27 protein-coding genes and 1 pseudogene are annotated in these 43,513 nt (G+C 51.5%); 13 read left to right on the top strand and 15 right to left on the bottom strand.

Annotated features, from left to right (window positions below):
* Positions 1-88: 88 nt before the first annotated feature.
* The 7 genes from fusA to ABD07_RS10810 form a co-directional block, all read right to left on the bottom strand.
* A complete protein-coding gene (gene fusA / locus ABD07_RS10840) occupies positions 89-2,179 on the bottom strand; it encodes an elongation factor G (RefSeq protein WP_108698005.1) in 2,091 nt (696 codons plus the stop codon).
* Between the two features lie 61 nt (positions 2,180-2,240).
* A complete protein-coding gene (gene rpsG / locus ABD07_RS10835; protein WP_108698004.1) occupies positions 2,241-2,711 on the bottom strand; it encodes a 30S ribosomal protein S7 in 471 nt (156 codons plus the stop codon).
* A gap of 65 nt (positions 2,712-2,776) precedes the next feature.
* Positions 2,777-3,154, bottom strand: a complete 378-nt coding sequence (gene rpsL / locus ABD07_RS10830; protein WP_108698003.1) for a 30S ribosomal protein S12 — start codon at positions 3,152-3,154, stop codon at positions 2,777-2,779.
* 280 nt (positions 3,155-3,434) lie between these two features.
* Complete coding sequence (locus ABD07_RS10825; RefSeq protein WP_160818279.1) at positions 3,435-3,920, bottom strand: YajQ family cyclic di-GMP-binding protein; 486 nt, start codon at positions 3,918-3,920, stop codon at positions 3,435-3,437.
* Positions 3,921-4,020: 100 nt separating this feature from the next.
* On the bottom strand, positions 4,021-5,244 hold the full coding sequence (locus tag ABD07_RS10820) for an argininosuccinate synthase (RefSeq protein WP_160818278.1): 1,224 nt from the start codon (positions 5,242-5,244) through the stop codon (positions 4,021-4,023).
* A 71-nt stretch (positions 5,245-5,315) separates the two neighbouring features.
* Positions 5,316-6,242 (bottom strand): ornithine carbamoyltransferase, encoded by a 927-nt coding sequence (argF, locus tag ABD07_RS10815; protein ID WP_160818277.1) that lies wholly within the window; start codon positions 6,240-6,242, stop codon positions 5,316-5,318.
* A gap of 45 nt (positions 6,243-6,287) precedes the next feature.
* Positions 6,288-7,448: an aspartate aminotransferase family protein gene (locus ABD07_RS10810; RefSeq protein ID WP_160818276.1), complete on the bottom strand. Its 1,161-nt coding sequence runs from the start codon at positions 7,446-7,448 to the stop codon at positions 6,288-6,290.
* Between the two features lie 305 nt (positions 7,449-7,753).
* Between ABD07_RS10810 and gyrA the strand changes: the two genes are divergently transcribed.
* The 6 genes from gyrA (at position 7,754) to ABD07_RS10780 (ending at position 15,835) form a co-directional block, all read left to right on the top strand.
* Positions 7,754-10,315: a DNA gyrase subunit A gene (gene gyrA / locus ABD07_RS10805; protein ID WP_160818275.1), complete on the top strand. Its 2,562-nt coding sequence runs from the start codon at positions 7,754-7,756 to the stop codon at positions 10,313-10,315.
* A gap of 29 nt (positions 10,316-10,344) precedes the next feature.
* Complete coding sequence (serC, locus tag ABD07_RS10800; protein ID WP_160818274.1) at positions 10,345-11,424, top strand: 3-phosphoserine/phosphohydroxythreonine transaminase; 1,080 nt, start codon at positions 10,345-10,347, stop codon at positions 11,422-11,424.
* Positions 11,417-12,607, top strand: coding sequence for a 3-phosphoglycerate dehydrogenase family protein (locus ABD07_RS10795; protein ID WP_160818273.1), 1,191 nt, complete (start codon positions 11,417-11,419; stop codon positions 12,605-12,607). The genes serC and ABD07_RS10795 overlap by 8 nt, the downstream gene beginning before the upstream one ends.
* A gap of 46 nt (positions 12,608-12,653) precedes the next feature.
* Positions 12,654-13,724: a prephenate dehydratase gene (gene pheA / locus ABD07_RS10790; RefSeq protein ID WP_160818272.1), complete on the top strand. Its 1,071-nt coding sequence runs from the start codon at positions 12,654-12,656 to the stop codon at positions 13,722-13,724.
* Between the two features lie 82 nt (positions 13,725-13,806).
* The gene (gene hisC, locus ABD07_RS10785; RefSeq protein WP_160818271.1) at positions 13,807-14,925 is read left to right on the top strand and encodes a histidinol-phosphate transaminase; all 1,119 of its coding nucleotides are present in this window, start codon (positions 13,807-13,809) and stop codon (positions 14,923-14,925) included.
* A gap of 22 nt (positions 14,926-14,947) precedes the next feature.
* A complete protein-coding gene (locus ABD07_RS10780) occupies positions 14,948-15,835 on the top strand; it encodes a prephenate dehydrogenase (RefSeq protein WP_160818270.1) in 888 nt (295 codons plus the stop codon).
* 100 nt (positions 15,836-15,935) lie between these two features.
* Here the strand turns inward: ABD07_RS10780 and ABD07_RS10775 are convergent, their stop codons facing one another.
* On the bottom strand, positions 15,936-16,526 hold the full coding sequence (locus ABD07_RS10775) for a hypothetical protein (protein ID WP_160818269.1): 591 nt from the start codon (positions 16,524-16,526) through the stop codon (positions 15,936-15,938).
* 6 nt (positions 16,527-16,532) lie between these two features.
* A complete protein-coding gene (locus ABD07_RS10770; RefSeq protein WP_160818268.1) occupies positions 16,533-17,510 on the bottom strand; it encodes a hypothetical protein in 978 nt (325 codons plus the stop codon).
* A 456-nt stretch (positions 17,511-17,966) separates the two neighbouring features.
* Between ABD07_RS10770 and ABD07_RS10765 the strand changes: the two genes are divergently transcribed.
* The 7 genes from ABD07_RS10765 to ABD07_RS10735 all read left to right on the top strand — a co-directional run bounded on the left by ABD07_RS10765 (position 17,967) and on the right by ABD07_RS10735 (position 35,508).
* Positions 17,967-18,830, top strand: coding sequence for a hypothetical protein (locus tag ABD07_RS10765; RefSeq protein WP_160818267.1), 864 nt, complete (start codon positions 17,967-17,969; stop codon positions 18,828-18,830).
* A 65-nt stretch (positions 18,831-18,895) separates the two neighbouring features.
* Positions 18,896-20,449 carry a hypothetical protein gene (locus ABD07_RS10760; RefSeq protein ID WP_160818266.1) on the top strand — a complete coding sequence of 518 codons (1,554 nt, stop codon included), beginning with the start codon at positions 18,896-18,898 and terminating at the stop codon, positions 20,447-20,449.
* The gene (locus tag ABD07_RS10755) at positions 20,439-23,840 is read left to right on the top strand and encodes a DUF6603 domain-containing protein (RefSeq protein ID WP_160818265.1); all 3,402 of its coding nucleotides are present in this window, start codon (positions 20,439-20,441) and stop codon (positions 23,838-23,840) included. The genes ABD07_RS10760 and ABD07_RS10755 overlap by 11 nt, the downstream gene beginning before the upstream one ends.
* A complete protein-coding gene (locus ABD07_RS10750; protein WP_160818264.1) occupies positions 23,840-27,154 on the top strand; it encodes a hypothetical protein in 3,315 nt (1,104 codons plus the stop codon). The genes ABD07_RS10755 and ABD07_RS10750 overlap by 1 nt, the downstream gene beginning before the upstream one ends.
* Positions 27,155-27,198: 44 nt before the next feature.
* Entirely contained in the window at positions 27,199-32,838 is a 5,640-nt protein-coding gene (locus ABD07_RS10745; RefSeq protein WP_160818263.1) for a hypothetical protein, read from the top strand.
* Positions 32,839-32,840: 2 nt separating this feature from the next.
* Positions 32,841-34,742, top strand: coding sequence for a hypothetical protein (locus ABD07_RS10740; RefSeq protein WP_160818262.1), 1,902 nt, complete (start codon positions 32,841-32,843; stop codon positions 34,740-34,742).
* A 295-nt stretch (positions 34,743-35,037) separates the two neighbouring features.
* On the top strand, positions 35,038-35,508 hold the full coding sequence (locus tag ABD07_RS10735; protein ID WP_240142523.1) for a FecR domain-containing protein: 471 nt from the start codon (positions 35,038-35,040) through the stop codon (positions 35,506-35,508).
* A gap of 47 nt (positions 35,509-35,555) precedes the next feature.
* Here ABD07_RS10735 and ABD07_RS15045 read toward each other — a convergent pair whose 3' ends face one another.
* The 6 genes and pseudogenes from ABD07_RS15045 to ABD07_RS15040 all read right to left on the bottom strand — a co-directional run.
* Positions 35,556-36,590: an FxDxF family PEP-CTERM protein gene (locus ABD07_RS15045; RefSeq protein ID WP_240142522.1), complete on the bottom strand. Its 1,035-nt coding sequence runs from the start codon at positions 36,588-36,590 to the stop codon at positions 35,556-35,558.
* Between the two features lie 252 nt (positions 36,591-36,842).
* Entirely contained in the window at positions 36,843-38,087 is a 1,245-nt protein-coding gene (locus tag ABD07_RS10725) for a D-alanyl-D-alanine carboxypeptidase family protein (RefSeq protein ID WP_160818260.1), read from the bottom strand.
* Between the two features lie 647 nt (positions 38,088-38,734).
* Positions 38,735-40,459, bottom strand: a complete 1,725-nt coding sequence (locus tag ABD07_RS10720; protein ID WP_160818259.1) for a methyl-accepting chemotaxis protein — start codon at positions 40,457-40,459, stop codon at positions 38,735-38,737.
* Positions 40,460-40,502: 43 nt separating this feature from the next.
* Positions 40,503-41,015 (bottom strand): chemotaxis protein CheW, encoded by a 513-nt coding sequence (locus ABD07_RS10715; protein WP_108697982.1) that lies wholly within the window; start codon positions 41,013-41,015, stop codon positions 40,503-40,505.
* A gap of 634 nt (positions 41,016-41,649) precedes the next feature.
* The gene (locus tag ABD07_RS10710; RefSeq protein ID WP_160818258.1) at positions 41,650-43,374 is read right to left on the bottom strand and encodes a methyl-accepting chemotaxis protein; all 1,725 of its coding nucleotides are present in this window, start codon (positions 43,372-43,374) and stop codon (positions 41,650-41,652) included.
* Positions 43,375-43,417: 43 nt separating this feature from the next.
* A pseudogene (locus tag ABD07_RS15040) lies at positions 43,418-43,513 on the bottom strand (chemotaxis protein CheW); the annotation flags it as partial.

Genomic DNA, 43,513 nt, shown 5'->3' with positions numbered 1-43,513 from the left:
TCCTATCGTACCAACATTTACGTGTGGCTTCGACCGCTCAAATTTACTCTTTGCCATGTTTCATTCCTTTACACTCTATACAATTCGATTACTTTTTATTGATTATCGCATCAGCCACATTTTTCGGAGCTTCTGAATAATGTTTAAATTCCATTGAGTAAGTTGCCCTACCTTGTGTGGCCGATCTTAATGCAGTCGAATAACCAAACATCTCCGCTAACGGCACTTCGGCCCGAATCACCTTAAATCCAGGCACATCTTCCATCCCTTGTATCATGCCGCGTCTGGATGACAAATCGCCGACCACATTTCCCATAAAATCTTCCGGTGATTCAACCTCAACTGCCATCATTGGTTCCAGCAGTACCGGGTTGGCTTTGCGCATGCCATCTTTAAATGCTATCGATGCAGCCATCTTGAACGCATTTTCGTTTGAATCAACATCGTGATACGAGCCATCAAAAAGAGTAACCTTGACATCCACCACAGGATATCCTGCCAATACTCCACTGGGTAGCGTTTCCAGCAAACCCTTCTCGACCGCCGGTATATATTCACGTGGCACGGAACCACCCTTTATCTCATCAACAAACTCAAACCCCTTACCCGCTTCGTTCGGCTCCATTTTTAACCATACATGGCCATACTGACCACGGCCGCCTGATTGCTTGACGAATTTACCTTCGATTTCAACGGATTTTCTTATTGCTTCGCGGTACGCAACTTGAGGAGCACCAACATTAGCCTCTACGCCAAACTCTCGCTTCATTCGATCAACAATAATTTCCAGATGCAGCTCACCCATTCCGGAAATGATGGTTTGACCGGATTCTTCATCGGTGCGTACTCTGAAGGAGGGGTCTTCTTGCGCCAGCCTGTTGAGCGCAATACCCATTTTTTCCTGATCCATTTTTGTTTTTGGCTCAACAGCGACATGAATTACCGGTTCCGGGAAATCCATTCTTTCCAACGTGATCACTTTTTGCGGATCACAAAGAGTATCTCCTGTCACTACGTCTTTTAAACCCACAGCCGCCGCTATATCACCCGCCCTTACTTCTTTTATCTCTTCACGCTGATTTGCGTGCATTTGCAATATCCTGCCTATTCTTTCTTTTTTACCCTTAACTGGGTTATAGACGGTATCGCCAGACACAACAACACCGGAATAAACTCTAAAGAAAATAAGCTGCCCAACATACGGATCGGTAGCAATTTTGAAAGCAAGCGCCGAGAATGGCTCATTATCATCAGCCGTGCGCTTATCAGCTTCACCACGCTCATTCTCACCTTGTATCGCCAGCACATCGGTAGGCGACGGCATGTAATCTATGACAGCATCCAGCATAGCTTGAACGCCTTTATTTTTAAAGGCCGTTCCACACATCATAGGAACTATTTCGTTATTAATTGTTCGTGCACGTATTCCAATTTTTATATCCGAGATTTCCAAGTCGCCATTCTCAAGATATTTATTCATTAAATCTTCATTTGCTTCGGCCGCCGATTCCAGCATTTTTTCACGCCAAGCTTGAGCATCCTCTTTTAAATTTGCTGGTATATCGCGCTCTTCAAACTTCATCCCGCGACTTTCATCATCCCAGTAAATAGCCTTCATTTTTACTAAGTCGACAATACCTTCAAATTTATCTTCAGCTCCGATGGGCAGCTGTATGGGCACCGGCACCGCTTTTAATCGCGCCTTAATCTGCTCATACACGCGCATGAAATTCGCGCCAGACCGGTCCATCTTGTTCACAAAAGCCAGACGCGGCACTTTATATTTATTGGCTTGCCTCCAAACCGTCTCAGTTTGCGGCTGCACCCCACCTACCGCACAAAAAACAGTACAAGCACCATCCAATACACGCAATGACCGCTCCACCTCAATCGTAAAATCTACGTGACCGGGTGTATCTATTATATTTATGCGATGCTCTGGATAATTTCCACCCATTCCTTTCCAAAAACAGGTTGTAGCGGCTGATGTAATCGTAATCCCTCTTTCCTGCTCTTGCTCCATCCAGTCCATCGTAGCCGCGCCATCATGAACCTCGCCTAACTTATGCGATACACCGGTGTAAAAAAGGACGCGCTCGGTCGTCGTTGTTTTACCAGCGTCGATATGAGCCATAATGCCTATGTTTCTATAACGCTCTATTGGAGTTTTTCTTGCCACGGTTTAATGCCTTACGATTAATTCAACTTACGATTAGGTTTGATGCTGGAAGCACAATTTATTAGAATCTAAAATGTGAAAACGCTTTATTGGATTCCGCCATTCTGTGCACTTCTTCTCGTTTCTTTACCGCACCGCCACGTCCTTCTGCAGCTTCGGTTAGTTCCCCCGCCAACCTCGCGTCCATCGACTTTTCACTTCTCTTTCTTGCTGCATCGCGTAGCCAGCGCATAGCCAATGCATTCCGGCGCACCGAACGCACTTCGACTGGAACTTGGTAATTAGCCCCACCTACTCGACGGCTCTTAACTTCAACTATTGGACGAACGTTAGTCAATGCTTGGGTAAAAACTTCCAGCGGATCATTTCCGGTTTTTTTGCCTATGTGCTCTAAAGCACCATAGATAATTCTTTCAGCAACAGATTTTTTGCCACGCGTCATGAGTACATTGACAAATTTTGCCAACTCAACATTGTGGTATTTTGGATCAGGCAATATTTCACGTTTTGGAACTTCTCTACGTCTTGGCATTATGCAACCTCTACATTACGCAATTTTATTTTCTCTAGCACTTTGGATAGATACCTAAATTAATTTTAAGCAGTTTTTGGTTTCTTAGAACCATATTTTGATCGTCCCTGCTTACGATCTTTAACGCCTGCTGTATCCAAACTACCCCTGACCGTGTGATAACGAACACCTGGCAAATCTTTAACACGACCGCCACGGATTAATACCACCGAGTGCTCCTGGAGATTATGTCCTTCACCGCCAATATAACTTGACACCTCAAACCCATTAGTCAGCCTTACCCGGGCAACTTTCCGCAACGCCGAATTTGGCTTTTTGGGTGTTGTTGTATATACCCTTGTACATACGCCCCTTTTCTGCGGACTGTTTTCGAGCGCAGGGACAGTACTTTTAACTTGCTTAGCAGCACGTGGTTTTCTAACTAACTGACTGATTGTCGGCATTTCTGTGTCCTAAAAAACTGGAATGGCTTTAAGCCGTCCTTCATCTGTTTGCTAATTTGCTTTAATAAATATTGGTAATTATTTACACCGACCTTCAACTAATCCGAAGATGCGGCAAAAAAGAGAGCGGATTCTATTGGGTTTATTTATATATGTCAAGACGAAGATAAGTCACTTGAGCAATACGTTTCTATCCATTGCCACATATCCCTGCAACTTCCTTCTGCTAAGAATCCTAAACTTGTTTTCTAAACTGTAAAATTAAATTTTCCAGTAACAATTAATCCCTGAAATTTTGAAATTGCAATGGAAAATTATCAATCGATTTTTTTACTAACTGAATTGCTTCTTGCAGCATATCTTTCTTTGCTCCGGTTACACGCACGACATCGCCTTGGATGCTGGCTTGAACTTTGAGCTTACTATCTTTGATGTGCTTAATAACCTTCTTTGCCAGCTCAGTTTCAAGTCCTGTTTTTATCGTCACTATCTGCTTGACTTTGTTTCCGCTAATTTTTTCAACCTGGCCTTTCTCCAAACAGCGCACATCCACATTCCGCTTCGTTAGCCGGGTTCTGAGAATATCCAGTATTTGTTCCAGCTTAAATTCGTCGTCTGCGAATACTGTCAATTGATAATCTGTCTGTTCCACTCTGGCATCGGAACCTTTAAAATCAAACCGGGTACCGACCTCTTTGTTTACCTGATCGACAGCATTCCTAACTTCCTGTTTATCAACTTCCGAAACGATATCAAATGATGGCATTATTTCTCTCTGTGCAGAAACAATCACGTTATAGCCGATTGCTATGAATTCATAATTCCAAGCAAACCGGTAATATTCCTGTCATTAGGGTTTGAAGAAGTTATTTCTTATGTTTCTTTCCGGCGTTAGCTGCAATGCGCATTCTTAAGGCATTCAGTTTGATAAATCCTGCTGCGTCCCCTTGGTTATATGCCCCCGCATCGTCTTCAAACGTTGCGATGGTGGGATCAAACAAGGAATCGGTTTGCGAGTCTCTGCCGACCACAATGACATTTCCTTTATACAATTTCAGCCTCACCCAGCCATTCACTTTTTCCTGGCTTGCATCGATCATAGTTTGCAACATTTTGCGCTCCGGACTCCACCAGTAGCCGTTGTAGATCAACGATGCGTAGCGCGGCATTAAATCATCCTTCAGATGCGCCACTTCACGGTCGAGAGTAATCGATTCTATGGCACGATGCGCTCGCAGCAGAATGGTTCCGCCCGGCGTTTCATAACAGCCGCGTGACTTCATACCCACATAGCGATTCTCCACCAAATCCAACCGGCCTATGCCATGTTTCCCGCCCAATTGATTCAGCTTTTCCAATACGCTCGCTGGTGATAATGCAACACCGTTAAGTGCCACCACATCACCCTGTTTAAACTCGATATCCAGATACTCCGGTTCATCCGGTGCTTTTTCCGGCGAAACACTCCAGCGCCACATGGACTCTTCCGGTTCCGCGGCAGGGTCTTCCAGAATCCTGCCCTCATAAGAGATATGTAACAGATTAGCATCCATGCTGTAAGGCGATCCCGCCTTTTTCTTCATTTCGACCGGAATGCCATGCTGCTCGGCATACTGTAATAACGTCTCCCGGGAGGTCAAGTCCCATTCACGCCACGGCGCAATGACATGAATATCCGGCTGCAGCGCATAATATCCCAGCTCAAAACGCACCTGATCGTTACCTTTGCCGGTGGCGCCATGCGATACCGCATCGGCACCGGTTTCTCTCGCGATTTCAATCTGTCTTTTTGCAATCAATGGACGCGCAATGCTGGTGCCCAGCAAATATTCCCCTTCGTAAATCGTATTGGAGCGAAACATGGGAAATACGAAATCGCGGACAAATTCTTCACGCAAGTCATCGATATAAATTTCCTTAACACCCAGCTGCTTTGCCTTGGCACGCGCCGGTTCCACTTCCTCTCCCTGTCCGATGTCCGCTGTAAAAGTGACGACTTCACACTGATAGGTATCTTGCAGCCATTTCAAAATGACGGATGTATCCAGTCCCCCGGAAAATGCCAAAACTACTTTATTAATCTTTTTCATTATTCTCAGTACGTTCGTTTATCTAGCGCTGTTATGCGTTAATGCGCAACCCATGAATCCCGATTGCAAATTTACTTTGCAGTATTTATTTTGCCCAGCAGCAAATACTCCATTAGTGCTTTTTGAGTATGCAACCGGTTCTCCGCTTCGTCCCATACCACGGATTGCGGTCCATCCAGCACTTCCGCGCTTACCTCTTCACCCCGGTGAGCTGGCAAACAATGCATAAATAATGCATCCGGTTTTGCCAATGCCATCATTTCCTCGTCAACACAAAACTCGGCAAAATCATTCTTTCTTTGTTCAGTTTCCGATTCGAACCCCATACTGGTCCACACATCCGTCGTGACCAGATCCACCCCTTCCACTGCTTGATGGGGACTGGCAAATTTCTCAAAATGCGCAGTGCCATTGAGCCCTATCCGCGCAGGATCAACATCGTAACCGGGCGGCGTGGAAACATGCACTTTAAAGTTAAAAACCTCGGCCGCCTGCAGCCAGGTACTGCACATATTATTGGAATCACCGATCCATGCTACCGTTTTGCCTTCTATACTGCCTCTATATTCCGTGTAGGTAAAAATATCGCTCATGATCTGGCACGGATGATATTCATCGGTCAAGCCATTGATTACCGGCACTCTGGAATACTCCGCAAAGCGCCTGACAAGGTCATGCTGATAGGTTCGGATCATAATCACATCGACCATGCGGGAAATCACCCGCGCCGCATCTTCCACCGGCTCTCCCCGCCCCAATTGCGTATCCCGCGTCGACAGATAAATGGCCGCGCCGCCTAATTGATGCATACCGGCTTCAAATGACAAACGCGTGCGGGTTGAATTTTTGTCGAAGATCATCGCTAATGTGCGATCGGACAACGGCCAGTATTGCCGGTATTGTTTGAATTCCTGCTTTATCCAGCGCGCGCGCGCAAATAAATATTCATATTCATCGCGGCTAAAATCCTTGAATTGCAAAAAATGCTTTAATTGCATAACGCGATAAACAACCAATCAGTAATGCATTGCTATGCAATCTGCCTAGTTATTTAAAAACTCCTTTATCAACAGACAAGTAATATCAATCACTTGCTCAGCTTCATGTTGCTGCATCACAAACGCTGGCAGCAAGCGAATCACTTTATCCGATGTTACATTGATTAATAATTTCTTCTCCAGCGCTTTCCTCACCAACTCGACACAAGGCACGGAAAGTTCGACACCGACGATCAAGCCCTGACCTCTGACTTGCACGACACCCGGAACATCGGCCAATTGACTCCGCAACCGGTCGCGCATGAAGTCGCCCAATTTTGTCGCATGTTCCAGCAGACCCTCATCGGCAATTACTTTCAGCGTTTCGATCGCCGCCGCGCAGGCCAGCGGGTTGCCGCCAAACGTGGAAGCATGATTGCCCGGTTTGAACACTTCGGCCGCTGTGCCTTTCGCCAAGCAAGCACCGATCGCCACACCGCCGCCGAGCCCCTTGGCCAGTGTGATGACATCCGGCATGATATCGCTGTGCTGGAACGCAAACCATTTGCCGCTGCGGCCGATTCCCGATTGCACCTCATCGAGCATCAGCAACCAGCCATTCTGCGTGCACAGAGTGCGTAATCCTTGCAAATAATGCGCCTCGGGAATATTCACCCCGCCCTCGCCCTGAAACGGTTCCACCAGTACCGCCACAACATCTTTATTATTGGCGGCCACTTGCGCGATCGCTTCCAAATTATTATAGGGAGCGCGCACAAAACCGGACAACAGCGGTTCAAACCCGGCTTGCACCTTGCGATTTCCGCTGGCTGTCAGTGTCGCCATGGTACGGCCGTGAAATGACCGTTCCATGACTATGATCGTGGGCAGCGATATTCCCTTGTTATGTCCATACAGCCGGGCCAGTTTGATGGCAGCTTCGTTCGCTTCCGCACCGGAATTGCAGAAAAACGCATTATCCATCCCGGACAATTCCGTCAGACGTTCAGCCAGCCGCTCCTGTTTTTCAATGTGAAAAAGATTAGAGGTATGGATCAGCGTTCCGGCTTGTTCACAGATCGCCCGGGTTAATCTCGGATGGCAATGACCCAGTCCGCACACCGCCACACCGGCCAGTGCATCCAGATACCGTTCACCGCGATCGTCCCATAACCAGACCCCTTCGCCTTTAACAAAGGTAACGGGCAACCGTGAGTATGTATTCATCAAATTAGACACTGCATCACACTCGCATTTGTATTTTAAACGAAAAATTCAATTCAGCGCTCCACCCGGTACGGTAAGGAAAATTTGAAAAAGTTGTTATGGTTACCTATTTAGCCTGCTTTTTCAAGCTTTTTTCTTTGCATATCCACTCATTTATGGCAATTTTATGCGCGGGCCATAGCAAAGTTAGTCGAGAAACGATAGCAGCATGTTAGAATGATCCGATTTATAAATTTCTTATATCCAGTTTCAGCAAAGATATATTTCTGCATCATAACCTGTTGTTTCTCACAAAATCATAAGATATGAATCAGTTTGCCAAGGAAACTCTGCCCATCAGTCTTGAAGAAGAAATGCGGCGTTCCTATCTTGATTACGCGATGAGCGTCATCGTCGGCCGCGCTCTGCCGGATGTTCGCGATGGCTTGAAACCGGTGCACCGGCGCGTGTTATTCGCCATGCACGAACTGTCCAACGACTGGAACAGGCCCTACAAAAAATCTGCGCGTATCGTCGGTGACGTTATCGGTAAATACCATCCGCATGGCGATACCGCCGTCTATGACACCATCGTCCGCATGGCGCAGGACTTTTCGCTGCGCTACATGCTGGTCGACGGACAGGGTAACTTCGGTTCGGTCGATGGCGATAACGCCGCCGCGATGCGGTACACCGAAATCCGTATGTCGCGTATTGCGCACGAGCTATTGGTCGATCTCGACAAGGAAACAGTGGATTTCGGTCCCAACTACGACGATTCCGAAAAAGAACCGCTGATTCTGCCGGCCAAAATACCCAATTTGCTGATCAACGGCTCATCGGGTATCGCCGTCGGCATGGCGACCAACATCCCGCCGCATAATCTGAATGAAGTCGTGGAAGCCTGCCTTGCCTTGCTCAAAAACCCGGATATCACCATCGATGAGCTGATCGATATTATTCCGGCACCGGACTTCCCCACTGCTGGCATCATTTACGGTGTTGCCGGTGTGCGCGACGGCTATCGCACCGGCCGTGGCCGTGTGGTAATGCGCGCACGCACGCATTTTGAAGATCTGGAAAAAGGCAGCCGCCAATGCATCATCATTGATGAATTGCCATATCAGGTGAACAAAGCCAATTTGCTGATACGTATCGGCGAACTGGTACGCGACAAGAAAATCGAAGGCATTTCCGACCTGCGCGACGAATCCGACAAATCCGGCATGCGCGTCGTCATCGAACTGAAGCGCGGCGAAGTGCCCGAAGTCATCCTGAATAATCTGTACAAAGAAACCCAGATGCAGGATACGTTCGGCATGAACATGGTGGCCTTGCTCGATGGCCAGCCGCGCTTGCTGAATTTGAAGCAAATCCTGGATGCCTTCCTGCGCCACCGCCGCGAAGTCGTCACACGGCGCACGGTTTTTGAACTGAAAAAAGCGCGCGAACGCGGTCATTTATTGGAAGGTCTGGCGGTTGCGTTATCCAATGTCGATGAAATCATCGCGTTGATCAAAGCGGCACCGACGCCCGCTGATGCCAAGGAAGCCTTGATGGCGAGAACCTGGCAGTCCAAATTGGTCGAAGAAATGCTGACGCGCGCCATGGCCGATGCCAATGCGCTGCGTCCGGAGGGATTGGATAATGCCTTCGGTTTGCAAGCACAGAGATACCGGCTTTCCGATGCGCAAGCGCAAGCGATCCTGGAACTGCGTCTGCAACGTTTAACCGGTTTGGAACAAGAAAAGATCGTCGATGAGTACCGGGAAGTTATCGATAAAATCATCGATTTTCTGGATATTCTGGCCAATCCGGGGCGCATCACCAGCATCATCACCGAAGAACTGGACGCGATCAAACTGCAATTCGGCGACAAACGCCGCAGTGAAATCGTCATCGACACACAGGATTTGAGTATCGAAGACTTGATCACCCCGGCCGATGTCGTGGTGACCTTATCGCACAGCGGTTATATCAAATCCCAGTTACTCGACGACTATCGCGCGCAAAAACGCGGCGGACGCGGCAAGCTGGCGACGAGCACCAAGGAAGACGATTTCATCGACAAGCTGTTCATCGCCAACACGCATGACTACATCCTGTGCTTCTCGAGTCTGGGACGCGTGTACTGGATCAAGGTCTACGAAGTGCCGCAAGGCGGACGGCAATCGCGCGGCAAACCGATCATCAATTGGGTGCAGCTGGAAGAAGGCGAGAAAATCAACGCCATTCTGCCGGTCAAAACTTTCGACGAGAACCGCTTTGTCTTTATGGCCACATCGTTTGGCACCGTCAAGAAAACGCCGTTGTCGGATTTTTCCCGTCCGCGTAACAATGGCATCATCGCCATCGGACTGGATGAAGGCGATTATCTGATCGGCGTTGAACTGACCGAAGGTAAACATGATGTCATGTTGTTCTCGGATAATGGCAAAGCCATGCGCTTCAGCGAAAACGACGTGCGCCCGATGGGCCGTACCGCCCGTGGCGTGCGCGGCATGAAGCTGGGTTCCGGACATAAAGTCATTTCAATGCTGGTCGCGGAAAATGAAGAACTCGCGGTGTTAACAGCGACGGAAAATGGCTTCGGCAAACGCACGCCGATCAGCGAATACACCCGCCACAACCGCGGCACGCAAGGCATGATCGCGATCATCACCAGCGCGCGTAACGGCAAGGTGGTCACCGCCAAACTGGTGAAACCGGACGATGAAATCATGCTGATCACCTCCGGCGGCGTCATGATCCGCACGCGCGTCAAAGAAGTGCGCGAAATGAGCCGCGCCACGCAAGGTGTCACCTTGATCAATCTGGATCCGGGCGAAAAACTGGCCGGTCTGGAACGGGTGGTCGAAAGCGAGGACAGCGATGGAGATGGTGAATAACCAATAACCCACTTACCGGAAAGAACGCCATGGATCAGATCTATAATTTCAGCGCAGGACCCGCAGTCCTCCCCAAGGAAGTATTGCAACAGGCGCGCGATGAAATGCTCGATTGGCACGGCAGCGGCATGTCGGTGATGGAAATGAGCCATCGCGGCAAGGAATTCATGTCGATTGCGGAAAAAACCGAGAACGATCTGCGCGAACTGGCGAACATTCCGCGCAACTATAAAGTGCTGTTTCTGCAAGGCGGCGCTTCCAGCCAGTTTGCCATGGTGCCGATGAACCTGCTGCGCGGCAAAACAACAGCGGACTATATCAATACCGGTCAGTGGTCGGCCAAAGCCATCGAAGAAGCCAGCCGTTATTGCACGGTCAATGTGGCCGCTTCGTCGGAAGACGCTCATTTCACCTACGTTCCGCCACTGGAACAATGGCGCTTAAACCCCGATGCAGCGTATGTGCATTACACCAGCAACGAAACCATCGGCGGCGTCGAGTTTCATTGGGTACCGGACACGGAGGCTCCGCTGGTTGCCGACATGTCGTCGGATATTCTGTCGCAGCCATTGGATGTCACGCGTTTCGGCTTGATTTATGCCGGTGCGCAAAAAAACCTCGGCCCCGCCGGATTGACATTGGTCATCGTGCGCGAAGATCTATTGGGACAGCCGCTGCCCGGTACACCGACGCTGTACGATTATCAGATTCACGCCAAGAATGATTCGATGTACAACACCCCGCCCACTTACGCCATGTACATTACCGGGCTGGTATTCGCCTGGTTGAAAAAACAGGGCGGGCTGGCAGCGATGGAAAAAATCAACACGGCCAAGGCCAATCTGCTGTACGACTATCTCGACAGCACGGATTTCTATCACTGCCCGGTGGCGGTAGCCAACCGGTCGCGTATGAATGTGCCGTTCACGCTGAAAGATTCCGCGTTGGACGGTGAATTTCTCAAACAAGCGCAACACAACGGTTTATTACAGCTGAAGGGGCATCGCTCGGTCGGCGGTATGCGGGCATCGATCTACAATGCCATGCCGGTCGAGGGCGTCGCGACGCTCGTTAATTTCATGAAGGAGTTTGCCAGCCGCCATGCCTGAACAACAACTCTTTAAAATTCTGACACTCAATGCGATTTCTTCGCACGGACTCAACCGTTTTCCCGCAGAGCGTTATCAGACCGGTCATGACATCGAGGAACCGGATGCCATCTTGGTGCGCTCGCACAACATGCTGAACAGCGCCATCCCGGACAGCGTCAAAGCAATCGGCCGCGCCGGTGCGGGTACCAACAATATTCCGGTCGATGCGATGAATGCGCGCGGCATACCGGTTTTCAATACGCCCGGCGCGAACGCCAATGCCGTCAAGGAATTGGTGCTGGCCAGCTTGTTTCTGGCGGCGCGTAACCTGGTACCGGCATTGCAATTCGCCGACAGCCTGCAGGGTGACGATGCGGCGCTCAATAAACAAGCCGAGGACGGCAAAAAACGTTTTTCCGGTATCGAATTGCCGGGACGCACGCTGGGCGTGATCGGTTTAGGCGAAATCGGCCGCCTGGTCGCCAATTCGGCCATCCGGCTCGGTATGAAAGTCATCGGTTTCGACCCGAAAATCACGGTCGAATCGGCCTGGAGCCTGTCAGCCGAAGTCAAGAAAGCCAACAGTCTGGAAGATTTGCTGCGCCACAGCGAATTCATCAGCGTGCACGTGCCGCTGCTCGATTCGACACGGCACCTGATCAACAGCAGCACGATACAGCTGATGAAGCCGCATGCAATTGTGCTGAATTTCTCGCGTGGCGCGATCGTCGATGAAGATGCGATCCTGCAAGCCATCGCCGCCAACAAAATCAAAACCTACGTCAGCGATTTTCCCAGTGAGAAACTGCGACACCAGAAAAACGTGATCACCTTGCCGCACCTCGGCGCGTCGACCAGCGAAGCGGAAGACAATTGCGCCGTGATGGTGGTGGATCAGTTGATCGATTACCTGGAAAACGGCAATATCACCAACACCGTCAACTTCCCGGATACGCAGATGGAACGCGAAGTGCCTTACCGCGTCGCGGTCGCCAATGCCAACGTGCCGAATATTCTGGGGCAGATTTCGACCAGCATGGCGCAGGCCGGACTGAATATCCATACCATGATCAATAAATCGCGCGGCGGCATGGCTTATACGCTGGTCGATACCGACAGCCCGGTCCCGCCGCATGTTTTGCATGAGATTGCATCGATCAGCGGCGTGCTGATGGCGCGTTATCTGCATCTTCCCGGATAACCGCCAAGCACTGCCGAATCGCCCCATGTTCAATGATTAACTAACCATGTCCGAAGAACTCAAACAACTCCGCGATCAAATCGACGCCATCGACAACGAATTGCTGCAATTGGTCAGCAAGCGCGCCGGATTGGCGCAGCAAGTCGGCAAAATCAAAAAAAGCGGCATCGTCTACCGTCCCGAGCGCGAAGCGCAAATATTGGCGCGCATGCAGGAACAAAATCCCGGGCCGGTCAGCAACGAACACATTAAACATTTATTTACCGAAATCATGTCGTTGTGCCGCGCCTTGGAAAAACCCATGAGCGTGGCCTACCTCGGCCCGAACGGCACCTTCTCCGAAGAAGCGGCGCTGAAACGCTTCGGCAGCTCCATTAGCGAGGTCGCGTGCGATTCGATCGACGACGTGTTCCGCACGGTGGAATCGGAAGCAGCCCATTACGGCGTGGTGCCGGTGGAAAATTCTTCCGAAGGCGCAGTCGGCAGAACCATGGATTTACTGTTGCAAACGCCGCTCACCATCTGCGGCGAGATTCAATTGCCGGTGCATCAGTTTCTGATGGCGCAGCAAACCGATCTGACGCGCATCAACAAAATTTACTCGCACCCGCAGTCGCTGGCGCAGTGTCATCACTGGTTAACAACCAACTTGCCGCATCTGTCCCATTCCGCATTGATCCATGCCGCCAGCAATGCCGATGCAGCCCGCCAAGCCGCGGCCGACAATCAGGCCGCAGCGATTGCCAGCCAAAGAGCGGCGGAATTGTTCGGGCTTTCCATCTGCGCGGAAAACATCGAGGACGATCCGAAAAATACCACGCGCTTTCTGGTGATCGGCAGACAAATCGTAGCGCCTTCGGGAAAGGATAGGACATCGCTGATCGTGTCGACCAATAACCGTTCCGGCGCGATTTACACCTTGCTCGAACCGCTGGCGCAGTATAGCGTCAGCATGAGCCGCCTGGAATCGCGTCCGTCCCGCACCGGTCTGTGGCAGTATGTTTTTTTCATCGATCTTGAAGGACATCAGCAAGATGATAATGTCGCCGCAGCCCTGGCGGAGTTACGCCACAAAGCCGCTTTCCTGAAAATTCTGGGATCGTATCCGGCCGCCTGACAACTCACCGTCGCTGAATAGCCGCATTAATCCATTCACACCATTTCCCTATTCTTTTTTATTCATTAACACATTTAATCTTATGAATCTTTGCGATTTTGCCCCGGAATATATCCGCTCGATCCAACCTTATCAGCCCGGCAAACCGATTTCGGAACTGGCGCGCGAAATCGGATTGGATGAATCCTACATCATCAAACTGGCGTCCAACGAAAATCCGCTCGGAACCAGCCCGCTCGCGCTCGACGCGATGATCAACACCTTGCACGATGTCGCGCTGTATCCGGACGGCAGCGGTTACGAATTGAAAGCCGCGCTATCGAAACGCTATGGCGTCGATCCGGCGCAAATCATTCTGGGCAACGGCTCCAACGACGTGCTGGATCTGGCCGCGCGCGTTTTTCTCAAACCCGGCGCGGCTGCGGTGTACTCGCAACATGCCTTTGCGGTGTATCCGCTGGTAGTGCAAATGATCGGCGCGAACGGTATCCCGGTTCCCGCCCGCGACTATGGGCATGACCTGCCCGCAATGCTGGATGCCATCACGCCGGAAACACGCATCGTCTTTATCGCCAGCCCCAACAACCCGACCGGCACCTTATCGGGCGAAGATGAATTGTTCCGTTTCATGGAACGGGTATCGCGCGATGTGCTGGTCGTCATGGACGAAGCGTATTACGAATACCTGCCCGAAGCGAACAAACCGGACAGTATCAAATGGTTGAAACAATTTTCCAATCTGCTGATCACGCGTACTTTCTCCAAGGTTTACGGCCTTGCGGGCGTGCGTGTCGGATTCGGGCTGACGCATCCGGACGTGGCCAATTTGATGAACCGCGTGCGCCAGCCGTTCAATGTCAGCAGCATCGGCCTGGTCGGCGCGCTGGCCGCGCTGCAGGATGCCGAGTTTGTGCAGAAGTCGTATGCGCTGAACCGCGCCGGAATGCTGCAACTGACCGACGGCTTCCGCAAAATGGGTATTGAATACATTCCGTCGTACGGTAACTTCATCAGTTTCCGCGTCAAAGGCGATGCCGCCAACACGCCGAAAGTCTATCAAAGCCTATTGCAGCATGGCGTGATCGTGCGTCCGCTGGGAATCTACGAAATGCCGCACCATCTCCGCGTAACCGTCGGACTCGAATCGCAAAACAAACGCTTCCTGGAATCGCTGGAGCAGGCTTTAAGCGAACTGAATTAATTACCATCAAACAGCAATCGTCATGGCAACTATCACGGCACTGAATAAACTGGTTATTGTCGGCGTCGGTTTAATTGGCGGATCATTTGCGCTGGCGCTGCGCAAGGCGGGGTTGGTCAGGCACATTACCGGCGTCGGGCGCAGTCAGGCCAATATGCAACGCGCCGTTGAATTGGGCGTGATTGATGAAATTGCCACCGACATCGCCTCCGCGTTGAACGATGCCGATCTGGTGTTCCTGGCCATGCCGGTCGGACAGACCGCTAGCACCCTGGAGAAAATTGCGCCGCATCTGCACGCCAACACTCTCGTCACCGATGCCGGCAGCACCAAGCAGGATGTCATCGCCGCAGCGCGGCACCATCTTTCCATGCAAAACCGGCACCACTTCGTGCCTGGTCACCCGATCGCCGGCACCGAACAGAGCGGCGTGCAAGCCGCGCAAGCGGATTTGTACGACAACAAACACGTGATTCTGACCCCGCTGCCGGAAACCAGCATGGCAGCCGTCGAACGCGTGCGTGAATTATGGCAAGCCTGTCACGCCCAAGTCTCGCTGATGCCCCCGGACGAGCACGACCGGGTACTCGCCGCCACCAGCCACCTGCCGCATATTCTGGCGTTCACCCTGATGAATCACCTCAACCACAGCACCGATGACCCGGAAAGCTTATTGCGCTTCGCTGGCAGCGGCTTCCGCGACTTCACCCGCATCGCCAGCAGCTCCCCGGAAATGTGGCGCGACATTTGTCTGGCGAATCGCGAAGCATTGCTTACGCAGATTGAGGCGTATCAGGATGAGTTGAAGAGTTTGCGAGAGTTGTTGAAGAAAAATGATGCTGAAGCACTGGATCAAGCTTTTTCGCAGGCACGGAGCATGCGGGAAGATTGGTTAAAAAACAAAAAGTAATATTTCTTTGTTATTTATTCTCTGATTTATAGCTAATCTTAATTTTTGTTAAAAGTTTCTATGTGGTCATTTGGGATAGGTGCATTGCCAATGGAGTTGCTCATCTGTCTCCGTTATCATTAAAAGATGTTGCTCGTTTGTAGTGTTCGAGCAGTGATTCATTCCCACTCAATACTTCGAACATTATCTGCATCATTAGGATGGGACCGGGAGTAACTTTATCTGGATCTATCTCGCTGCCGTCATAATCTGGGTTAATTGGTATTTCAACATTCATAACCCACCAAACTTCGATCTTTTTTAGTAAATCCATTAACAATTGCATGCTGCTAATGATTGAAGTTTCTGTCCCAGTAAAGACATGCTTCGGAAGTTCATGTGCGAGTAAGTTGCGTAACCGCCTCAATTCTTCAAATATCAGGAGATCTTGATCACTGATTACTTCTGACTCTTGAAGCCACTTCAACGAAGCGTATAGAGGACTTTTGTTTAAACTGAGAACATTCTTCTGGTAGTCTGGAGACATAGTTAGACCTTCTGCATCAAACCCAATACAGTAAAAATCCTTGATTCGACCAATGATTGAATCTTTGAGCATCTCATAGGCGGTGATATACAAAGATACAGCTATCAATCTTTCCTGAATCACCGCAGGAGTTAAGAAGTTTTCCCACTGCTTTTCTACATTCACAAACTACTATCCCCCAGATTTACCAGGCTGCTTACCCGCCGCTCTCAGATCGACAATCTTATTCAGCAACTGAAACCAGAATGGTGCGCCAAGGGATCCGGCGAAAGTCGTGATCAGGATGCCCATAAATTTCACCAGCCAGTCCATGGCTTCGAATTTTTCCGATACCCAGATCCATTTTTTCTCTTCGCCATCTTTGACCGTCCAGCCAATTGGCAAGCGCAGTTCTTCAATTTTTTTAATCAACTTCCCAACATCCTTCGGGGATTCCACAGTTTCTTTGCCTGCACCATCATCATTCCCGGTGGATTTTTCCTCTGTCGATTGCTTTGCCGGTGATTGCGGCATCAAACCGGCAACATCCGTCGAAGAAGCCGCTTGAACCAAAGCTTGCCGAAGCGCGATATCGGTCCACAGGGTCTGGGAAATTTTGATGGCGTCGATATTCAAGACTGTACAGACCACGAGTGAAATACCAAAAATAATGATTTGCGTTTTTTGTTTGTACCAGCCGCCCACCCGGTCCATCGCATCGTTGTACCAGCTCTCCACGTTCCTGCGCGCTTTCTCGGCGTCGTTGCCTGCTTCATGCAGCAACAGGATGATCGATTTTCCCGCTTCGGTTTGTGCAAAAAACTTCTGGCTCTCGATCTTTGCGATTAGCGATTGATTGTCCGCCGGAAGCTTGCCGGTATTGCCGGTCATGATATCCATCAGCGCCAGGGTGAAGTTCTTCGGCGGGATATAGGAAGGTTTTTCTCCCGCTTTTGAAAGCCCGTTAATCAACGGATGTCGGTAGAGATCGGTGACCAGTTGGTTGGCTTCGCCGGATTGCAGCAAGTTGGTCAGACCGGCTTCAAGATTTTTGGCGCGCATCCGGATGAATTGCGCAATCATTTCATTGACCGCAGAACACAACAAACTGACCAAAACAAAGAGAAACACCATGCCCAGAGCGATATCCAGAATTGAAGAATTCAGCATTTTTCCTCCCGCAATTGATAGTCGTTACACGTCATCGATCAGTTTAGCGCACAGAACCGGAAACGGGTTGCTTTGTTTGACAGCTTTCCGGGTTTTCAGTATATTCTGGACTGAAGCGGGGTTATTATTTTTCTATTCCAACAGAAAAATGAAATACGAACAAAGGGTTAATGTTTCATCCATAAAAATTAATAACACGCATACCCACCTAAAAAACCCTACACCGGAACAAGTATCCAGTCAGCAAATCGGTTGCTGATTAGCAAGGATTAGTAAGTTCAGTCAAATTAGAAACGTAGTAACAAAATTCCCCCATAAGGGCGGATTTCCGTACCAGCATCACTGCATCTAATCGTCCCAAGTCATCTTTGATGATAAAGAAGCGATAAGTTGAATAATTAAGCGCATCACTGAGTGGTTTTCATCGGTCGATGGCTTTATTAATAGGTGGTTACTATGACTGCAAATGCCTCGTTCAAATTGACCGGCCATCCGGGCGCTTTGGTTCAGCATCACCTTGATGCCGCGTTACCGCGTGTGGGCGCCGCCATCAGCAATCTGAAAGGCATTTATCAATCCCGCCATATCAACGTAGGCCTGGGCACGCTGGGTTTCCTGGCCGTCAAACGTAACGCTCCGGATGGGGAATCGCTGGTGTTGGTATCCAACCGGCATGTTCTGTTCGCCAACGATGCGGAACACGATGAAATTATTTTTCAGCCCGATTACGAAGAACACGATGACCATGTCATTTTTGACGCACCGCGCTTAAATGCCATTGCCAAAATCGACGATGAAGGACTATGCGGGCATTTCCCCTTTGCCTATCCGGGAGAACCGGAAAAACCCTATTACATCGATTGCGCAACAGCCAGCCTGCTGCTGAAGCAAAGCAAAAATCCGCAGCGGATGCAAGGAAGAGTCCGGCACTTCGCAAAAATCGCCCGGGTGCATCCGCTGGATACGCTGAGAGGACGGGAACTGAAAGTCCGCTTGTTAGGCCGCCCTGATTCAACGTGGGGGAAAATCATTGACAGCGCAGCCACGGTTGAGACTGTCCATGGCGAACTGTGCCGCAACACGTTGATCATCGAAGCGCTGCCCGATCGCCACGGCGTTAGGCAGCCGTTCTCACGTAAAGGCGATTCCGGCGCTTTACTCGTCGACCAATACCAGCGCGCGGTGGGATTGCTCTGGGGCCATCACATGCGCGATCCCTATATCGCTTATGCGTGCCACATTCATCCGGTGCTCAGTTGTTTGCAGATTACGCCCTGGTACTTCGATTTTTGCGCGCCCCGGTCTATCCATAAGGATTAACGCTATGCCTCAGAGAAAACGCACTGTATTCGCACACTGCCAGCTGACTGGACGGAGGTAATGTAATGGATCAAAAAGAACTGGCTGCATTACACGCGGAAGCGGAAGCCGAATTGAAAAAAATCCCAGGCGTTATCGGTGTCGGCTATGGCTTGAAAGAAATTGGCGGAAAAACCACCGATCAAGTCTCATTTCGCGTGTACGTCAAAGAAAAACGCAAACCGGAAGAGCTGAATCCAGCGGATATCATCCCGAAAGAATACAAGGGCATTCCAACCGATGTGGTATTGGTCATTCAACCCAAACCCTTACACTGCGAAGACTTGGATCAGCATTCACCGTTGATCGGCGGCATATCGGTTACCAATTTCAAAACCAACGCTTCGAGTCAAATCGGCTCCGGAACGTTGGGTTGTTTTGCCACGTTGAACGGCGTCAGCGGACCCGAGAACGTCGTGCTGCTGTCGAACAATCATGTCCTTGCAAGCAATGGCGCGTCCAATGGCGATACGATTTATCAGCCAAGGTTTATCGATAACGCAGGGACTATCAATATTGACGCCACCCAAGAGCGGCGCAATCCGATCGGAAAAATTCATAACATCGGTCAGCAGGGACCCTACTCTTACACTTATCCCAGCGAAACAGCGCAAGATTATTTTCTAGATTGTGCGATCGCCAAATTGGATATCTGTATTTCCAGCTGGTGCAACACCAACTGCGGTGTATCGTATAAAAACGAAATCCGTGGATTGAATATCGGCGGCAACAGCAAACTGGAAGATGTGGCCCGTGTTGCACAAAGTGATTTGGGTAGCGGGGATTATGTGGTCCATAAAGTCGGGCGCAGAACCAGCAAAACAACGGGCAAAGTCATCGATACGGCTGCGATAGACCCGACCGGAGGCCGTGCTCTCTATATCGAAGCCACACAACCCAATTGCAATGGAGAAATGAAATTCTCAGATGAAGGCGACTCAGGCTCTGCAATCGTCAACGCACAAAACAAAGTAGTCGGTCTGTTGTACGCAGGAGATAGCGCCAATCCGGCTCGAACGCTCGCTTGCCACATTCACCCGGTCATAGCCTACCTCAGCATCACCCCGATCACTACTGCCAATCCCCCGGTCGGCCCCGCCGGGCAAACGTTAAACGATGTCGAGGGCATCCTCACCGGCATCAATCACACCACCGAAGTACGTGAGCGCTTTTTGAACACGCGCAAAGGCGCTGAAATTTATCAACAAATTCTCGACCATCGTCAGGAAGTGATTGCGCTTGTGAATCACCGGCGGCCGGTCACCGTGGCGTGGCATCGCAGCAAAGGCCCCACGTTCCTGGCGCACTTCGTCAACAATGCGCGCGATCCCGCACATCTGATTCCGTTTGAAGTGGAAGGTATCACGCGCGATCAGATGATCCGGCGCATGGCCGAGGTGCTGACACAGCATGGCAGCGCCGCGTTGCAGCAAGTCATTCAGCGTTACGTCGACGAAGTAATGGGATTTATCAACAGCTTCGACAATCTGCACGAGTTCGTTAAGCAGTTTGAAGACACCAGCTCCAGTGAATCAAACAGAAACGCCACGCTCATGGAGGAAACCACCGATGTCAAATGAAGTGGATACCTTACAACGCGTTCTGCTGCAAATCTCCAATGTGCTGGAGCCGCTGGAACGCGAGCTGAATAGCACACGCGCGGTGCAAACATTCGCCGAATTAGGTATCACGCTCAACAGCGGACAGGTATCGTCGCTGGCTTCACCGATGCAGGCGCTGGTCGCCAGCAGCAAAACCGTGTTGCAAAAAGCCGGGGATTTGGCGCAAGCAATCGAAGACGAAGACATCGGGCAAATTATTTCCATCAGCACGGAATTGATTAGCCAAGTCATCACTGCTATTCAAAAAATCGATCAACTGCAAACCGCCGTGCAAGGCATCGGCGGTATTCCGGCCAGCGTATCCAGTCATTTTGCCGAACGCTTGTTCAACTACTTGCTCGTCCGTGCGCTGGATGCCGCCAACGGCATCAACGAATTGTTCGAGCTGCTGGGCATACTCGAGCGGCAACGCAATAACGTCGGCTCGACCGATCCCGGCAATCCTGAATTCACCATCTCCACCTTCCATTTCAACGAACTGGGCAAGTGGCTGGAATCGCCGGTGTCGGCATTACAGTCGCACTATAACTGGAGCAGCAACAGTCTCGATGCCGCCAATTTGCTACAGCGGCTGGAACGTTTACTACTGCATCTCAAAGCACCGGCTTTTTTTGACGATACGTCGCCCACACCGATTCTCGAAGCCGTCATCTTTCAACTGCGGCCGCGCACCGATCTCAATCCCAACGGATTGAGTCTGTCGATCCGGCAAAATCTCAGTCCCGGTAAAATCGAATTTGCCGCCGACGATTTAAAAGTCATCCTGGATTTACAGGCCACACTGCCGTTCGGCGCCGAGTTAGTAATCCAGCCACCGGCCACATTCACTTTTCATACCTCCGCAGCCGATACGGTTTCCGGTTCGCTGAACCTCAGCGTCACCGCCGACCGCACGCAAGCGGCAACGCCGTATCTATTGATCGGCGACCCGGACGGCAGCCGGTTGGAAGTGGGTAAATTCGGTGTCAGCTTTGGTGGCCGGATTCAAGGCAGCGGCGGCGGACAATCGGCGGCCGATTTTACCGTCGGCGGTGAAATCGGCGCCGGTAAACTGGCCATTTCGTTTGCCGATGGCGATGGTTTTCTTACCGATATTCTGAGCGGCGTCCAGCTCAATTCCGATTTCGGCATGGCGTTCGGCTACAACAGCAGCGACGGGCTGTTTTTCGTCGGCAGCAGCGCGCTGGAAATCAAATTGCCGCTGCACCTGAATCTCGGGCCGGTCGAAGTCAGCGCGTTGACCTTCTCGGTCGGCATCGACAACAACAAATTCCCTACCGCTATTTCAACCGACATCAAAGCCGCGCTGGGTCCGCTCGCCGCTGTCGTCGAAAATATCGGCTTGGCCATCGATTTCGCCTTGGTCGATAACCGCAGCGGCAATGCCGGGCCGGTCGACATCCAGCTAGGATTCAAACCGCCGAATGGCGTCGGCTTGTCGCTCGATGCCGGTATCGTCAAAGGCGGTGGTTATCTCTACTTCGATTTCGACAAGGAAGAATACGCCGGTGCATTGGAGCTGATGTTCAGCGGCATCGTCACGGTGAAAGCGATCGGTCTGATCACGACGCGCATGCCCGACGGTTCCGAAGGCTTCTCGCTGTTGATCATTCTCAGCGCCGAATTCGGCACGCCGTTCCAGTTGGGTTTCGGTTTTACGCTGAACGCCGTCGGCGGGTTGCTCGGCCTGAACCGCACCATGGAACTGGAAGTGATCGCCGCCGGTGTGCGCACCGGATCGATCAACAGCATCATGTTCCCGGACAATATCATCGAGAATGCGCCGCGCATCATCAGCGACCTGCGCCAATTCTTCCCGCCCGCACAGGATGTGTTTCTGATCGGGCCGATGGCAAAACTCGGCTGGGGCACACCGACACTGGTGAGCGCCTCATTGGGCATCATCGTCGAAATACCGCCGGGCAATATCGCCATTCTCGGTGTACTGAAAGTCGCATTGCCCGATGAAGACGCTGCATTGATCATCATTCAGGTCAGTTTCATCGGTGCACTGGAGATCGACAAACAGCGGCTATGGTTTTATGCCAGTTTGTACGATTCCCGGGTAATCTTCCTCACCATCGACGGCGATATGGGCCTGCTGATCGCTTGGGGTAACGATGCCAATTTTGTCATCAGTGTAGGCGGTTTTCATCCCTCCTTTAAACCGCCTCCACTGCCTTTTCCCAGTCCCAACCGGATTGCGATCAATATCCTGAATACCTCATTCGCGCGAATCCGCGTGGAAGGTTATTTCGCCGTCACTTCCAACACCGTGCAGTTCGGCGCCAAAGCTGAAGTTTATTTCGGTCTCAGCGCTTTCAATATTTCCGGTCATGTCGGCTTTGACGCGCTGTTCCAGTTCTCGCCGTTCTATTTCATCATCACCATTTCCGCGTCATTCGATGTCAAAGTGTTCGGTGTCGGTTTGTTCGGCGTGCATATGCGCGGCGAGCTGGAAGGCACATCGCCGTGGCATATCGAGGGCGAAGGCTCAATCTCGCTGCTATTCTGGGATATCGACGTACCCTTCAGTCATACCTGGGGTGAAGACGAAAATACCACTTTGCCGTCCATCGACATCATGCCGCTCATTACAGCGGAATTCGAGAAACTGGATAACTGGACGGCCGAATTGCCTGCCTCCAATCAATTGCTGGTGTCACTGCGCACCATCGAAAGCACGAACGATTTGATTCTGCATCCGGTCGGCGTGTTGCGTGTCAACCAGCGCGCCGTTCCGCTCGATCTGGATCTCGACAAAGTCGGCAATCAAAAACCGAAAGACGCCAAGCGGCTGACCGTCGAAGTCATCGATACCGGTCTGGCCAAGGTCGCGGATACCAAGGAATCGTTTGCCACCGCGCAATATAAAAACTTGAGCGACGCCAACAAACTGAGTGCGCCTTCCTACGAAAAACAAAATGCCGGTATCGAACTGTCAGTGAGCAACCAGCAGCTCAAATCATCCGCAGCGGTTAAACGCGTGGTGCGCTATGAGCAAAATATCATCGACAATAATTTTGTCTCATTGCTGATCCGTTTTGTCGCCATCGGCGCCGAATTCTTCAATCACTTCCTGGGCCGCAACGCCGCATCGAAATCGGCGCTCTCGGCCAGTTACAAAGCGCAAAAAGCGCCAGTCGAGCAGAAAGTCATCGTAAAAGAAGCCGGTTACGTCGTCGCTTCGACCATGAACAACAGCCCGCACAGCAAAGAAGCTTATTTTGCATCGCATGCGCAAGCGCAGGATTTCCTGCGCGCGCAAGTGAACCAGTCGCCCGGGCTGCAAGACAGCCTGCACGTGATCCCCAGCGCGGAAGCCGCGCCATTGCGGGAGGCGGCATAATGGCGATCGGCACCTATACTTTTCTACCGTGGCTGCGGCAAGGCGTCGCCAATAATATCCAATCGGCGGATCTGGATGCTTCGGTCAAAACGCGCGCCAGCGTCGCCGTCAGTCTGAATATCAAAGGCAGCGGCGGCGAAGGCGGCGATGTGGCCGCTCCGGTCAACAAGAACGTCGCCCTGTACGGCCCCGGCGATATCATCGGCATTGAATCGCGTGCAATCATCAAAACCGAACCGCTCAATTGGATTACCAACTTCGAGCCGAATTATCTTTGCCATATCGAGTTCTACGACGAAGATTTCCCTTGGCGCTACACACCGGCGGCACCGGCGGGCGCACGATTACGGCCGTGGGTTACGCTGATCGTATTGACCGAAGCGGAATTTGCCGATGGCGGGAATATTTCCGGCAAACCCCTGCCTTTTATCGATATTAAAGCCGATGCGCTGGGATCGGTATTTCCCAAAGCCGAGGAACTGTGGGCGTGGGCGCATGTGCACGTCAACAAAAATATCGCTGGCAATCAGGATGCGCCGCAAGCACCGGACATCAACAATGCGCTGTCGCAGCTTCAAAGCGTGCTGGCACAAAATGCCGACGAAGCCTATTCGCGCATCGTCTGCCCGCGCAAACTGACCCCGAACGAGCGCTATCATGCGTTTCTGATTCCCACCTTTGAAACCGGCCGTCTGGCTGGGCTGGGAATGAACCCCGACGACGCGCCACATGCGACATTCTCGGCCTGGGGCGAAGGCCGCGCGGCGCCGACGCAGTTTCCGTTTTATTACCGCTGGTTCTTCCGCACTGGCTCGCAAGGCGATTTTGAATACCTGGTGCGCCTGCTCGAACCGAAACCGGCGGATAGCCGAGTCGGCCGCCGCGATATGGATGTGCAGAATCCCGGTTCCAATATCAGCGGCATCCAGAATCCCGATCTCGAGGGTGTATTGAAACTCGGCGGCGCGTTGCTTGCACCGCTCAGCAACCAGGCCGAGCAGGAAATCGCCAAGTGGGAAAACTGGGATCAGCCGTATCCGCACGTCTTCCAGCAGGAATTGGCAGCCTTTCTGAATCTCGCCGACGATTACGCCAGGCTCGCCGCCGATGTGGCTCACCAGAATACCGATTTACCCGATGCCATCCAGGCCGATCCCGATCCGCTGATCACGCCGCCGATTTACGGCCGCTGGCATGCACTCCGAAACCGCGTGCTGAAAGAAGCCGACGGCAGCGATGCGCCTAATAACCAGAATTGGCTGCACCAGCTCAACCTCGACCCGCGCTGGCGCAGCGCCGCCGGTTTCGGCACCGATGTCATCATCGCCAATCAGGAAGAATACATGGACGCGGCGTGGGATCAGGTGGGCGATGTGCTCGAAGCCAACCGCCAGATCCGCTTAGCGCAGCTCGCCAAGATCACCGCCAATAGCTGGTATCAAAAGCAGGTACTGCCGTTGCAGCAGATCAGCCACGATAAAGTGCTGTTCATGACGGCGCCAGTGCAAAAGCGCGTCATCAGCCAAGGCGTGACGGTTTTCCACCAAATCAAACAAAGCCCGGTTACACCTGCACTGACATCCGCGCCGCTGCGGCGCATGCTGCGCCCGAATGGCCGCTTGCAAAAGCTTTCAGCCTTTGACGAGCGTATTCACCCCAACAATTTGATCACGCACGTCAACGACGGTGCCATCACCGCTGCGCCGCCGCATGTGGTGCCCGCTTCGCTGCCCACCTTGGACAATCTGTCGCAGGATGCACAACCAAAAAATATCCCGGCTTGGTTGCTGGATTTGCTGAAACGCTACCCGTTCATTCCCTATCTGTTATTGGCGTTGATTGTGCTGATGATCATCGTACTGGCGGTCATCGGCGTCAGTACCGGAATCTGGACTGTAGCGGCGGCGCTCAGCGCGGGATTATTGTGGGCCTATCGTACCGCGCAGCGTTTAATTACACAAATGAATCAAGCCGATTCGGTATCCGAAACCGGGCAAACACCGGCTGCGGTCGACTCCATGCCACCGAGCAATAACTTTGTGCTGACGCCGGAACTAAATCCTTTAGCGCTAGATCCGGCCAATCCGCCGCAACCCGCCAGCGCCGGTGGAGCCGATAGCATTCAATCCAGCCGCTTTAAGAACGCGCTGAAAGACTCTTACACGGTGCTGCAAAACGGCCTGCAAGCCGGTGTCATTCCGGCAACCGTACCGGTCAACATGGCTCAATTGGCAATGGATACGCTGGTCAAACTGAATCCAACGATCACTATCCCGAAATGGACGCTGGGCAACATCCTGTTACCGCCGCATATTATCGGGTTAATTGGCGAAAAGTTTGTCGAAGCGATGGCGTACCCGGAATTCGATGTGCCAATGTACAAACCGCTGGTCGATAAATCCACCGAGTTGTTTGTGCCGAACCTGAATTTCATCGGACAAAACACCATCACGTTATTGAAGACCAACCAGCCGTTCATCGAGTCGTACATGGTCGGTCTCAATCACGAATTCGCGCGCGAATTGCTGTGGCGCGAATATCCGACCGATCAACGCGGTTCCTACTTCCGGCAGTTCTGGGATGTCAGCGGCTTTCTCAGCCCGACCGAGGACAGCAAACAACGCCGCGAGGAATTGAAAGACATTCCGCCGATTCACCGCTGGTCGAGATTCTCCAAACTGGGCGAGCACGATAATCGCGAACAAGGCCTCGAAAACGAAGAGGAATTGGTATTGGTGATTCGCGGCGAATTGCTGAAAAAATACCCGAATGCGGTGATTTATGCGCAAAAAGCCAAATGGCAGCCGATCAGCGCTACCAATCCGGCGCCGAACAAAAGAACCGAGCGGGTATTCGACGACAGCGTGCCGATCAAAACACCGTTGTACGAAGCGCAAGTCAAGCCGGATATTTACTTCTTCGGCTTCGATTTAACCGAAGAAGAAGCGCGCGGCAACTCCGAGGTTGACGACGAGCCGGGTTGGTTCTTCGTGATCAAGGAACGTCCGGGTGAACCGCGCTTCGGTCTGGATATCGACCGCGAAGGTCCGATTCAAGTCTGGAACGACCTCGCCTGGACCGATGTCGCGCCTGGCATCAGTGACGGCGAATTTATCGACATCGCCGCCGCACCCGCGCGCAGCCTGCCAAGCGCAGCACCGGGCGGCACCGCGCAGGAAAAAGCGGAGCAGTGGAAAGAGGATCATTTGTTGAGCTGGACAAACAACATCAATTCGGCGGAACTGGCTTACATTTTATTCCAGGCGCCGGTGCTCGTCGGTGTGCATGCTGCCGAAATGCTGCCGCGCGATTAAGCATGGTTACATAAGTACAAAATCTCAACCGACAGAAATGGCTTATGACTCAATTTAAAGACACGCAAGAGCAGATCGACCAAGCACGCCGCCAGCACCGGCAAAGCCGGTTGAATTGGTCTGCCGCCAACGAGAAGCTGCAAAAAACCGGGCGTTTGATCGCATCGTTACGCCGCCGCTCCGACGGTGCAGCCCAGGAGCAATTGCAGACTTTGCTGCTCGAGCAAGAATCGCTGCGGGCTGACACCGTCAAGCTGCAAGCCGAGCTTGAGCGGAACCGGCAAGTATTGATCGACCGGGAAGTGCTGTTCGAGACTTTCTCCGATCCAACCAAAAGTATCAACCAGTTGAACGATATTCATCCGATTCTGCTGTTTCCGCTGCGCATCGAGACGCGTTTCAAAAAAGTCACCGGCCCCGGCGGGCGCGATGGCAGTACCGATCAATTATGGGTGCGCGTCTACCCGGACGACATCAGCGTCGATACTTTTGAAGAAATTCCTTCCGAAGTCGAGATCAGCAGCACCCGCGTCTATTGGACCAATATCTGGAAAGCGGGTGGTGTCGACAGTGAAAAACGCGCGGCGTGGCAAGCGCTGGTCAAAAGCCACGGCGCAGGCCGGGCGTATTGGTTGGGCCAATTATTCAAACCGCTGAATCTGGCTGAGGAACCGGTCAAAACCGATGGCGATTATATTTTAGTAATTGTTTCGGAACAGCCGCTGCCCGCTGCCGAAAAACCGTTCGTGCAGCAATACTGGCAAACGGTATTCAGCGCCAATAACGATGCCACGGCTTTGGATGCGGCGTATACCACACTTAAAATTAATCTCGGCGAAGCACGCGCGCAGGAAATCGTTACTTCGTATCAACCGCAAAATCTCAACGTCAAACCGGCGCAACCTGAAACAATTACCCAGGTACGTGTCGAATTCCTGGAGTTACCCGCCGTCGATGGAGTCGATACACAACTGCAAGCCTGGACCAATCCGGCACGCGTGGCGCTGTTGCCGGAACGGTTCGTGGTCATGGGCTTCAACGGAAAGGAACAAACACTGCTGCACATCGGCCGTCCGGTGCCTTCGGAACTGATCGTAGGCCCCAACCCCAACGCACCGGAAGATCAGCAATTACGGCTGGAAGACGGTGAACTGATCGTACCCGATGAGATGAAATGGGTTACCGATTTTGACGAAGCCGTCGCCAAGGGCATGGGCTTCAAGATTAACCTGAACGATATCCAGGCGCGGCGCGGTTTCGACCGGCTGTTTGTGCTCGGTGTGCGGCTCAGCGCCGATGTCGATAAAAGCCGCGAACAATTGCAACAATTGATTCAACACCATCAGCGCAGCCGCAAAGGATTCAGTTTCCTGATGCAAGGCGCGCCGACCAATAACGTCGAAGATCAGGAAAGCGGTTATAGCTGGTTCAGCGACGCCGACGCCAGTTACGATCATTATTTCAACCAGTACGCCGCCGACGATGATCCCGCCGACTGGCGCACCCGGAAAGACGGCCGCTGGCTGGCAAACAGTCTGGGTCTCGACCCGGCGATCCTGAAGTTATCGCCGCAGTATTACGCCAGCGATCAGATGGAAGCCCGGGCAATGAACGAAGCGCTGTGGCCGGCAACACTCGGTTATTTCATGGAACAGATGATGGAGCCGGTATTCAGCGACGACACCATCACCAGCACACGCAATTATTTCAACCGTTATGTGCTGGGCCGCGGCACGCTGCCCGCGATCCGTATCGGCAAGCAACCGTACGGCATCCTGCCCGCCACACCGTTCTCGCGCATGACGTGGATCAATCGCAAATTGTTCAACGACGACCGGTTGGAGCCGCACATTTCCGGTTCTTTCCTGTTTTTATCCCGGCTCTACAATCTTATCAAGAAGGCCGACGAGCGCTGGACTTCACTGCTGCCGCAGGTATCGTACGTCGGCAAACCGCAAACCGATCCTCAACAAGCCTTGCTCGACATCGTCGGGCTGCATCCCGCATCGGTCGAGTTTTATCAACGCTACGCGGAAAGCGCCGAGCAGCTCTACAACCGCTATAAAACGTCCGGTATCAATGGCGCGATCTATGCCACGATTGCCTCGCTGTTTTATACCCAAAGCGGCCTTGCGCTGCTGGCGCAATTGGGTTATTCGGCACAGGACCACAACAAAATTCCCGATATTCTGAACAAATTCTTCACGCTTGCCGCCAACCTGCTGAAAGGCCCGCTGATCGACGATCAAGCGCTGTCCGAATTCAATCCGGTGCGCGCTTACCGTTCCGACGGCACGAATTACTTGCAATGGCTCGCTACCGCAGCGCGCGATTCGCATAACACTCTGCGCCTGCAACAAGGATTTATCGACGATAAGCCACCGGCAGCGTTGCTCTATCTGATGCTGCGCCATGCGCTCGATTTGTCCTACCTCGATACCAGTCTGCGTCTTCATCTGGAAGCAAATGTACTCAACCCGCAGCAATTCTCCGTGGCGAAACGTGAACCGAAGTTCATGCACATTCAGGAAACCGGAGACGATAAAGGCAGTCCGTGGCAGTACCTGTATAAAGCGGAACCGGCGATCACCAACCAGCCGAATGTGCAAATCGGCGATTTCATTCCGCATATCCTCACGCTGCGCAACCCTTACCTGAATACCCAAATCAATGCATTGGAACGGTTGCAGCACACGCCGACGGCACGGCTGGAGCGGATTTTCGCCGAGCACATCGATTGCTGCAGTTACCGTCTCGATGCCTGGTGGTTAGGGCTTCTGAATGTGCAACTGGACATCATGCAACAAATCGCCGGGCAAGCGCAGCCAGTACCCGGCACCGCACCCGGTGAAACCGACAACGGACATGACGCCGATAATCATGGTTGCTATCTGGGCGCTTTTGCCTGGTTGGAAGATGTCCGGCCGGAAAACAAAAATCTGACGCCGGTCAAACTGACCGAAGAGCTCGACAAGATTTTCAATAAACCCGGTCAAGCCCCGTTGGCCGAGGACGACAAGAATTTCGGTTTTATCCACGCCCCGTCCTTGAACCATGCCGTCACTGCCGCCGTGCTGCGCAACGGTTATCTGGCCAACGCCACGCCGGACAATCCCGACAGTTTGGCGATCAATCTCACTTCCGAACGCGTGCGGCTGGCGATGAACGTCATCGAAGGCATGCGCAACGGCCAGAGCCTTTCGGCATTGCTGGGTTATTACCTGGAGCGCGGTTTGCACGACGCCGGTGATTTATTTCTCGATAGCATCATTTTCGATTTGCGCAAGCAATTCCCGCTCGCGGGCGACCGGTTATCGACCACCTCAACCGCAAGCAACGAACCGATCAGCGCTGTGGAAGCGCGTAACGTCGTCGACGGGCTGGCGCTGGTCGAGCATGTGCAGACGCAAACGGGCGCGAACCGTAATTATCCGTTCGGTATTGCGCAACTTCCGCCGGTTACCGAGCAGAACAAACTGGATGCCATTAACCGCGAAGTGCAGCACATCATGAATATCAACGATGCCGTCGCCGATCTCGCGATGGCGGAAGGTGTGTATCAGGTGGTGCGCGGCAATTATGAGCGCGCCGCCGGAACGCTGGATGCCTTCAGCAAGGGACATTTCCCGCCGGTACCGGAAGTGGTGCAAACGCCGCGCAGCGGTATCACACTGACGCACCGGGTCGGTTTGCACTTACGTGTCGGATTGAACCCCGCCGATCCGGCCAACAGCACGCCGCGCGCCAAAGGCGAACCAGCCGTCAATCAATGGCTGACGCAGCTACTGCCGCCCATGAGCGATATTTTCTGTACCGTGGATTATTACCATCAAGGCAACGCGCAACAGCAGCAACAAACAATCAGTGCGGAGGATTTGGGCTTACTGGCCACCGACCTGATGTACATGCTATCGAGCGACCAGCAGCAAATGACCGCGCTCGACGACCGTATCCTGACCCAGGTTTATGCAATTCCCGGCGTGCGCGTCGATAGCGATATCAAAATCCAGTACCGCGGCAAACTGCCTGGAAAATATTCGTTCTTTGAAGTGATGCCGATGCTCAACGATCTCAAAGCGTTGAGCACCCAATCGCGGCCGCTCAGAACCACCGACGTGAAACTGCCGAACGAAGCATCGCAGCAAGAAGATAGCGTGGCAGCGATCCGTGCGGAAAAAGTCACCGCAGTACGCGATTTGCTGCTGCCGCAGCAAACCGCTTTGAATGCGCTGAAAACGCAAATCGACACCTGGCTGAACGATCCCGATCCGGTCGTTGCGGAAAGCAATGCGCTCGATCATCTCGATGAAATGATCAGCGGTTATTTACCGCTTGCCCTGGCGGTCAATCGATTCGGCTTGAGCGGCGCGGCAACCGGTTTTGTGTACGATTGGCGGCGCACTCAATTCCTGGCATTGCTGGAAAAACTGCAAGGCATCGTCACGCGCTGGCAAGCCGCGTTGCTGGAATTCGAGCAACGCATTACCGGCTTCGGCGCATTGGATCCTGCCACGCCGGTCGAAAGCAAAATGCAATATTTGCTGGAAACCGCGTTGTTGATCGTGACCGAATCGATTCCAATCCCGGCATCGAACGACCCCAACGATTTGCTGACCACACTGAACACCACGCACAAAACCGGTTTTCAGAACAGCTTGACCAGTCTTGAAAATCTATTGGCAACCGCCAGTCAAGTCGGCGCGCTATACGCGGCGATGATTGCCCGGGAAAGCGATATTGCGCTGCATGACACGCAGACATTGGATATCACCGACAATAAAAAAGCCATCGTCAGCTTTGCACAAACCTTGCTAACTAAAGTAGCCGGTTTGGCGGCGGATATCGACAAGCGCATGGCAGCGGCCAACGGTTTGATCACCGGCGATGCCTCGGCTTCCGCCGAGCAGCGCATCGATGAACTGACACAAGCGATCCGGCAGTTGACGCACGACGATTTCGTCATTCTGCCCGAGTTCAATCTGGCCGCCGCGCACGGCAGCGAATGGCAGCAAAGCTACGACAATCGTGCGCAATTGCTGAGTTATCAGAAAAACGATCTGAGTGTGGATTTTCCCGAAGACAACTGGCTATACGGCGTTGCCCGGGTACGGGAAAAATTACAGCGCTGGGAAAGCGTAACGCAGTTCGGCGAAGCATTGAACAATGCCAGCTTGAGTTTGACGCCGTTGCAGTTTCCTTATCGCGCCGACGATCACTGGCTGGCGTTGCAATACCCCGATACCCAGCCCGGCACAAGCGAGCCGTTCGTGATCGATAGCGACAAATTGCTGTACACCGCGCATTACGTCGATGCTTTTGCACAGAACACTGCGATTTGTGGGCTGTTGCTCGACGAATGGACCGAGGTGATTCCCACCACCCAGGAAACCACCGGATTAACATTCCATTACGACCGCCCCAACTGCGAAGCGCCGCAATCGTTGCTGCTGGCGTTACCGGCCAACTTCACCGGTCACTGGCAGTGGCAGGATTTGGTCGATACCCTGCACGAAACCTTGGATATGGCCAGCAAGCGCGCCGTTGAACCGGCGCATTGGAACCAAACCGAATACGCGCGCTTCCTGCCTGCCGTGGTGTCTTCAGTGACCCGCTATCCGATTATGATGGCGCTCGACCTGGCCTTTAATAACGCGGTGCAATTCAAATCCAACGTAGAGAGTTGATCATGAACGATTTCATTGCGATAAAAAATATCCAGGAAGTGCTTGAGCGCAAAGTCTTGCTGCCTACGGTGGTGCTGTGGAACCGGCTGGAAGGACGGCCCCGCACCAAAAACTTCATCCGCGCGCTGCGCGCCGAAGTCCGCGATCCGCTGTGGATGCTGTGCAAGCAGTGGCAAACCGGCGAATTCAAGGGCGACGATGCCGGATCGCCGATTTTCGCCAAAGTACACATGGCCACCACCGAGCTGACCAAATACCAACCGGGCGATGCCACCGCGCAGGATTTCGACCGGTCAGCGCCGCTGGAAGCAATCGTCGAACAACGGCCGTTACCCTACAATGGGCAACAGCACATTCTTTCGCTGGATATCCGTCTGTTAATGGGGCGGCAGTGGTTAAAGTATTTGCAATCGGCCGGTTTATCCGCGTTAAAGCCGCAATACCTGCAACATGCCGGTTACCGAATCACCGAACCCGATCCCGCCAGCCGCAGCGATGCTTTCCTGACCGCGCATCCGGCGGTGTGGCAAAGCTTCTCGGCGCTGGCGGGGCGCGCCGTGGATGGCGCCAATCTGTATTTTTATTTAAAAGCCGACAGTCAACATCACGCTTACGATGGTATCACTCTTGCCAATGACGGCGATAAGACAACCATCGACGATTTGGCGAGCAAATTCGTGCAATGGTACGAGCAATTGTTTTATCAGCCGGATCAAGGCCAGAATGATGCCTGGCTGCCGCAGCAACTGGAGTATCAGTTTGCGGTATCGGCGCCGCAACATGGCGCGGAAAAAGTCATGACCGCCGAGGAGTATTACCAAGGGCGGCTGGATTGGTACAACCTGGATGTCGATCCATCCCGGCAAAGCTTAGGTGCGAATAATAGCAGTCCGGTGGAAGGAACCAGCACGTTGTCGTTCTTTCCGACCGCGATTCAGTTTGAAGGCATGCCGAATACCCGCTGGTGGACGTTTGAAGAAGGCAAAACCAATTTCGGCGATATCAAGCCCGATACCACCGATATCAATAAACTGCTGTTAATGGAATTCGGCTTGGTCTATGCCAACGATTGGTTTTTGGTGCCTTTTCAATTGCCGGTTGGCAGTATCGCCGATGTGCAAGGTCTTGCTGTCACCAATGTGTTCGGTGAAAGAATCTGGGTCACCGCATCGGGTTCCGGCAGCGATGAAAACTGGCAGCGCTGGGCCATGTACAATCTCACGGTCAAAGGCAGCGACAACGTGCGCGCCGATACCTCGTTGTTGCTACTGCCGACTGTGCCGAAGATTCAGGAAGGAAAACCGATCGACGAACTATGGTTGGTACGCGATGAAGTTGCCAATATGGTGTGGGGGATCGAAAAAAATATTCCCCTGGCAACCGGCCGTAGCAAACCGGGCAACGAAGCGGGACGTGAATTCTTCAGCCGCCTGGAAAGTATTCTGGATGGCGAAATCGAAGGCGTTCTGGTGGCACCGGAAATCCCCGAATCGAGCGCAGCCATTCGTTATCAACTGATGCAAGGCGTGCCGGAGAATTGGATTCCGATGATTCCGGTGCATCTGGATAACAACAATCGGGAAATCCAGTTGCAACGCGCGTCGATGCCGCGCATCATTCTGGGTGACCCGAATCCACCTGAGAAAGTCAAACCGCGCACGGTGTTATTGCGCCAAGGACTCGACCAGCAACCGCCGCAACCTTATTTCCTGCACGAAGAAGAGGTACCCCGGGCGGGCATACAAGTCACGCAAGCGTATCAGCGCACACGCTGGAACAACGGTCAGGTCTTTTGCTGGCTCGGTGTGAAGAAACAAACCGGCCGTGGCGAGGGTAGCAGCGGTTTGGCTTTTGATCGCGTCAAACCGGCTAATCAACGCTTGCGGCGCGCACTGCGCGGTTAGTGAGCAGATAATTCCTTTTATCTGCCGGAATCCGCCTCGGTTACAACCTCTTTTCCCCAGTCCGGGTTGTATGCACTCGACGGTAATGCGCATGATCAGGGCTATCTATACACATGGAGAATCCTTGGCTGAAAGCCGGTCTCAGCGCCAAGCTGAAAAAATTTCTGTCATCAGTATATAATTTCCCCTTTCATTTTTTCTTCGCTAAAACAAAATGCAGGAACCTGAACCACCGGTTATACAGCCATTCACTTTTGTTTTCAGTTGGCGGCGTTTTCTCATACACAGTGCAATCATGAGTATTTGCATACTGCTGGGATTGATGACGTGGCATTTTGGCAAGCCGCATAGCATCCGTTTTTATGAAACAAAATCCGAGGATACTCTGACCACTGCGATAGCACCCGGTATCAACATGGCGCTCGATACGCGCAGTTCGGTCGCGGTAAAAGAAAGTCAGCCGCTACAAGTGGAACTATTCAAGGGAAATGTTTATTTCGATATCAAAAAAGATACTACCAATCAACTGGAAGTCAAAGTCGGCAATGCCATCATCAAGGATTTCGGCACTCGCTTCAGCATTGAGATGCATAAGGATGGCAGCAGCCATATTGCAGTCGCGGACGGACATATTAAGATCCAGGTCGCATCAGGAACTTATCAGATCAACGCGCTTGAACAAGCTGATTTCGATGACACCAGTATCAGTAAACACCGGTTGATTACAGAACGTGACGTTGCGCCTTGGCGCTCTCTACCGCAGTAAAAATTAGAGGAGCCTAAGCTCCTCTAATTTCCGCAACAGAATTTCCTTTAAGAAATCTTACGGCGGCGCGCCATGAATCCTAATAAACCCAACCCTGCCAATAACATCGCATAGGATTCAGGTTCCGGCACCGGGGTCAAGATTGCGGAAGTCAGGAAAATTCCATCTTCCGGTTGACTCGGGAAAGTACCGATAATACTGGTGCTAAATGCTCCGGCCGCACTATCCCAAAATATATGGTACATGTTGTGATTGCTTTCATCGGTAATCACTGCGTCACCTTTGTAGGCCGAGAACTCGCTTGCTCCGGCTTTAATTACATTGGCCGGATAATTCGCCGCATAAAAACCCTCCAGCGGATTACCGCTGTCACCCAAGTTTAAGGGCACAAAGCTCAGCATTTCGGGTGTGCCGAAGTGCAATCCCAAGTCTTTCTCCGTGCCATCGGGCGAAATGGCTGTCAACCGTCCGGTACCTTCCGACACAACGACCAATGTATGCGCTGGAATATCGCCGAATGCCTGGGGTGTGAAATCCAAACCTTCCGCATCTGCACCGACATTGGCTAATAGAGTGGCGGAACCCGTGCTGTCGACTCGATATACATTACCTGTCTGTGTTGTCACCACCATATTGAAACCGTAGTTGCCGTAAGGATCAAAAGCGATCCCGCGAACATCCCCGCTCAATCCGGTGGCAAACAGCGATTGCGTTGATCCGTCGTTAGAGAAACGGTAAACATTGCCTGCCGCTTCTGATCCGGCAAATATATCACGCGCTCCACTTGACCCGAACCCGCCCAGTCCCAAGGAACTGGAAACGTATATTTCACCGATGCTGCCACTGCTGATAGGTAGCGGCGCTCCGAAAGGCTGAAGACTACCGCCGCTGAGATCCGTTTGATAGAGTTGATTGTTAAAATAATTCGAGCCTACGAATTTATTGCCCGCATAGGCAAATCCGATGGGCGAACCGCCTGTACTGCCAACAAAAGTACTGAAGCTGACTGCAAGTGCATTGCCGGTCCACAGCAATGCGAGACTTCCTATTACTGATAATGACGTAACCAATTTCGTTTTCATTTTGTTCTCCTGTCGATCAAAGGTAAATTATTCTTATATTTGGTGAATGATCATAAGCTTAAAGAGTCCCTTGAATAAGGGAAGTCCGTACTATTTCATCTAGGTGATTTGTCCTGCTTTCGGGTACTTTAATACCTAAAATCAAATAGTAATGACAGGAGTAGAGTAGCACAAATTTTACCGGCACCCAATGACATTCGGTTTCCGCTGTTGTCCAGCCAATTCGATGGGAAAATTTGCTTTATAGGAACCTTACGATCGCACCACAAGACATCCCATTCCCTGCCGGACCAGACTCTGACAGGCCGTTCGCGCTTGATTTTCTTGCAAACCTACCAGACGCGCCCGGTACAATTTGCGATTACTGACTTCCACTTCGGTGATGACCACTTCGCCTGGTATCAAGCGCGCGGCAACCTGCGCTTGCGCGCGCGCCCGGTTCGATTCTTGGTAAGAACCGATCTGCACCGCCCAGCCGTCGTTCGGCAGCATAGCGGCTTTCTGCGGCTGAGATTGCGGACTGGCTGACGATTTGGCGGTCAGCTGTTGTACTACAGGTTCGGTTTTTTTCTCAGCAGCCGGAGCCGATTGGGGAAGCGGAGCTTGGGCTCTGGCTTTCTCTTTCCGCTCGCTGAGCGGTGTTGCTGATACGGCTCGGCTATCAGCGGTATTGCTGGCTAATTGAGCCGCGCCCTGATTAAAGCTGCGCTCCAGCAATTGCGCCATATGTTGATCGCGCGCCACCGCAGTGTTTCCTCCCATCACCACAGCAACCACGCGACGATTGCCGCGCTTGGCGGAAGTAGCCACATTGAAACCGGACGCCCGGATAAACCCGGTTTTTAAGCCGTCCACGCCCGGCGTATTCCGTACCATGCGGTTGTGACTCTTATATGTGGTGCCTTTGTGGCTGAACGACTGCGTGGAGAAATAATGATAATACTTAGGAAAATCCTTGATCAGACGGGCGGAGAGGGTAACCATATCCCGTGCCGTTGTCTTTTGCTCAGGATTGGGCAGACCCGAAGCATTGCGAAAGGTAGTGGAATGCATACCCAGCTTATGCGCTTTCTCTGTCATCATGCGGCCAAAATTCGTTTCACTGGCACCCAAAGCTTCCGCCACCACCGCCGCCACATCGTTTGCTGAACGCACAATCAACGCCGGAATCGCTTCGCGCACACTGATGCTATCCCCGGCGCGCAAACCGATGTTCGTTGATGGCATGGATGCCGCATGCGCAGACACCGGCATGCGGGAATCGAGCGTCATTTTGTGTTGCTCGATCGCTTCAAACAACAAATAAAGCGTCATCATTTTCGTCAGTGAAGCCGGATAGCGGCTGGCATCCGCATTGGATTCATGCAGTACAGCGCCGGTACTCGCATCGATTACGATGGCTGCGGAGCGCGGATTCGCTTGCGCCGGACTCACCAGAGCAAATAGCACCACGAGAACAAAAAAAACTTTCACTTCTGTACGCTCCGCTATCGCCATACGATCCACTCCTTTTGAAAGCCTGCCCATAGCAAGAAAATTAAGTGACCGGTATGAAGTTCTCACATTCCGGATCAACGCTTCTCCCGCTTGCTGAAAAACTGATAAATATCCATTGATAGCTGCTTTTTTATTATTTATTTTGCTGATCATATATCGATGACTTAAAAATCTCCGTGGCGTAATTTCTTATCTGCACATTTTACTGGAGCAGCGCAGTTCTATATTGAGTAATAAATAGCATATTTCCCTCTATCTACAAAGTATTTTATGCGTCGATGCGATGTTAAATGCCCGGTAATTGCGCTTCTCAGGTTTCAGAATGAATAATCCTGGCAAGAAAAGCATAGTATTCGTGGCAATAACAGGCCGGTAAAAAACCAAGGCACTATAAGTGCTATCACATTGATTCAAAAATACTAATTACTGACAGAAAAACACACTAGCCGTGACTTAACCAGTGGAATATGCGGCATTCTGCGGAGCGTGAATGTGAAACAGAATGCGCTGACTGGTTCGCCAATCAGCGCAACGCAAGGAGATATTGTTTTTAGAAGGGATTGATCTTTCAGATCGGATTGCGATTACTACACTACAGATAACACGCAAGAGCGCCGCCTTGCACAGCAGCACTCTTGCGCTAAGGCTTAGAACTCTTCCCAGTCACCGCCACCGCCCGCGGCAACCTTGCGCGGTTGAGCTTCCAGTGCTGTTGCGCTCGAATTGGAATTGGCTGCAATCTTCTTGGTGGCAGATCCGCGATTAGGCAGTTTGGCAACCGGCGCCGCTCGATTGCTTCTTCTAACCGGTGTGGCTAGGGCACTGCTGCTACCATGCGATAACTTGAAGGTGCTGACTGCCTGCGTCAAGGCGTGCGCTTGGTCTTGCATGGACTCGGCAGCAGCAGCGGCTTCTTCCACCAATGCTGCATTTTGCTGCGTTACTTCATCCATCTGCGTGACGGCTTGGTTCACTTGTTCAATACCCGAGCTTTGCTCCTGCGATGCAGCGGAGATCTCCGCCATAATATCCGTCACACGTTTCACAGCACTGACGATCTCATCCATCGTTGAACCTGCTTCATCGACCAGGCGAGAACCATCTTCCACTTTGGCGACCGAGTCACTGATCAATTCCTTGATCTCTTTAGCCGCTGCCGCTGAGCGTTGCGCCAAGGTGCGCACTTCCGTCGCCACCACGGCAAATCCACGCCCTTGTTCACCCGCCCGCGCTGCTTCCACTGCTGCATTCAGCGCCAGAATGTTGGTTTGGAAGGCGATGCCGTCGATGACGCTGATGATGTCGACAATTTTCTTCGAGCTTTCATTGATCGAACTCATGGTTTGCACAACCTGACCGACCACTGCTCCCCCTTTCACGGCAACCTCGGAAGCACCTGCTGCCAGCTGATTGGCTTGACGAGCATTATCGGCGTTTTGTCTAACTGTGGAAGTGAGCTCTTCCATGGAAGATGCGGTTTCCTCCAGGCTGGATGCTTGTTCTTCGGTACGTTGGCTCAGATCCGAATTGCCGGAAGCAATCTCACCGGAAGCCGTTGAGATTTGATCTGTCCCTGCACGCACTTTACTCACCAGATCCGCCAGATTGTCATTCATGGTTTTCAGTGCTTGCAACAACCGTCCGGTTTCGTTGTTTGAATTGACTTCAATGCGGCTGGTCAGATCACCGGCGGCAACTGCATTTGCCACCGCGACGGCTTCATTCAACGGTCCGATAATTGCGCGTATCAGTAGTAAACCAATTATTACAGCCAGCAGTATTCCTAATGTAATCACCACCACACTGGTGATAAAGATATTCTCGTAGTTATCTTGCGACGCCTTGTATTCCTTGGCACCTTCATCACGCTGAAGATCGATCAATTTGAACATGGTTGCATGCGCCCCATCAAATTTAGGCGTTGCATTAATAGCATTCACAATCGCCGCATCATAATCCCCGGCCGCTGCCAAGACCATTGTATGATTTCGAGCTTCCGTATAGGCTTTCCATTCGTGATTAAAGTTTTCTATCAGTGTTTTTTCTTCCGGCGTCAAATTGGTTGCCAAGTATTTTTGCCAAGCTGTGGCAATTTCGGCATCCCGTTGATCAGTCATTGCCTGCCGTTCTTTTACCACCTCAGGCTTACGCGTATAAGCGGACAATACGGCATTCAAACGCGTACGTTGCATCCGGTCAATAACCAGCCCCAGATGCCCAAGGGGCACAGCGCGATCCTCATAGACTCCTCTGAAAGCATCATTTGTTTGATTTAGCCCATAGATACCTAAACCACCGATACCGGCCAGCAATATCGACAACAAACTTATTACAAACACTAATCGCGATTTTATTGTTAAGTTATTAAACACTGGTGCCTCCTTAAAGTCTCACTATTAAAAATTACCTTACCTATCAACCTATACTTCGTTCAAGCAAACCCATATCGCTATTACTCATCAGTTTTTCGATATCGATTAATATCAGCATCCGATCCGCAACAGTTCCCAATCCGGTGATATATTCGGTATCGATCGCGGTGCCAAATTCAGGCGCGGGCCGGACTTGATTGGCTTCTAGTTCAATCACATCCGACACGCCATCCACCACAATCCCCATGACTCGCCCGGCGACATTTAAAATAATAACCACGGTGAATTGATTGTATTCCACACAATTCAGCCTGAATTTGATCCGCATATCGAGGATCGGGACAATAATTCCCCGCAGATTCACAACCCCTTTAATAAAATCCGGAGCATTCGCGATTTGCGTAACAGAATCGTATCCTCTGATTTCTTGAACTTTGAGTATCTCGATTCCGTATTCTTCACTACCCAAGCGGAAGGTCAGGAATTCATTGATCATGTGTTTAACCGCTGAACCGGGTGATTCAATAGACCCATTAACCGCTTGTTCCTGCAACATGTTTATGCTCCTCTATGTACTATCTAAAAACTGGATCAATCGATCATGAATAAATTTTCATCGATTCTTCATTAAGATTTCTTCATAAACTTCTTAATTTTCATAGATTCTTCTATTTCATAAAATGCAGTTCATTCTTACGGAATTCAAATCTATATATTTTGCCGGTCGATTCTTCTTTTATATTAAGAATTAATGGCATGATCTTGCAGGAATTGTCTTACTTACCCAAAATTCCATTCCGATAACACCACAAAAATCATGAACATTACGATTCCGCCGAACAGTTCTGAGCAATAGAACTGCCGGGGTTACTGCTGAATTTACAAGCGCGAAGAGATGCCTTGTATCAATGGAAACAGGCCTATGCGGCCCATGAAGAGAAATGGCTGATCAAAAACCAACCATGCCCTGAAACTGAATGCTGTGGATTGCGTGGATTATGTTATGGCTCTATTCACTGGCACCCGAAAGGCACACAACTTAATAACTATTGCTGAAAATTAGATCTGAAAAGACCGCTTGATGGTGAAAAATAACTGTCAAGCGCTACCGTTTTTTTCAAAAGATTGCGTTTGAATAAAAAAACACCACCCGGAAATCCGGATGGTGTTATGAAACTACTCAGAAAATTTTAGAACTCTTCCCAATTATCATCACCGCCCCCGGCAGCAACCTTGCGCGGTTGTTCGGGTAACGTCCTAACATCCGGTTCGGATTTTACCGCCGCTCTTCTTGTCGAAGGACCGCGATTCGGCAGCTTGGTAACCGCAGTTGCGCGATTACTTCTTTTAACCGTCGCTGGTGCTGAGTAACTGCCGGATAGCCTGAAGCTGCTTACCGCATGAATTAATGCTTGCGCCTGTTCTTGCATGGATTCTGCCGCAGCAGCAGCTTGTTCCACCAAGGTAGCGTTTTGTTGTGTGACTTCATCCATTTGCGTCACAGCTTGGTTAACTTGTTCGATACCGGAGCTTTGTTCTTGCGATGCCGCGGAGATTTCGCTCATGATATCGGTGACACGTTTGACTGCGTTGACAATTTCATCCATCGTGGTACCCGCTTCATCCACTAGACGCGTGCCATCTTCCACTTTCGCCACCGAGTCACTAATCAGCTCCTTGATTTCTTTTGCCGCTGCCGCTGAGCGTTGCGCCAACGTGCGCACTTCTGTCGCCACTACGGCAAAGCCACGTCCTTGTTCTCCAGCACGCGCTGCTTCGACCGCAGCATTGAGAGCCAATATATTGGTTTGAAAGGCAATGCCGTCGATTACGCTGATAATATCAACAATCTTTTTGGAGCTATCGTTGATCGAACTCATGGTTTGCACCACTTGACCAATCACTGCACCGCCTTTCATCGCGACTTCGGATGCACCTGTCGCCAGTTGATTCGCTTGACGGGCATTGTCTGCATTTTGTTTCACAGTGGAGGTTAGTTCTTCCATTGACGATGCGGTTTCTTCCAGGCTGGATGCTTGCTCTTCGGTCCGTTGGCTCAAATCCGAGTTACCGGAAGCAATTTCGCCGGATACCGTTGAGATCTGATCGGTTCCCATCCGCACCTTACCCACCAAATCCACCAGACTATCATTCATCGTTCTCAATGCTTGCAGCAAACGCCCGGTTTCATTGGTTGAGTTGACCTCAATACGGCTGGTCAGATCACCGGATGCCACGGCATTTGCCACAGCAATGGCTTCGTTTAAAGGATTCACAATCGCCCGGATCAACAATAACCCGATGATAATCGCCAATGAAACACCCAATATCATTGCCGCAGACGACATTACAAAAATACTCTCGTAATGATCTTGCGCAATCTCGTATTCCTGCTCAGCGACTGTCCCTTGTAAATCAAACAGGGTAAACACAGTGTTTCTAAGCGCATTAAATTTTTGCACTGAATCCGCTGTCAGATTTTTCGTTGCGGCGTCAAAATCCCCCGCTATCGCCAACTTCAGGGTTTGATTAATGGAATTCACGTACTGGATATGCTGCTCGCTTTTCGTCCGAGTCAATAGCTCTTCTTCCGGCGTTAATTCAGTCTTCAGATATTGCGCCCAAACCCCTTCGTTTTGTTTCACCAACCGGTTCACCTCTTCCGCCAGTTTTTTCGAAGTCTCGATATTTTTCGATTCAACAGCATCTTCCGCATTCTTGCGCACTTGATACCAGACATCCAGAATTTTCCCTAACTGCACCGCGGTCACAGTACGGTCTTCATAGACGGACTTCAATCCGGCATTGGATTGATTGATGCCATACAAACCTAAGACACCGATACTTACGAGTAAGATCGACAACATACCGATGACAGATACCAGACGGGCCTTTATTGTCATGTTATTCATCATGATCTCCTTTCAAATTTATTTCTCATGGCACTGCACCTTTCTCTTAATTTAAACTTTGTTCAATCAAACCCATGTCGCTGCTGCTCATCAATTTTTCGATATCAATCAATATCAGCATGCGTTCATCGACTGTCCCCAG

The sequence above is a fragment of the Nitrosomonas oligotropha genome, assembly GCF_009833085.1.
In the GTDB taxonomy this organism is placed as follows: domain Bacteria; phylum Pseudomonadota; class Gammaproteobacteria; order Burkholderiales; family Nitrosomonadaceae; genus Nitrosomonas; species Nitrosomonas oligotropha.
The sequence above is the reverse complement of the archived record's forward strand: the minus strand, read 5'-3'. Positions and strand labels throughout refer to the sequence as shown.

Excerpts from the sequence above, each read along its gene's own strand:
- rpsG (WP_108698004.1), bottom strand. The coding sequence starts at position 2,711 with ATGCCAAGACGTAGAGAAGTTCCAAAACGTGAAATATTGCCTGATCCA.
- rpsL (WP_108698003.1), bottom strand. The coding sequence starts at position 3,154 with ATGCCGACAATCAGTCAGTTAGTTAGAAAACCACGTGCTGCTAAGCAA.
- ABD07_RS10825 (WP_160818279.1), bottom strand. The coding sequence starts at position 3,920 with ATGCCATCATTTGATATCGTTTCGGAAGTTGATAAACAGGAAGTTAGG.
- ABD07_RS10820 (WP_160818278.1), bottom strand. The coding sequence starts at position 5,244 with ATGAAAAAGATTAATAAAGTAGTTTTGGCATTTTCCGGGGGACTGGAT.
- argF (WP_160818277.1), bottom strand. The coding sequence starts at position 6,242 with ATGCAATTAAAGCATTTTTTGCAATTCAAGGATTTTAGCCGCGATGAA.
- ABD07_RS10810 (WP_160818276.1), bottom strand. The coding sequence starts at position 7,448 with ATGAATACATACTCACGGTTGCCCGTTACCTTTGTTAAAGGCGAAGGG.
- gyrA (WP_160818275.1), top strand. The coding sequence starts at position 7,754 with ATGAATCAGTTTGCCAAGGAAACTCTGCCCATCAGTCTTGAAGAAGAA.
- serC (WP_160818274.1), top strand. The coding sequence starts at position 10,345 with ATGGATCAGATCTATAATTTCAGCGCAGGACCCGCAGTCCTCCCCAAG.
- ABD07_RS10795 (WP_160818273.1), top strand. The coding sequence starts at position 11,417 with ATGCCTGAACAACAACTCTTTAAAATTCTGACACTCAATGCGATTTCT.
- pheA (WP_160818272.1), top strand. The coding sequence starts at position 12,654 with ATGTCCGAAGAACTCAAACAACTCCGCGATCAAATCGACGCCATCGAC.
- hisC (WP_160818271.1), top strand. The coding sequence starts at position 13,807 with ATGAATCTTTGCGATTTTGCCCCGGAATATATCCGCTCGATCCAACCT.
- ABD07_RS10780 (WP_160818270.1), top strand. The coding sequence starts at position 14,948 with ATGGCAACTATCACGGCACTGAATAAACTGGTTATTGTCGGCGTCGGT.
- ABD07_RS10770 (WP_160818268.1), bottom strand. The coding sequence starts at position 17,510 with ATGCTGAATTCTTCAATTCTGGATATCGCTCTGGGCATGGTGTTTCTC.
- ABD07_RS10765 (WP_160818267.1), top strand. The coding sequence starts at position 17,967 with ATGACTGCAAATGCCTCGTTCAAATTGACCGGCCATCCGGGCGCTTTG.
- ABD07_RS10760 (WP_160818266.1), top strand. The coding sequence starts at position 18,896 with ATGGATCAAAAAGAACTGGCTGCATTACACGCGGAAGCGGAAGCCGAA.
- ABD07_RS10755 (WP_160818265.1), top strand. The coding sequence starts at position 20,439 with ATGTCAAATGAAGTGGATACCTTACAACGCGTTCTGCTGCAAATCTCC.
- ABD07_RS10750 (WP_160818264.1), top strand. The coding sequence starts at position 23,840 with ATGGCGATCGGCACCTATACTTTTCTACCGTGGCTGCGGCAAGGCGTC.
- ABD07_RS10745 (WP_160818263.1), top strand. The coding sequence starts at position 27,199 with ATGACTCAATTTAAAGACACGCAAGAGCAGATCGACCAAGCACGCCGC.
- ABD07_RS10740 (WP_160818262.1), top strand. The coding sequence starts at position 32,841 with ATGAACGATTTCATTGCGATAAAAAATATCCAGGAAGTGCTTGAGCGC.
- ABD07_RS10735 (WP_240142523.1), top strand. The coding sequence starts at position 35,038 with ATGAGTATTTGCATACTGCTGGGATTGATGACGTGGCATTTTGGCAAG.
- ABD07_RS15045 (WP_240142522.1), bottom strand. The coding sequence starts at position 36,590 with ATGAAAACGAAATTGGTTACGTCATTATCAGTAATAGGAAGTCTCGCA.
- ABD07_RS10725 (WP_160818260.1), bottom strand. The coding sequence starts at position 38,087 with ATGGCGATAGCGGAGCGTACAGAAGTGAAAGTTTTTTTTGTTCTCGTG.
- ABD07_RS10715 (WP_108697982.1), bottom strand. The coding sequence starts at position 41,015 with ATGTTGCAGGAACAAGCGGTTAATGGGTCTATTGAATCACCCGGTTCA.
- ABD07_RS10710 (WP_160818258.1), bottom strand. The coding sequence starts at position 43,374 with ATGATGAATAACATGACAATAAAGGCCCGTCTGGTATCTGTCATCGGT.